Below are 52,330 nucleotides of genomic sequence, written 5' to 3'. Positions count from 1 at the left end.
TAGAATCTCAAGAAACAAAGAAAAAGAGGCCTAATATATCAACTTTCTCTTGACTAATGGTAGAAAACGATGCCCACTGCGTTCCAGCCACTACAAACGCCCTGAGGCGGTTGCGTCCCCAACCCAACCCAACAAATCTGCAATCAAGCAAGTCAGCAAATACAGCAGCGACATTTTCAAATCGGCCAAAATGATACTCACTACGTTTCAGTGGGTCGACTCACAATTTCTCCGCTGTTTTCCCGTCAGAACAGCTTACAGCCGCGCTAAATTATGCTAAACTTAGGGATAGCTAGGATGTTACGTGATATGCTGGGCAAAAACCACTGCATAGCGAATGATTTATCTTTTCACGTTCTATTTACTTACCCAATTTGAATTCAAAGTTAAGGCGGAATTTTTATGAAACTTTTCGGCAATCGTACCAAGAAAAATGAACCTGAGATCACTACGGCCAACTCGACAGCGGTAACACCCACGCGATTGGCCGAGCCACAGTCCCAGGCGCCAGAAGAAAAACCTGCACTGGCGGCAACACCAATGACAACTGATTCCTCAACGCCAATGATCGCAGCGGCGGCGACCACACCAAAGTTAGATACGCATGAACAGCGGCTGGCTTTGGAAGCACAACTGACGCGAATGGCCAGCGATTATCGTCAGGTCAAGGCCCAATTGAAGCAACAATTATTTGCGGAAAAGCAAGAGAACCAGGATCAATTGGCAGCGATCCAGCAGGAATTGACTGACTTAGAAAGCAAAGCGCAGGCTAACACGGAAAAAATCGCCACACTTAAAGCAATCAGTGATGCAAACGAGCAGGCGGCGATCGATGAATTGGCTAATGAATTGGCTGCCTTGGCTCAAACAACAACGCAAGAACAAACCCATTTGAATGGCTTACTGAAAGAAATCGACTCAACGACGAAGGCGATCCGGCAGGTCGTTTTGGAGATCGACGAAAATGAACAGGCCAGCAACCAACTCTCCACCGAGATCAAGGCAGAAACCGACTTGCAAAAAATGTATGAGCTGATGGCCGCGCAAAAGCCACAAGTTGATGCTCTTTACAAGAAGCGGGGCCGTTTGATCAGCACTCGAGAAGAATTGAACGATAAATTCAGCCAATTGAGTAGTCAGCGAGATGATTTAACTGGACGGATCGATCAGCTCAACCAACAAAATAATAGTAAGACTAGTCAGCAAAAACAGTTAGAAACTGCCTTGACCAACAAAGTGGCGGAGCGGCAACGGGAATTGACCAATGCGGACAACGCCGGACAACGTTTAGATCGGCAAATCACCACGGCCAGCAATCAAGTCGCCGCCTTGACCGCGACCATTACTGGCTTGCAGGAACATGTGACTCAGCTTTTTGATAGTCCTTATCTCCTACGTGCGATCCAATATGATCGCGAACAAAACTACCTTGTTTTCACCCCGACTTTGACCACCAAAGCAAACGTTGAACTGGCCCTACTGCGGCACTTGCGCGAAACTTTAACGACAGCGCCTACCTTGTTTACCGCTACTTACCAACCGGCTGGCGCGACGGCCGTGACCGCGATTTTGACCCAGGCTGGGCTCACCGGGATCTCTGTAGTCGATCTCTACGACCAGCTCCAAACTAGTGGTGAAAATACCGCGCCACAAGTGGAACTCCCTCAAAATGAAAATTGGATTCAAAAGGTCGATTTAGAACACCATACCACTTCGATTTTCGATAAAGAAGATCATTTATTGATGACGATCCATCAAAATAACGGGGCTATCACCCAGATCGATTATTTCACCAATGATCAAAAAGTCCGTAGTAAACAATATAATCCCGCTGGACAGTTGTCGACTAGCGCCCAATTCGATGAAGACGCTCAGCTAGCCACGATCGACTACTACCGCATTGATGGCACCGTCGTTTTGACCAAGACCCTGAACGCTGGTAAAATCGAATCGCTTCAACTTTTCGATTCTCAAGGTCTGGTCACTCACGTTTTCGCCAGCGAAGATGAATTGACTGCTTGGTGGTTACAACATTATTTAGCTGAGCAGACCCGGACCCAAGTTTTGATCGGCGATATCCAGACCGGTTTCTATCGCGTTTTGGCTAAACAACAACCGGACTTGACGGTGATCCCCGTGCTGACGAACCTGCATCAAGACAGTAAGCCTTTGAAAAAAATACTCCGGCATACACCGGCGTTTTCACGTTTCCTGGTTCAAACGGAACAAGATCGGCAAGCGTTGGCCACTAGCACCGATCGAGATCTCGAAGTCGATCTGATCGAAAACACGCAGCCAGCACTCCCGAAGAAACTCAGCACCCAAGAATAATTCGCCGATAGATCAATTCAGATCAACAACATCAGGCCAACAACATCAGATAATAAAATCGGCCAAGCAACAAAAATAGCCAGCCCATTTCCGGGCGTGGCTATTTTTTTGGTATTTTGGGACGGCGGTGTCCGACATGCTGTGAGGAAGCAAGTTGAACGAGAATCGTTAATATGGGTTAGCGGATCATTATTTGGAACGGCTTAAATTCGCTGCACGTTAGCGTGGTTTGACAATCTTCCACAAACCGCGAACAGCAACGAACCCGGTCAATAACAGCGCCAAAGTCCCCAATGCTGTGAGGATAGAAGCATGGCGCTCATTTGCTTGCGGCAAGATCGTTGTTTGCTGACCGTTTGCTCGCGCTGTCCCCGGCGTACTTGGCAAATTTGATTGCGGCGTCGTGGCAACCAAATCTGGTGCCGCGGGTTTTTGCGGATCTTGCGGTCCTTGTGGTTCACTTGGCAAGACTGGGGCAGGCACTGTTTCCGGATCCGCTGGCTTTTCTGGTTGTTCTGGCGCTTCGGAATCTCCCGGGTTCTCTGGATTTACTGGCGTTTCTGATTCGCCTGGTTCGCCCGGTAAATCTGGTGTTTCCGGTTCTTCCGGGGTTGGCTTTTCTGGTTCTTCTGGTGTTGGCTTTTCCGGTTTCTCCGGGGTTGGTGTTTCTGGTTCTTCTGGTGTTGGCTTTCCCGGTTTCTCCGGGGTTGGCTTTTCCGGTTCTTCCGGTGTTGGCTTTTCTGGTTGTTCTGGTGTTGGCTTCTCCGGTTCTTCTGGTGTTGGCTTTTCCGGTTTCTCCGGGGTTGGTGTTTCTGGTTCTTCTGGTGTTGGTTTCTCCGGTTGTTCCGGGGTTGGCTTCTCTGGTTCTTCCGGTGTTGGCTTTTCTGGTTCTTCCGGTGTTGGTTTCTCTGGTTCTTCCGGGGTTGGCTTCTCTGGCTCTTCCGGTGTTGGCTTCTCCGGTTGTTCCGGTGTTGGTGCTTCTGGTTCTTCCGGTGTTGGCTTTTCTGGTTCTTCTGGTGTTGGCTTTTCCGGTTTTTCCGGTGTTGGTTTTTCTGGTTCTTCTGGTGTTGGCTTCTCCGGTTGTTCCGGTGTTGGCTTCTCCGGTTGTTCCGGTGTTGGCTTTTCTGGTTCTTCTGGTGTTGGCTTCTCCGGTTGTTCCGGTGTTGGCTTTTCCGGTTCTTCTGGTGTTGGCTTTTCTGGTTGTTCCGGGGTTGGCTTTTCCGGTTCTTCTGGTGTTGGCTTTTCTGGTTGTTCTGGTGTTGGCTTCTCCGGTTCTTCTGGTGTTGGCTTCTCCGGTTGTTCTGGCGTTGGTTTCTCTGGTTCTTCCGGGGTTGGTTTTTCCGGTTCTTCCGGGGTTGGCTTTTCTGGTTCTTCTGGTGTTGGCTTTTCTGGTTCTTCCGGGGTTGGTGTTTCCGGTTCCTCCGGGGTTGGTTTCTCCGGTTCTTCCGGTGTTGGCTTCTCCGGTTGTTCTGGCGTTGGTTTCTCTGGTTGCTCCGGTGTTGGCGTTTCTGGATCGACTGGTGGTGCCTCTAAATCATTTGCTTCCACGGTCAACTCCACAATACGCCGATACGATTTGCCGCCATTGAGCGCTGCAGGAATCGTGAAAATCACTTGATAAACGCCAGGTTTATTCGGGTCCACACTGCTGGCGTCAACGTTTAGATCCGTCAGCGCCAACGCGATTCCTTCAGCGCCGACCGCGCCGACAAAATGGTCAGCTGGTGACCAAGCTTCATTCGCCTTGATGGTCAGGTCGTGGGCGATAATCGTAGTTTCAAGCCCTGTAACTGTCAAGTGGGACGTGAACTTGTGATAATCATATTGATAAACAATGGTGTACTTGCCGATTTTCGCCGTGGCCTCTGCTTCCGTGACCTCATTGCCAGTGTTGTCAGCGGTGATCGTTACTTTGATCTTCTTTTTGTCAAGATCTAACGTCTCCAATGGCACTTCTGTACCTTTTTTAGTGCGAACTTGAGTCAAATTATCTTTGGCGATCCATGCGCTACCACGCGCGATTTCTCGGTCTTGAGCTCGCAACATTGGCTGGTAAACGACCGTAACAGATTGGGGTTCGTCAGTTATCCGGTACGGGAGCCGCTCTTTTTGGTCGACATAACCGGAGTAGGAATGATACGTATAGTTTCCTTGCTGATTCCAACGAGGATGTGGTTCAGGCGCAAAACGACCTGCGCCAATCTTTTCCCCGTTCTCATCCATACCTTGAACAAACACAGGCACCCCGACCAAATCAGTGTCATGATAAGGAATAATCACCGTTACCACTGGCTGATCTGTTTCACCACGCTGATAGAGATTGACGAACATGGCATAACGATATTTGTGCGATAAATCAGTCTGCCCAGCAAACTCCGTCGGTAATCCGGGATAGTATTCTTGCTCAGCCAGACCTTCGTAGGTGATTTTAAACCCTGATACGCTGCCATTTCCTTGAGCAGCGCCGTTCTCATAAACGCTGATTTTATTCTGGGGCTGACCTACAGGCAGCGCCAAGTTGAAACGCTGATATTGCTTGAAGTTAAGTCGAGGCGCGCCAAATTGGCTTTCTAAAGTTTCACCACTTAATGGTTTGATGACCCGTGTAAGGTCGTAGGTCTCGGTGGTTTCCCCTTTTGGGACCCCAGTGTTATTGGTCACAACCATCTGACCTTTGTATTTGAATTGTTGCAGTTTCTCTTTTTTTAATCCGGAGAAATTACCGATTGAATTGTTACTGATATCGACAGACTTTAATTTTGCGGATTCGTTTTGAATCCGGATAAGCGGACTTGTGTACCTAAGTTGGTTGCCACTGACATCAATCGTTTCGAGATAGACCATCTGCGCCAACGGGGTCAGTGAGCGAATATTTCCCCGGCGTTGTGGTCGGCCGAGACCTTTGAGAACGACTGATTTCAGATTGGTGGCCTTATTTAATCCGTCCAAAAGATAATCACCGTCAGGATCGTTTTGCGGCACCAGCTCTGAATCAAAAGGTGCAAAATTACCAGGATCGGTCATTGGTTCATTACTGAGCCATTTCAATTTTAACATTTCCTGCTCGTGAATTTGATCCACCGAAGTCACAGCCACACCTTGACGTTGAAGATTGTTCAGCACGATTTGCTGGAGCCGGCGATTGGGCATCCATTTGTTGATGTCCTCCGAAGCCGCCGAAGCTGGCGTTGCCAAGACATCAGCAGTGGCCGCTGAAGTGGATGAACCAGTCGGATCCCCCGCTGCTTCTGCTGTTGCTTGTGAGTCGGACGCTTGACCGGCTTGTGTCAAAATCTCCGCGGTTTCATTTTGCTCGTTTGACACTTGTCGCGCTTCAGATTCGTCCGCGCCCATTGTTGCTTGCGCGCCAGCCAAAGCCGCCTGTTCCGCTAACAAATCGTTTAACAACCTGTCCGATTTTGACTGCTCCACCGCACTTGCCAGCTGGCTTGTCGCTGCCTGAGCGACTGTTGGACGTCCGTTAGCGGCCAAGGTTCCTGGTATCAGCGGTGTGCTGAGTAGCAGGGCCGCCCCGGTCAAGCTTAAGATGCGTCGATATTTTCTTGTTTTCATTACTTCCCCCTGATCTTCCCCAGCCATCAGCCTTTCGAAGAAAAGTAGACCGACTAACGCCAGGCGCTACTCCGTCGAAAACACTGCGCGGGGTGTGATGATCCTTATTTTTTTGTTACTCTTTTGCGGGCGCAAAGCTGCGAGACCCGTTGAGCCCAGTCCAGTCAAAGCCGTCATGATCAGCGCCATTAATGGTGCGCTGATCGTGGTGGCCTCACCGGCTTGTGGCAGCTGTGGCCCTTCAGCCAACTGTGACGAAAAATGCGGAAATTGCACGTGGTTGACGACGCCGCGCTGGTTGTCGGGAACTGACACAGTGCTGTCAGTACCTTGGTGGTCACCCGTTTGACCGTGTTCACGGTTGTTGTGACTATCATTATTCTGCTGCCCTCCTGTATAAAATAAAAGTTCATCGATTATTTGTCCCGCCCTATCATTGCTACGATTTGCAACAAATCGCTGGTTATTCGGCATATCTAGGGTGGAAGTTATCATATCAAGCTGAATTAAAAAAATCAATATGCATAGTAAATGGTATATAAATGCAAAGTTATGTTATAATTTCGTTTTCACATTTTCACGTTTAATATTTATCCATTCATTCTTGTAATAAAATACATAAGCTGCCCCCAAAGTAAACTGTCGCGCGGTGGCTCACAAATGTTGGTCTAACCAATCTTTCAACTGACAACGTCTGCAATGCTGATATCACATGGATAGACAGGTCATCCTGTCCAGACAAGCTGACTATCAGGTCACGGCATTTGTGCACGCTACACAAATCCATCGTGGTAGCCAGCACCTGAAATAAATTTTCAGTTGATTTCCGCTTACGCCAGAAAAAATATTTTTTCAGACACGAAAAAACACCACCAAGTTCAACTTGATGGTGTAGGTGATCACTTGCCAAGTGACCCATTTTGGCGTTATGCTCAATTGGTTGTCAGTTTCGTTTGTAAATAGGCCAGCAACACTTGAGCCTGATTATCCTTCTGATCCTTAGCGCCGTATAATAAAACCACATCACCTTGAGTCAGCTGGGCCTTGACCTGCGCCAAAAAAACGGGGAAATCCGGATTGGCATCTAATTCGGCGCGGTAACGTTGCTGAAACTCGGGAAACTTTTCCGGATCGTGATTGAACCATTTCCGTAATTCGGTGGTCGGCGCGATTTCTTTGGCCCACAGATCCAGTTGAGCTTTGACTTTGGAGATCCCCCGGGGCCAGATCCGATCGACCAGAATGCGATAAGTTCCCGGCACCACTGGACTTTGATAGATACGCTGAATCGTTAACATCACGCCCACTTCTTTCTAACATTATTTTTGCAGAAATATCTGACAAAAGATTTGATTGCTCTCACTAAATTTCGTTTAGCTAACTTTACTCAACTAATTTCAATGATAAGGACTTGACCGAAAAATGCAACTAATGTCACCCATTGACCATCCTGACGGCTTGGACCCGTCTTTCTTCAGCGGTCGCGACACCTTGACGATCACTCGCGACTTGCTGGGCAAATTATTGATCTATGACAGTCCCGCCGGCCAGATCGGCGGGTATATCGTTGAAGCTGAGGCTTATTTAGGCGCCGTCGATCCTGGCGCTCACGCCTATCAAAATCGCCGCGTACCTTCTAACGAGCCGCTCTATGGACTGCCGGGGACGATCTACATTTATGCCATTCGCGGTTTTTATGACTTTGATGTGGTCACCCAAGCAGCGGAAGAGCCTCAGGGGATTCTGATCCGCGCTGTGGAACCGGCGATCGGTCTAGACTTGATGCGGCAAAACCGGCCCCAACAGCCCGACCTAAATCTGACCAGCGGCCCAGGCAAATTGATGCGCGCACTTAATATTCATGATACGAAACTAAACGGTCTGGATTTTCATGAGAGCCCTCTGAAAATCATTTCGCAGGCCAGTCGCATCCCCGAAGAGATCACGACTACGCCACGGATCGGTGTGCGCACCGCCGACAATTGGCGTGATCATTATCGTGTTTTCGTCACCGGTAATCCCTATGTTTCCAAAATGCATAAGCGAGACTATAAGCTAGACGATTACGGATGGATAAGATAAGCCCACAAGATCAGCGTTTGAATCGCATTTCACAATGTAGCTCGGTGAATATTTTTTGCGAAACAAATTGTTATCAATCTAATTTGGTGCTATAATATGCCTTGGGGAAAAGTGAGACCAGCTCGTGGGCAGCGAGTGACCTCTTACTTGATAATTTAAAAATATTATTGGGGATTCAATCAGAATGGTTTATTTACTGTTGTAACAGTAAGTAAACAGCGCTGGTCGGGTCTCTTTTTATTTTTTTGAATAACGCGTGTTTCATTTTTATTGGTTGGGGAACGTCATTTTCTTCTACTTCGCGGGAGACGAAGCAGATCGACTACACCGTCAAATCGGTTTGGATTGATCAACTAAGGAGAAAACTAACAATGAAAACTCGCAATATCACCCTGAAACGATCCCATCGTTTTACTGGGATCGCTGCTCTCGCGGTTGTTGTTTTGAGCTCGCTGACTTTGAGCACAAACTTGACCATCGCCATCAGTGACGATCAAGGTGAATCTAACGTAACCGCCGCAACACAAATCGAATATCAAAAAGAACAAGAGGAAAACCTAGTTCTGATCAAGGCCAATAGTCACCAACAAGCGAAACGGATCGCCACTGCGCAAGCGGCTCAGGCTGCCAAAAAAGCTGCTGAACAGGCCGCTGCCAGTGCTGCCGCTACCGCTGCTAAAAATAAGGCTGCCATAACCACGACAGCAACAACAACGGCAGTATCGAGACCCACAGCAACGCAAACTGCTAACACGAATACGGTAGCAACGCCACAAAACACGCCTGTTACCAGTGGTTTGAATTTGTTCGGTCAACATTTTGCCATCGCCGGCACTTTTACTGCAACAGCCAACAACAAGGTCGTCCCAGCGGATGGTGTTTATCGTTGGTCGTTTTTACCATCAGTGATTTTGGTTGACGCTGGTAACGCCGGCGCCCATAACGCGGTCGTCCAATTAAGCGTTGGCAGTCCGGTCGTGATCGACGGTCAACAACTGACTGTTACCAGTATCTCCGGGGAAGCTTGGTCTTCTTTGAACAGCAATATCGCGAACACCGTCGCACGGATGCAACAGCATCGGGCAGTGATCCAAACTTGTTTAAGTTCCGGTAGTGATCCTTACATCCGTCATATTTTCTTGGACTGATCAGGGTGACCTCTGTTAAAAATCGTTCGGCTTGGCACTGTGCTTCTTGCGCAGTGCTTTTTTGTTTTGACTATGATTGGGGCGAGCTTGCTGTGCTTCTGTTGCTTGGCCGTGGGCTGCGTTGCGTGTGGCGGGCAAGCTCGCTGTGGGCATCACTTTGAGCTTTTCGGAAGTACACCGAAAATCTCAAAGCTGAGCCTTGGTCTAAGTGGCACAGCCACTAAGACCAATTTCACGGCGAGCTCACCCACCACACTCCACTCCGCCCGCTCAACCGTTTTAAGCAGATCAAGCTGCCACGCCATTCTACCTGTTCATTTAAATTGACAGATCTCACCGCAAATGACGACCATGGCTAATGATCACAAGTTCGTACTGATAGTCACACCGTAGCAATTGACTTGATGACTACTGGCAACTCTGGTCAAACAGCTGACAAGACCTTGCCCACAAAATGAAATGGTCTCATTTTGACCACTACACTAGCAAAAGCACTTTGTAAGCTCCTTCGCCCAGATTGCAGATAGGCTCAAACTTGCCTAGCAACCGCCTCAGGGTGTGTGGCTCAGCAGTGAAATTTGTCTTTGTAGGTGCGCCAGCAGCTACTTAGACAAAGGCTCGCTTTGAAGACAAGCCGCCGTTTTTGCGGATTGGCTTCAAACGATGCCCACTGCGTTCCAGCCACTAAAAACGCCCTGAGGCGGTTGCGTCACCACCAAACCCAACAAATCCGCAACCAAACGAAACAGTAAATACAGAAACAGTACTTTTCAAAGTCACTCAAACCAGTGGTCACACTCAAGCCCAGCACACCGCCAGCAAGACCCGGTCGAACTTTTCCCGGAAATGTGCTATCTTTATGGTGTACGAATTTGGCGCTTTAGCGTCAATCATTTTTTCAGCAGATGGAGGTTATTTCATGTCCGAACAAAATATCGAACGTGCTTGTACGACGATTTTAGTCGGGAAAGACGCCAGCATCGACGGATCCACAATGATCGCCCGAAACGACGATACATTCCACGCCGTAGCGCCCCACCGATTCTATATGCATCCAGCGGTTCACGGTGAAAAGGGCCGTGTGCTCAAATCTTATCTCAATGGTTTCCAAATGGAATTGCCTGAAGATGGCTATCGCTATCCAGCGGTCCCTAACGTTGATTATCAGAAGCTGGGCTATTATGACGAAAGCGGGATCAACGAGAAAAATGTGGCCATGAGTTGTACCGAAAGTACTTATGGTAACGAGCGGGCCTTGGCTTTTGATCCGTTAGTCAAGGATGGTCTGGATGAAGACTGTATGCAAACGGCGGTTTTGCCTTATATCGACTCAGCGAAAGCCGGGGTAGAATATCTAGGCAGCCTGATCAAGAAATTCGGGTCGCCAGCGGGAAATTCTGTTTTATTCGGTGACAAGGATAATGTTTGGTACATGGAGATCGTCACAGGCCATCATTGGGTTGCCCAACGGATTCCCGATGACGCTTACGTGATCGCGGCGAACCAAGTGGCGATCCAACAAGTCGATTTCAATGATCATGACAACTTCCTTTGGTCCGAAGGCATTCAAGATTATGTTGAAGAACACCATTTGAATCCAGACCAAGCTGGCTGGAACTTCCGCCATATTTTCGGCACGGACAATGAAAAAGATCGGCATTATAACACGCCGCGGGTTTGGTATGGTCAACATATCTTGAATCCGGAGCTCGACCAGGATCCCGAAAGCAGCGATCTGCCGTTCATCTGCCGGACGAGCCACAAAATCTCGCCTGATGATATTGAATATATTCTCGGTTCCCATTACAACGAAACGCCTTATGATCCGCTAGGCAAGGGCGCTGACGCCGATAAGTATCGTTATCGTCCGATCGGTTTGAACCGGACGCAAAACTCGCATATTTTGCAGATCCGTAATGATGTGCCGGCAGAACACGCCGCAGTCATGTGGTTATGTATTGGCTACCCAACCTTCAGCCCTTATCTGCCGTTTTACACCAACGCCACCGACACCGCCCCGTCTTACAGTGATGTTTCCCTGGACTTCAATTTCAAAGAGGCCCACTGGATGTACCGGGCCCTGTCCGTTTTAGTGGAATCCAATTACAGCCATTTCGTTCAAGATGATCTGGATTACTTGAAGGAATGTCGCCAAGAGTTGCGCGCTCAGATCGCCGCTGTTGACGCCCAAGCCGCTAATTATTCTGGCGAAGCGCTGACCGCCTTCTTGACGGAAAAGAACCACGAAACCGTGGACATGATGCGGACCAAGACTGAAGCGTTCATGGGCCGCCTGTTCACCAAGGGCATTACGCTATCGCGGTTAACTTTCAACATGGATCGCAATCTTTAAGCCCCCGATTTCAAAAAAAATGATCGAGAAAAGCAGTCGACAACGGCTGCTTTTTTTAATGTCGCCATGATCATGCCGGTTTGGCGCGCTGGTTTCTTGCGCGGGTTTAGCGAATTGGTTTCCGCGGATAAAATAGTGCCGTTGATCATTCCACATCTGATCAACAAAACCAACGCCGCCCAAGTTGACCAAACCGTCAACACCTTGATCCCCGTAGTCGCCGCCCTATTCCCTCAACCAACGTAACCGGATTTCGGTTGACGAGCTAGCGCCCCTGACATCATTTGGCGCCAGCGCAAAATTTTCCGACCAGCCACTGGTAATCTATGATAGGATAAGAGATAGATTTAGACGCGCTCTGCGTCAGTTGGAGGACACTCATGCCGAAAAACCAAAAAATAGATTACACCGCCATGGTCGCCAGTGCTGTGGTGATGATGCTCCTTTATTTCCTGATCGACCCCCACAGTAAACTCTGGTCAACGATCATCTTGATTCTGTTGATCGTGTTCGTGGCGACGATCCAAAGTGTACGCAAGGCTTCTCAGCGCGCCAAGGTCAAACAAGTCTTGGCAACCAAACGGATCCGCCGCAAGGACCTGGCCGAGGCAGCGAACATCAGCAAAATCGAGCTCAACGATTTCGTTGACGCCGGTGTGATGGCCAGCAAGAAGCGTTACCGCTTGGAAGCCCTGATCGACCGGAAATTCCCCGACCTTTTACAAAAATAGCGCCAACTCGCCAGTCAGGATCGTCGCTGACTGGCTTTTTTATACGTGCCCACACTCTAGTTCGAACATGGTGGGCGTTGTTTGGAATTGATTTGGACGTTTGATTTCTATTCTTGAACCTGCGCTTGATTGCAGATGTGGGTGGGTGTTGCGCGTGAGCGCAACCGGCTGGGACTGCTGTTGCGGACTGGAACGTGGTGGGCGTCGTTTGAAGCCAATCCGCAAAGGGCGCGGCTTGTCTTCAAATCGAGCCTTGTCCTAAGCGGCACAGCCGCTAAGGACAATTTCACCACTGAGCCGCGCAGTCCCAGCCGGTTGCTAGGCAGAATTGAGCTTATCTGCAATCAAGACAAAGGATTTGACGAAATGGTTTTGCGAGATTGAGGTCAAACAATTGCACACTGTTGAGGTGGTACTGCAACACCTGCAGGTTCGGATTTCGGAGACCGGGATACTTTGCGTAGGCCGAACATCTCTATTTATTTTCTTAATAATCCATTGGTGGAAACCGACCGATTCAGTTGATTCACCAAGAACTAGCTTTGTTCATCAGACAGATTGTACCGGTGTCACCAATTTAAAAATCGTGATTACTAACCACGGTCGCCAATTGCGTGGCACCTCATCAATTGAAAATAGCTTGCCAATTGGCGGGAGTGCTCAAACGACTGTTATAACGTTGAGCGGCTGGAGCGGAGAAATTCGGGGTGAGATCGCCGTGTCGTTATTCTTAGCGGCTCTGCCGCTTAGAATAAGGCTCAGCTTTGAGATTCGCGCACTTTGCGAAGCTCAAAGTGATGCCCACAGCGAGCTCACCCCGAATTTCGCAGTGCAAGCTGCGGCCAACCTACTTTTATCCATGAAGTCGTGCCGCTCAAACTGCGGTCAATATTAGGAGCCCTGAGCAGACCCGGTCCATGTTATAATGATTCCGTTACTAGGGGGGCACGTTATGTCAATTTACAACCGTTTCATTCAAAATATCAAACTGCGCCGCACTGTGGTTTTATTCAGCATCATTCTGTTGCTGTGGTTGGCGCGGGGGATCATGAGTCTGATTTTGCTCACGTTCATCTTCGCTTTTCTGGTCACCCGGGCGATCAATTTCGCGCGCCGTTTCGGCAAAGTTCCGGCCTGGCTGGTGGTCGCGCCGCTTTACATTCTGATCGTCGCCGGACTATCCTACACCATCGTCCATTATGTGCCCGGCATCGCTAAGCAAACCGCGCATCTCTACAACCTGGTCGTGAACTTCTACAACAGCGACGAATTCGCCCACAATCAAACGATCCAGTGGTTGCTTAAATCGATCAATGAAACCAATCTCAAAGGCCAGCTACAAGCCGGGATCACCACCGTTTTAGAATACGCCGGCAGCATTACGGCCATGGGCGTGACCGTGATTTTGTCGTTGATCCTGAGCTTCTTCTTCAGTGTCGGCATCGACGAGCTGAAAGACTTCGGGCAAAATTTCCTCGACTCACCTTTTGGCTGGTATTTCGCCGATTTGAAATTCTTCGCTGATAAATTCATCAACACATTCGGCGTGGTCATTGAAGCCCAGATTTTCATCGCCTTGGTCAACACCCTGATCACCACCGTCACGCTGATTTTCATGAAAATGCCCAACATTCCCGGACTGGCCCTGATGGTGTTCATCCTCTCCCTGATTCCCGTTGCCGGCGCGATCATTTCCGTGATCCCCCTGTCGATCGTCGTCTATACCGTTGATGGCTTCCGCGGCATCGTCACGATTTTAATCATGATTTTGATCATCCACGCGCTGGAAGCTTACGTGCTCAATCCCAAGTTCATGAGTAGTCGCACCAAGATTCCCGTCTTCTTCACCTTTGTCGTGCTCCTTGTGGGCCAGCGCCTGCTGGGCACATGGGGTCTGATCATCGGCATTCCCGTGTTCACCTTCTTCCTCGACATCATCGGCGTCAAAAAGATTCCCGGCAACCCGACCACGCCAAAAACACCAGCTCCAGCAAATCCGGTTGATTTGCCAATACCATCAGATTCACCTAGCCAGTCTAATTCACCAACACCACCTGATTCACTTGGTCCAGCGTCAGCGAAAACGCCACAAAATTCCGACAAATCATAAAAAAATCCTGACACATTTACAGCTGTGTCAGGATTTTTCATTTGGATTTATTCGTGAGCAAACAATTTGTTCTGGTGCCAAAAATTTAGCCAAGCTAGCCCCGGTCAGCGGTACTGTTTTGCTGGATCCGGTGGTCAAGGTCAAGCCCAGCGCCTTTTATTTAGCCGTATCGTGTTTGATGTCTTTGATCATTGCCGCGCCTTGAGCGTCTGAGCGAACAATAATGACCGAACATGACGCGTAGCGCGCTAAATAGGCCGCATGGGTCCCTAAAGTTTTACGCCGACCGCTCTTAGTTTCCGAGCCGATCACCAACAAGTCTGGCTTGAATGAAGGAATCAATTTCTCGGCGATTTCCCGCCCAGGATTCCCCTCTGCCAGCAAAGGTTGAACATCAAGCACGCCAAACTCCCGGGCTTTCTCACAATAAGTATTTAGATCGCGGGTGATATTTTCCCGCCAATCGCTGAGTGTCTCTGGCGATAACGATTGAAATACGTTCATATCACCAGTTTCCAAAACCATCGCCACTCCCAAAGGAATATTGTAGATTTTGGCCACTGTGCAAGCATAGTCAAAAGCCCGCCGCGAAGAAACAAAATCATCATCGTCCACCGCGATCAGAATCCGGGAATAATGCATGGTGCCAACTTGATATGATGCTAGATCTTCCATAACACTCACCTCCGGGTCTAGTATACTGCTTTCCGGAAAATTGGGCTACCAAAAGCTTGGGTAGTGGGCGTGGCATGTTCCAATGTTGGCCGCTGGACTTGGTTGACAAAAGTAGGTTGGCCGCAGCTTGCGCTGCGAAATTCGGGGTGAGCTCGCTGTGGGCGTCACTTTGAGCTTCGCAAAACCCGCAAATCTCAAAGCTGAGCCTTGTCCTAAGCGGCAGAGCCACCAAGGACAATTGGTTCTTTCTAAACTTTGGCGAAGACGCGATCAACACTGATATAGCAGCTTTCCAGACGACGAATAAATACTCCAACTAAATTAATTGGAGCGATAGAAAATAAATGGCTACATCAAGCCAACCTATTATCTAATGTTTGGTGTTGCAATTTCTCAAATTCCAGAAGCAAGACTCGCGATTATCGAGAAATTTTAAGGCCATTCGCCAAACGTTAGAAAGAACCGGACAATTTCACGGCGATCTCACCCCGAATTTCTCCGCTCCAGCCGCTCAACGTTTTAACAGCCGTTTGAGCACTCACGCCGACTGGAAGGCTATGGTCAATTGATGGGGGAGCCACACAAATGGCGACCATGGTTAGTGGTCACAATTTTTAATTGGTGACACCATTATAGTTCGTTTGATGAACAGACCCCGTTCTCAGTGAATCAACTGAATCAATCGGTTTCCACTCATGGATTGTTAGAGAAACAAGTGGAGATGTTCGTCTACGCAAAATGTCCCGACCAACTAATCCAAATCAGTCGGCATTGCCATCCACCCCAAAAAAGGGCAATTGTTTGACCTCAATCTTGCAAAAGCACTTCGTCAGATACCCATCTGCAATTGCAGATTGACTCAATTCTGCCTAGCAACCGCCTCAGGACGTGTGGCTCAGCGGTGAGATTATTCTTAGCGATTTATCGCTTAGAATAAGGCCTGATTTTGAGACAAGCCGCGGTCTTTGCGGATTGGCTCAAAACAGTGCCCACCGCGTTCCAGCCACGACAAACGTCCTGAGGCGGTTGCGTCCCCATCCAAGCCCAGCACACCAGCGCTGACAAAAAAATCGCACCAGTTCCAATTTTAGTGAATCTCAAATTGAAAGCGGCGCGATTTTACTGTTTTTTCCTAGATTAGGCGTTGACCTGGATCTATTTCTTGAAGTCGCGGCCTTTGTTCGCCTCAAAATACTTGGCGAACCGGTTGACGTAATTGTGATCCATGTACCACAATAGCGCCCGTCGTTTGAAACTCAAGTCCGGCTGATAGAACAGTGTCGTGCCCCAGCGCTCTTGACGCAACAACTCCAGCGCTGCCTGTTTGATTTGATTATCTGCGGCGTATTTCTTGAAAATCTTTGCTGGCACACCGATCCACAATTTTTGTTGGGCCTTATTTTTATTGCCGTAAACGATCGGGTCTTCATCGAGGTCAGCGGTAACATAATCGCGAACATAATATTGCGCCAAGTTATATCCGTTCAAGGTCACGTAAAAACTACTGCGACCCTGACGCAGGTTGATTTCAAAAAACTTGAATTGTTGGTCACGAGCGTCAAATTTCAAGTCAAAATTAGCGAAGCCAACATAATTGATCTCTTCCAGAAAACGCTGAACGATCTCATACAGATCCTGATTATATTCCGGCATGATCGCCACATAATTACCGATCGACTGGGGGGTGGGATCCTCTAACAAAGGATGACCCAGACACATCATCTTAACGTGATGATGTTGATCCACATAGGCATTCAGCACCCGCATATTGGAATCATCGCCAGGAATAAAATCTTGTAAAATCAAGGCCGAAGTATAGCCATTATCGTATATTTTGCCGACGATCTCTTGAAATTCTTCATCTGAATGGATCGTAAAAGCTTTTTTACGCCCTTCAAAATGAATATCTAACCATTCCACACTATTGGCCGGTTTTAGCGCCACCGGATAGGCAAACGGCTGCGTCACCGGACCAGCCTGATAATCAGCCTGAGTGATGATCTGCGTTTTAGGGTGAGGTAAGCCATGTTCCTCCGCGATTTTATAGAAACTTTCCTTATTATTCAACTTTTTCAGCAGATCGTAGTCCACATAAGGGCAGACAAAAGTTTTGCTGAGTTCGTCCTTATGTTTGGCGATCAGCTCCGTATAACCATCACTACAAGAAACCAGAATAACTGGTTCAGAATGGTCCGCATATTCTTGGGCGATCTTACGCATTTCCTGAATGAAAACCGGGTCCTCATTAAATCCCGGCCGCAGATCAAGGTCGATGATCTTGCTGTATCTTGTGGGCGCAAATTGCACTCCGGCAATAGCTTTCACTTTTCGCCCATATAACTCATTGAAAGAGCGCGCCATCCCATAAACATTGATGTCACTCCCAAGTAGCAGTGGCGTGAATTCTGGCATTGTCATCAAATTACACTTCATTCCCTTAAAATTTGACCAGAAAAAACTGTATCAATTGTATATTTTACTATAAATAAGTCTTAATGACAAAACTAGTTTTGATTTCTGCATTGCTTGGGTGCTTGGGTTTGGTAAACTACCCCGACTTGCGCTGGGCTGAGCTGGGCTGGCAAAAGTAGCTTGGCCGCGACTTGCGCTGCGAAATTCGAGGTGAGCTCGCTGTGGGCGTCACTTTAAGCTTTTCGGAAGGGCACCGAAAATATCAAATCTGAGCCTTATTCTAAGCGGCAAAGCCGCTAAGAATAACGACACGGCGAGCTCACCCCAAATTTCTCCGCTCCAGCCGCTCAACGTTATCATAGTCATTTGAGCACTCACGCCGATGGGCAAGCTATGGCTAATTGATGGGATGTCACGCAATTGACGGCCGTGGTTAGTAGTCACAAGCTTTAAATTGGTGACACCAGTTTAGTTTGCTTGATGAACAGACCCCGTTCTCGGCGAATCAGCTGAATCAGTCGGTTTCCAACCAATGATTGTTTATGGAGCGGATAAAGATGTTCAACCACCACACTTGCAAAAAAACTTCGTCAAATCCTTCGCTTTGATTACAGATCGGCTCAATTCTGCCCAGCAACCGCCTCAGGACGTGTAGCTCAGCAGTGAAATTATTCGTTGATTTGTATTTCTACTGGATCGCGATCGTTTATCTTTAAAGAATTCATCATATTTTTTCTGAAAATCAACATTTGGAACTTCCACGTGTGTGGCGATTTTGGTCTGACTCAGGTGGGAAGTCCTTTCTGTAGATTGGGGTTTGCTTTGATGCTAACCAGAATACGACAAGGAAGCTTCCTTTTTGTTTTCAGTAATAACTTAGTGTGGATTTAATTTGCATAGAAAAAGTCAGAATATCCCAGTGCTCCCGACATGAAGTGTTGAAATATTCTGACTGAAATCGGACAGAATGAATTGGTTAGGAGCGCTGCGTGACAACTAGGATAATCGGGCCCATTTCAGTATCAAGATGCCCATTGCCCCCATCAGCCGCACGAATGACCCGATTACAACCGCGGCCAAAGTACCCAGGAGGTATGAACAACATAATAAAATCAGAAATGATGCGGACAATTTCATGGCACGAGTGGACGAAAACTCGGCAAAAGGAGACGACAGCATGGCCGTCTGTCATCAATTGTTTGGTTTTTACGAATCAACTACTTGTATCTCTTTGTTTGTCAAATGAAGCTCCCCATCGACTGATTTCTTTAAGATGTTGGTTATATGGTGGCAAATCATCAGCATTGTTACATCAGGCAATGATACTAATCTGTTTTCAATGTCGGCTTTTGATTGCGGATCAAGTGCTGAAGTAGCTTCATCAATCAACCATATTTTCTTTTCTTGAATCAAGCCACGTGCTATCGCAATTCTTTGAACTTGACCACCAGATAAATCGGTGCCATTTTCGTTGATGATTGTATTGAGACCCTCGGGCAAATCATCAAGCAAGGCGTCTAACCCGCTAGCCTGAATTGCGTAGTCTAAGCGTTCTTTAGAAATATCACGATCTAGAGTGATATTAAAGCGAATCGATTCGTTGAAAATATGGGGCTTTTGGTTGATATAGATGATTTGATTTCTAACTGATCGCGAACTGATTTCTGAATATGGGATTCCATCGTAATTTATTTGCCCAGAGACAGGCATCAACGTTTTTAAAATCAAATTAAACAATGTCGATTTACCACTACCAGATTCTCCAGACAATACATATTTATGGCGTGTTTTGATTGAAAACGAGCAGTCGCTTAGCACTGTTTTGTTGCCATAGTTAAAATCGACGTGGTTGAACGAAAGGGACTGGGAAAGCTCTGAAATGTTAACTTTGGCAGCAGAGTCCTCCAACTCATATGCCAGTTTTGAATACTTTTCGAAGATTGGCTTGGTCGTTCGAACTTCCATAAGGTTGGCAAAAAAGCCCGTGGTACTGGAGAAAATAATGGAAGAAAAGTCTCTGGCAGCGCTAATAGCGCCAATGGAAGTTAAGCCCATAATGAAGAGGACACAAGACTGAGCCATGATCAATACTTGGCTTAAAAAGCTGGTTAGGTTACTTGATCCGTGCATCATTCCGCTCGTGGTTGCTTGCCGAATTTTAGCCTGACTGAGTTTTTCAGATGACCGTTTAACAGCACGATGTAGTAAGTAAGGCGTATTTAGCATAAACAATTCATCGAATCCAGAAAGAAAATCAGAGATTGTTTTTGTGGCACTTTCGTTTGTTTTTGTCGTGCTTAGGGCGTTTGCACTCATTTTTTTAGTGAAAATTTTCGGCACAAGGTACATTATAACAAGTAGCAAAAGCGTCGACAGAACCAGGGAATAATGGAACTTGAATATTGCAAATGCGCTCATCGCGACGGTGATCGCTTGAGAAATTGCCAGCTCAAGGCAATCAAAGCCATAGTCGTTGATCGTGGAGATGTCATTTGTTAGCCAGGATACATAAACAGATGGATTTTCGTTGTGAAAGGATGTATATTCAACGTCTTCTAGAAGCAAACAGATGTCATTCCGAATCGCCATATCCATTTTTTGGACTGAAATTGCATACACTTTGTCGTGGAGAAAAATTTGCAAACCCCAGGCAACGCAAATAACCGCTAATGCAATAAACCAATATAAGATCGTGGTGAAGCTGCGATTAACGAGTGCCGTCATAATGTCCGCAATTCCCAAACTAAAAATCGTGACAAATAATGAACCAGCAATATCTATTAGCAAGAGCAATACATTAATTTTCCAATATAACCTAATGTACTTCCAGATTGACATGATTTTCTCCTAGTGGGGTTTATAGTATCCAAATACACGATCATACAAAAATCTTTGGCCTGTATTTAATGACCAAGCTGTTAGAACACGCCACCCCATCTTGTAAGTAGCCCCAAGTCAACATGAGCGAGTTCTTGTTTTAATGTACTGTCCATAGTATTAAGTGATTTTTGTTCTCCAGCCACGACAAACGTTTTGAGGCGGCTGCGTCCACACTCGCCAAAACCAATCATCTCAAGCAATCAAAAATATTCCCCGCGTTATTTACCTGAATAATTGGCCTGCAATTCTGCGATGACCTGCTCGCGGACCGCCGGCGTACAGTAGGCAGCGTTGATCGCATTGAGATTGAACTGTAAGAACTGGGCCTTGGTGATGCCAAAATACTGTTGCCACAGACCATATTCCTTGGTCAGATCCGTGTTAGAAACCGTGCGATTATCTGTGTTGATCGTAATCTTCATGCCCGCAGCCAGAAATTCGGCGACTGGGTAATGAGCCACGTCGCTGATTGCTTTGGTTTGCAGGTTACTGGTCAAGCACATTTCAATAGTCGCGCCAGCTTGGGCGAAAGTTTTTTGAAAATCGGGATGGCCGGCCAGCGCGACGCCGTGGCCGATGCGCCGGATCTGCAAAGCCAGCGCGGCGATGACGTTGTGAGCGCAGTGGCTTTCGCCAGCATGGACGGTTAAGGGCAAAGCCAACCCTTCTGCGTATTTAATAGCAGGGGTGATGACCTCAGTGCCAAAGCCCGCCTCATCGCCAGCAAAATCGCCACCGACTAAGCCTTTTCCTAAGTACGGTAAAGCTTGGGCGAACATTTTCTCACCTTGGGCCAGTGGAAATTGGCGCATGGCACAGACCAGCAAACCGGAATCCACACCGAACTCAGCGCGGCCTTTCGCTAAGCCGCGCAAGACAGCCTCGATACTTTCCGTCACGGTCAGACCTTGTTCTGTGGTGAGGTCTGGAGCATAGCGGACTTCGATGTAGCGAACATTTTCAGCGGCGCACTGACCGATCAGATCATGGGCCGCCAATTCCAATGCCGGCGCGGTTTGGAGCAAGGGCAGCACCACGTCGAAACGGCGTAGATAATCCATTAAGTCCTTAGCGTCGTCAGTAACACTAACCAATTTGCGTAATTCTTGATCATCCTGTGGCAGGTAAAGATGCGCCATAGCGGCCAGTCGATGGATGGTGGGTAGTGGCAGCGAGCCGTCCAAATGGCAATGCAGCTCCACTTTCTTCAATGCGCGTAATTCAGTTTCTGTTAACATCTAACCACCTCATTTTCCAATTGTTGCTTCAACAATAACTGTTTTCTGAGAAAACTGCAACGCCATTTTCAAAAAAAAAACTTATTGTAACGGCAATGACAGCGCTTAATCTTGGTGGTACAATGGAGAAGCTCACCCCAATCTTAGTTGGTCCCTCGGCACGGTCATTAATGGATCGTTCGGATTTTGAGAAATGGTTCCCGCGACAAACCGGCTATGTTAAAATAGGGTCAGGTATGATGTAACTAGACATGAGGAGGTATTTTTTCTATGCGAATGGTAGATTTGATCGCCAAGAAACGTGATGGCGGAAAGTTATCCACACCAGAAATTCAATTTATTATTACCGGTTACACGGACGGGTCGATCCCCGATTATCAAATGAGCGCCCTGTTGATGGCGATCTATTTGAAAGGCATGGCCGACGATGAGATCGCTACTTTGGCCAAAACCATGTTAGATTCTGGCGAAGTGCTAGACTTGAGCATGATCGACGGGATCAAAGTCGATAAACATTCCACCGGTGGCGTCGGTGATAAGATCAGTATTCCTTTAGCACCATTAGTCGCAGCGGCTGGCGCGAAAAATCCAATGATCTCTGGTCGTGGTTTGGGCCACACTGGTGGGACTTTAGACAAGTTGGAAGCGATCCCGAACTTCAACGTGGACGAAACAGTTGAACAGTTCATCGAGCAAGTTCAAGATCATGGCACCGCCATTGTCAGCGCAAGCACTGATGTAGCGCCAGCGGATCGCAAGATCTACGCGTTGCGTGACGTGACCAGCACCGTTGAATCGATCCCGTTGATCGCTAGCTCGATCATGAGTAAGAAATTGGCTTCTGGCACCAACGCGCTGGTGCTCGACGTGAAGTCTGGCAATGGCGCCTTCATGAAAACTGAAGCGCAAGCGAAGAAGTTGGCTGAAACCTTAGTGGCGATCGGTAAACAAAATGGGGTCCCTTGTGTCGCTTATTTGACCGACATGAACCAACCGCTGGGCTACACCATTGGTAATGCCTTGGAGATCAAGGAATCCATCGATGTGCTGCGCGGCGAAGGTCCTGAAGACGTCACCGAATTGACACTGGTTTTAGGTGCAGAAATGTTGGTTTTGGCTGGCATTAGCCCTGATACTGCGGCAGCGCGGGAAATCCTGCAAGCGCGGATCGCCGACGGCAGCGCTTTGGAGGCTTTCCGTCAATTGATCCGTGACCAAGGCGGCGATGCAGACATCGTCGACCACCCAGAGAAATTACCACAAGCGCTCTCCACATTGGACATCACTGCCAAAAGCGCTGGCTACGTGGTTGGCATGCAAACCAATGACTTAGGTATCGCCTCGATGAAAATCGGTGGTGGTCGGGCCAAAAAGACCGATTTAGTCGATCCAGCTGTCGGGATCGTTTTGCATAAAAAGATCGGCGATGCAGTCGCACTGGGCGAACCGTTAGCGACCCTTTATTTGAACGCACCTGCACCACAAGAGGTCCAAGATCAAGTGCTCAACAGCATTATGATCGGTGCAGACCAGCCAGAGATTCCCGCCTTGATCCATGAGATCGTTAAATAATGATCGTGATTTCTGATTAACCCCTACTATTAAAAAAAGACCGTGGCCATAAGTCGTTCTCGCCTCAAGCGAGACAACTACAAGGTCACGGTCTTTTCTGTTGTCAGAATGTCCAGCTCTGCCCCAAGTCTGCCACTGTCACACCATTCAATTTTTAACCCAAGAAGCACCGCGAAATGGCAGCCAGATCCGAACATTACGGAGGGCAGAAATTTCCAGTTTTTCGATAATTTTTTTGCCAATAAAAAAGCGCAAATAGTTTTGCGCCTTGCTGCACAATTATGCTATACTCAGGGCTAATATCCTGAATCAAGGATATTTTTACTGGATGGTTCATAGGTGGCAAAGTTCATTTTTCAGTAACTGATCGACGGCAACTTTAGCGCTGGCCCAATGATCGTTGACGACCACAGTCGCTAAAGACCGCAATGCGGCAGGTACTTGTAAGTCACGTTGGGACTCGACACTGTTCAAGCGTTGTTCGATCGTCGCTGGCGCATCTCCGCGCTTTTCTAGGCGTTCTTTCAGGATCTCAGGATCGGAGATCGTCAGGTAAAGGACGATCAATTGTTGGGGCATGACTTTCGCGTAAGATTCAGCGCCCTTAGTATCCAAGACCAAGCTGACCAAACGCCGTTGTTGCCAAGCGCGTTGCAACGCTTCTCGCGAAGAACCGTAATGATAGCCCGCGTAGCTGACCGATTCGATGTAATGGTTCTGGACAAAACTGGCTTCCGTCTCGAAATAGTAATCCCGGCCCGTTACTTCGCCAGCCCGCGGCGGTCGCGTGGTATGTGTGATCACTCGGGTAATGCCATAGTTGTCGCGCAAATAGTTACTGACAGTCGTTTTGCCCGTACCAGATGCTCCGGTAATGATCAATAATTTGTTCATGTTCATAGCAACATCGTTACTCCTTTTGTTGACGGTGATGGATCTTGGCTATTGGTTCCTGACCAGTCTGATCTGATCACTTGACGCTGTTGACGATCACAGCGTCACATTAAAATCATGCCGGCTCAAGCTGGCGCCAATCATTTCAGCGTCTTTTCGATAAAGCGCCATTTATCAAAACTCGTTGAGCCTAAGGGATAGCCTCCCACAAAAAAATCGAAATGGGGTAGCATCATGGAAATCACAGATATTAATATTGGCGATCAATTCAGTTGCCAGGTCAAAGAAGATATGAGTTATCGTTTTACTGGCGAAGTCGAAAAGATTTATGAACACGCTGTGCTGCTCCATATTATCGAGCACGATAATCGCGACAAAGAAAATGTTTATGAACTCAACCAACGGATCGTGGTCAATTGTAAGCAATTGTCCGCTATCGCTTGATCCTGATCGATCGGCCTAAGATCCGCTAAATGATCTGCGCGCCAACAACAAGTAAATCCAGCCACTTTTTATAAATAAGAACCGTGTCAGAACATCAACTGTCGCGGTTCTTTTCGTTGCCAAAGATCTGATTGGTTCTATTATACCGGATTTCGCGGCCTTAGGGGCCTCTTTTGCCAAATCAGCCTAAGAAAATATCTCCCCGCTTAAGAAAAATTTATAGTCCCACTAATTAACTTTGTGACGAATTGCTGGTAAAATGAACAAGGAGAGAACTATATTATTTTCAGAAAGCAAATGGGCGCTTCAAACTGATCAAGCTGGTATCAAGCAGCCATTAAGGAGATATCATGTGTGGAATTATCGCTTTCAGTGATGAAACAATCACTGATAAGAAGACTGTCATTGAAGATATGATGGAAATGATCCGTCATCGTGGGCCGAATCTTGAAGGCGGTGGCCATTATCTCAACGACCAAGTTGCATTGGGATTTTGTCGATTAAGTATTATTGACCTGCAAGGCGGCGGTCAACCGATCTATAACGAAGATGGTTCAATCTTGATCATCTTCAATGGCGAGATCTATAACTATCAAGCTTTGCGCAAAGAATTATTAGCTGCTGGACACATTTTTAAAACCAAGGCAGACACCGAAGTTTTGCTACATGGTTATGAAGAATGGGGCATGGCCGGTACCTTAAAGCGGGTGCGGGGCATGTTCGCATATCTGATCTGGGACGACAACAAAAAGACTTTATTCGGCGCTCGCGATTTCTTCGGGATCAAGCCACTTTACTACTATGACAATGGCGCTACTTTTATTGTTGGTTCAGAGATCAAGGCCTTCTTGAAACACCCTAATTTCAAAAAGGAACTGAACAAGAATGCGTTGAAATCCTATCTAATGAACCAATATAATGACCTACCTGAAACTTTCTTCAAAAATGTTTATCGTTTCCCAGCTGGCCATTGGTTCGAACGCCACGATCAAGAAACTCAGATCCACGAATACTGGGACGCAAAATACGACATCAATTATGAGCGGACACCTGAAGAAACCGTGAAAGCAATCGACCAAACCATTCAGGACTCTGTAAAAATGCATAATATCGCCGATGTTCCCGTTGGTAGCTTTCTTTCAGAAGGTGTAGATTCCAGTTACGTCACTTCGCTATTACGCCCTAAAGAAGTTTTCAGCGTTAACTTTGATAACGGTCCTTATGATGAAGCTAGCGCCGCCAAAGCACTATCTGATCAAGAAGGCTTGCACTTCAACGCCACTACTGTCAGTGGCGATGCTGCTTTTCATGACTTTGCCGAGATGCAATATCATATGGACGAACCTGACGGCAATCCTTCGCTGATCCCCTTATGGTATCTGTGCCGCCTAGCCCGGAAAAAAGTGACCGTGGCTCTTTCTGGCGAAGGTGCTGATGAACTTTTTGCTGGCTACGTCAATTATGGAATGCATTCCCATCATCAATTGATCAAAGTTTTCGCCAATGGACTGGCGAAATTACCAACTGGCGCTCGTGCTCACCTTGCCCGTAGCATCAAGAAGATGCCGAATTTTCCAGGGAAAACCCATTTGTACACACATACGGCTGTTCCTTCCGCCTTTTATGTTGGCGAATCTGTGATCTATGACCCTGATCAACCGACGATTTTTACCAGTGCGCAGGCAAACCGGCTACTACAAGCGCCTTATCGCAACGACAGCACCGTCAATGGTGTCTATCAGCAAGATTTCAAGAAAGTCGCCAACGCGGAAGCCGTTAAGCAAATGCAATATATCGATCTACATCATTTCATGTTGAACGATATTTTGCAAAAGGCCGATAAGATCTCAATGGCGCACTCCCTTGAGTTACGGGTTCCTTTCCTCGATAAAAAAGTCGCGGAATTGGCCAACACGATCCCGTCTGATTTGCTCCTGACCAAGAATGATACCAAAGATATTTTCCGCCAGGCAGCCGCACGCCATTTACCAGAAGATTGGGCGACACGTCCGAAATTAGGTTTCCCCGTCCCGATCAAAACGTGGCTCCGCGAAGAAAAATACTTCCAGCAAGTCAAGGCCGTTTTCAGTCAAGACTGGGTGCGCGAGTTCTTCGATCGTGATCAGATCCTCGGCTTATTGGTAGACAACTTCAACGGCAAAGTCGATGCTCGTCGCCAGATCTGGACGATCTACACCTTCCTCGTCTGGTACCAACTTTACTTCCGCGATTTCGATCAAACGGTTAAGGATTACGCCCACGTCCAACCCGAAGTTCAGGCTTTGATGGCCAGTGGCAAGTTGACCAACTGATCAACTTTGATATTTAGTTTCGTCCGATTGAAAACGTCTCGATCCTTGAGACGTTTTTTTCTGTTCTGATCTTGAAACAGCGCAGGCAATCATTGGAACTGATTTTGAATAGCGGCGCCCAGTTCTAAAACCAACACAAGTCCTTCGCCGAAGTATGCGCCACAGCTGATCAGCTGGCAGGATCGCTTAGACTGGAACGGATGACTGAGCAGGTACAGCGGAGAGATTCGGGGGTGAGCTCATCCCGAATCTCGCAGCGTAAGCTGTGGACAGCCTAATCACTTCCACAGACAAAAAAACGATCGCGCATCCGGGCAAGATGGCAATCGTTTTCATTTAAGGGGAGGAGTAAAAAATGAAGAAAAATTTGGTTGTTAGTCACACCGGGCAAGTGTGAACCAACAGGTGCTTCGTGGCGGGCAACCACTATGCACATCGTCAGCATTGACGGGCAATCAATTCTGACTTATTTAGGTTTAGGGTTTTGTTTGGAGTTTATAGATCACAAGGTCTTGTAGCGCACCGGGCAAGTGCTCTTACATTTCCTTTGCTTTCTATGTTAATAACTATAACCTGAATGTTTGAAAAGCATTTGCTCAAATTGTGCTACTTGCGCGAATAAAATTTGAAGAAATTATGACCGTGACTAACCATCAGACGATCAATGAATCTCCGCGCTTTTTTTCTCAAGCAGCCATACACGTTTGGTGTGGTTATCGCCTCATCACTGGTCGCTTAGAGAATCACGGGGATCCCAAAAATTATCTAACAAAAGGCCGATCAATAAGCCTAAGATCGCGGGGAATAGCCAACCAACACCATAGTCGGACAATGGCAAGGCGGCATTCCACCAAACTAATTGACTTAAGATCTTCGAATCGTCAAGTAAGTCTCCTGGTAGGCTGGCCACCGCTGCCAAAATCGCAGGCACGATCACCAAAAACATTGGTCCACGATAGGCCCAGCGGTGTGGTGGCTTCACGAAAACGGTGGCCAACGCGCTGAGCACTAAAGCGATCGCCAAAGGATACATGAACAGCAAAAATGTATCGGAGTAGGTGATCAATTGGTCAAGGCCAACATTGGCGATCAAGATTGCAATGCCACTGACCAGTAAGATCCACTTTTGATAAGCGACTTGTGGGTAAAGTTGTTCAAAAGTTTCGCCAAACGAGGTGATCAAGCCCACTGCGGTTTTCAAACAAGCTAGGATGACTAAGGCGCCTAAAACCAGCTGACCTAGACTACCAAAATAATGATCCGCGACAATCGCCAAGACGACCGCGCCATTGGTTTGAACGCCAAAATCCTGAACACTGGTGGCGCCTAAATAAGCCAAGCAACCATAGATCACACTCATCAAGACCGTACTGATCAAACCGGCCCGAATCGTTTCCTTCGCGATCATTTTAGGCGTGGTCACACCACGTTGTCGCACCGCATTGACGATCACGATCCCAAAAGCCAACGCCGCCAACAGATCCATCGTATTATAGCCAACACTAAAGCCAGCGCTCAGAGGATGATTGGCGTACCCACCCAACGCTCGTTGATCCAAAGCACCCAGTGGCTGAATAAATGTAACCAATAACAAACCGGCTAAAATCAGTAGAAACAACGGATTCAAAACCTTGCCGACATAAATCAATAGCTTGGCCGGTTTACGCGACAACCAATAAGCCACACCTAGAAAGACTAACGAAAACCCCAGCAAAAACCAAGTTTGCGTCTGATCAGTCGTATAAGGACCAAAGCTGATCACAAAAGCCGTATCGGCCAACCGCGGCAAAATAAACAAGGGACCGATCATTAAATATAGCAACACCGTAAAGATGCGACCGAAATGACGACCGACCTTACTGGCGATCGCCAATAGGCCGTTACTTTGGGTCACTCCGACTGCGCAAACCCCCAATAATGGTAATCCCACCGCGCTAACTAGCATACCCAATAAAGCTGGCCAAAAATTTTGACCCGCATGTTGCCCTAAAGACACTGGAAAAATCAAATTTCCCGAACCAAAGAAAAGCCCAAATAATAGTGAACCCGTGAAAACCAAATCACGAACACTCAATTTCTCTTTTACCAAATGACTACCCCAAAACTTTCTCAACTAAACTCAATGATGACAGCCCCAAATCGTTGGTCATACAAAATACTGGACTACTTTTTGCCCGAAACTAGTCTTCACTAACAAAAGTGCTGGAAGGAACCCGGATCATCGTATATTCCAAAGCATTATGACCCACTTTCATGCCTAGGCCATTCCAGAATCCTGGCTTATAAGTCGCTTCGACCCGCGCCGCGAACGCCTGATTATATTGCTTATCCGCCTTCTTGATCATCTTGTTAGGAAAATGATAGACCTTCGCACCAATCGGGATCGGCTTACTGCCTGTGGCGATACTAGCATGGATACTCTTAACCTGATTACGATGACCTTCTGTCCAATACGTGTAAGTCTGGATTGCTTCGCGACCCTCACCACGCGCCACCGTCACCATGTACCCCGTGTCACCACTAGTCTGCAGTACCAATGGCTCAGTCGTATACTTGACCTCCACGCGATCTTGCGCTGTCACTTCGACCCGACTAAACAGCGTTTGATACGTCATGAAAACAAAACCCGCGAGAAAGACCACCACCAAAAGCAGGTCCTTACTGAGGACTTTCCAACTGAATGTTTTCTTGTTCATCACGATCATCCGAATATGCCGATGACGAATGTTCTGGATAATGATCACAAGATAGACCATCAACAATAGCCAAGCACCGATACCAATCAAATTCCAGCCAAAATTCATTTTCAATACCTCCCAAAAGCATCTACTTAAAATTATAACTTATTCTGCCAACCCCTGCACGGAAACAAAGGTCATTCCTGCGAAATTTTCTGGAAACGCGAACTTTCCGCGCTGGCTAGAAAAACTGGGAAAAGTAGATTGCCGTAGCTTGCGCTGCGAAATTCAGGGTGAGCTCGCTGTGGGCGTCACTTTGAGCTTTGGTCTAAGTGGCAAAGCCACCAAAACGTGTTCGCCGACCTAGCTTCCTCCGCTTAGCTACGCAACTATTCCGGAGGCAAAGCCCAGCCTCCAAAATAGTTGCTAGGCTAATGCTCAGAAGCTACCCAGGTCGGCTCACACTCTCAACCCTTTCACGGCGATCTCACCCCGAATTTCTCCGCTCCAGCCGCTCAACGTTATAACAGCCGTTTGAGCACTCACGCCATCCGTCAAGCTATCACTAATTGATGGGGATCCACGCAATTGACGGCCGTGGTTAGTGGTTACCAGTTTTAAATTGGTGGTACCAGTACAGTTTGCTTGATGAACTAGGATATGATCTTGATGAATTGGCTAATTCGGTCGGTATCCTGCCAAGGATTGTTGAAGAAACTGGTAAGGATTTCCCGCCTACGCAAACTGTACCGACCAACTAATCCGAATTCGTTGGCATTGCCGTACCATCAAAAAAGTGGGGATAGTTTGACCTCTAGCTCGCAAAAGCACTTCGTCAAATCCTTCACCTCGATTGCAGATAAGCTCAATTCTGTTCAGCAACCGGCTGGGACTGCGCGGCTCAGTGGTGAAATTGTCCTTGGAGGCTTTGCCGCTTAGGACAAGGCTCGATTTGAAGACAAGCCGCACTTTTTGCGGATTGGCTTCAAACGACGCCCACCACGTTCCAGTCCGCAACAGCAGTCCCAGCCGGTTGCGCTACGCGCACCACCCAGCACACCCTGCCATCAAGCGAAAATAAAGAATAGGAGCCCAGTCCAACTCAATTGCCCACCCTAAGCTCGTGGTGCGTTGCCCAGATAGCGTGGACCATACACTTCCGCTAAGTGATGGCGGATCGTTTCGATCATCAGTCTAGTCGAAGGCGTTTTTGCTTGGACCTTATTGCTGATCAAACAGATCGTGCGGTGGAACGGCTGGTCAAAGGGATAGATGTGGACGCGGCCGGTCAATTTTTGCAACGCCAACTCAGGCAGGATCCCCAAACCGAGGTCGCTTTCGACTAATGAGAGGATCGATTGGTCATCGATCGAATAGGAAATCGAGCTGGTGGTCACGTCGTAACGATCTAGGGCTTTTTTCGTATCGCCGTCGTAATCGATCTGTTGCAAAATAAAATGGCTGCTGCCAATATCGTTCAAGGTGACGCTTTCCCGATTGGCGGGAACGAAACTGGTAGGCGTGACGCAGCGGATCGGATCGGCCAACAGCGGCTCAACGATCAGGTCGTCATCCACTGGCAACGTGGAAAAGCCCAGATCAACGCGGCCTTGGCGCACCATCTGCTCGATTTGGGTGAAGGTGCCTTGAATAATGCTGATCTCAATGCTGGGAAACTGCTGGCGAAAAGCTTGGATCACCGGCGGCAGCCAGTTGATGCAAACACTGCTGAAAGCACCGATCCGGATCGAACCGGCATTCAAGCCCTGGATATTGGCCGCCACCTGCTGCAATTGCGCCTCCATATTCAGGATCGCTTGGACCAACGGATAAATCGCTCGGCCGTCGCTGGTCAACTCAACCCCCGTCCGGCGGCGAATAAACAAAGGAAAGCCTAGCTCGGTCTCGAATTGATTGATCGAATGGCTGATGGCGCTGGGCGTCACATGCAGGGCTTGCGCCGCTTGATTGAAGGTTTGACAAGCCACAACTTTAGCGAAGACTTCGTATTGAAAAATTGCCATCACTTTTTGCTCCTTTTAGAGTGAAAAACATTCATCATAGATTCAAGTAGTTGAAATTTACTATTGTCTAAAAATAGTTTACCATACTGTTGAACCAAAATTAAGGGAGGTCATCAAAATGAAATCATTCGCAACTCGGACCGCATTGACCAGCAACACAGGTGTCGAAGACCTCATTCCTGACTTTGACGCTAAACTGATTTCTTTTGCCGGGGGATTGCCCGATCCCAAACTTTTTCCTAAAAAAGAATTAGCGCTCAGCAGCCAACGTGTGCTGTTAGACGGTACAGAGAATCCATTACAATACCACAACGCCAAAGGCTATTACCCACTGCGCAAATTGATTGCCACCGCCTTGGCTCAAGAAGGCGCCGCCGAGGATCCGCACCACATCCTGCTGACCCAAGGCGCGCAACAAGGCTTGGACTTGGTCGCGAAATTATTCCTGAATCCCCACGACCGTATTGCCGTTGAAGCTCCCACCTATGTTGGCGCCCTAGCTGCTTTCGCTGCTTACGAGCCTACCTACTTGGAATTGCCCATGTCTCCCGACGGTTTGGACTTGGACTTATTAGAGCGAGCTTTGAAGCAAACCACGATCAAATTTCTCTACACCGTTCCTAATTTCCAGAATCCCACCGGCTTCGTCATGTCCTTGACCAAACGCCAACGGCTGGTCCAATTGGCGCAAAATTACGATTTCTATATTTTGGAAGACGATCCCTACAAACATCTGCGCTACTCCGGCGCTGATCTCCCTTCGCTACGGTCGTTGGATCACAGTGGTCACGTCATCAGTCTGGGCAGTTTCTCGAAAATCCTGGCGCCTGGCCTACGCTTAGGCTGGCTCGTCGCCGATGATCCCATCTACACCCAGATCCGGCTTTTGAAAGATGGCGCTGACTTGGAATCACCAGCGCTGATCCAACAGATCGTCGCCGATTACTTGGTCAATAATGACTTCAGCGCCCATTTGCAACAAGTCCAAGCCGATTACCAACAACGGCGCGACTGGATGCTGAACGCGCTTGAAGCCAATCTACCTGCTGGTTGGCAAACTTCGCAACCCAATGGTGGTTTCTTCCTCTGGGTCACTGGCCCGGAAAATGTCGATCTCAATCAGTTGTTGCGGACAGAAATCGGGCCGCAAGATCACATTCTCTACGTGCCTTCGACCAATCTCTACGCCAGCAAAAATGTCAACAACGGCGCGCGGCTCAGTTACGCTGGCGCCTCGCACGCTCAGATCGACGCGGGGATCAAGGTCCTCTGCGACGCCTTTCGCGTGCAAAAGCCACAGTGCGAGACCCAATCGGTTGCAACCAATTAGGTGCAGATTTCCAGATAAAAGTAGATTGGCCGCAGCTTGCGCTGCGAAATTCGGGGTGAGCTCGCTGTGGGCGCTGTTTTGAGCCAATCCGCAAAGTACGCGGCTTGTCTCAAAATCAGGCCTTGTCCTAAGCGGCAGAGCCGCCAAGGACAATTTCACGGCGATCTCACCCCGAATTTCTCCGCTCCAGCCGCTCAACGTTATAACAGCCGTTTGAGCACTCACGCCATCCGGCAAACTATTGCCAATTGATGGGGAGCCACGCAATCGACGACTGTGGCTAGTGGTTACCAGCTTTAGATTGGTGACACCAGCACAGTCTGTCTGATGAACTGGGGCAAGTTCTTGATAAATCAATTCGATCGGTCGGTTTTTACTCATAAATCGTTCAGGAAACAAGTAGAGATGTTCAACCTACGCAAAATGTCCCGACCTTCTAATCCGAATCCGTTGGCCTTGCCGTACCATCAAAAGTGGGCAATGGTTTGACCTCTAGCTTGCAAAAGCACTTCGTCAAATCCTTCACTTCGATTGCAGATCGGCTCAATTCTGTTCAGCAACCGGCTGGGTCGGTGGGCACGTTTCCAGCCACGACAAACGTCTTAGGTCGGTTGCGTCACCAACAAGTCCTCAATCAGCACAGGTTCAAGAACAAACTCAGTTGACATTGCCGGACCACCCCAAAAGAAGGAGCTGTTTGATTTCTCGCTTGCAAAAAAACTTCGTCAGATACCCAACTCTGATTGCAGATAGGCTCAATTCTGTTCAGCAACCGGCTGGGACTGCGCGGCTCAGTGGTGAAATTGTCCTTGGTGGCTTTGCCGCTTAGGACAAGGCTCGATTTTGAGACAAGCCGCGGTTTTTGCGGCTTGTCTCAAAACGACGCCCACCACGTTCCAGTCCGCAACAGCAGTCCCAGCCGGTTGCGCTCACGCGCAACACCCACCTACACCTGCAATCAAGTGCAAGTTCAAAACCAAATCACACCAACCTATCTAATAATATGCAATGCCGAGGCATAAATTCCCGCAAAAAATGTAACACGATTTTAACTTGTATCAGGTAAGTCTTGAATCCAGCGGGTTCGAGACTTTTTTTGTTGCGCTGGTCCGCGCGGTGAAAAGTGGGACTGTTAGCGACAATCGTGGCTTTACACAATAATTTGTATACGAAAATTTGTTCGAGCACAATATGTTGTGTATTCTTGCTGGCGTCGGTATAATCAAAATCATCAACTTACGCAGTTTTGACCACTCTCGACAATTAGTCCGCTCGGCGAAAAATCGTGTCGCGGCCACTGCGTTGCAAAATTATTGGGAGGTTTTACCTATGAACAAGCAAAAAATCATCTTATATACCCGTGATGGCTGTATGCAGTGCAAAATGACCAAGCGTTATTTAAGCGAGCATCAAGTCGACTTTCAGGAGATAAATATCAGCGAGAATCCGGCTTCGGCTGCTTATTTGCGGGAAAAGGGCTTTGCCAGTGTGCCGTTGGTTTTCCGTCAGGATCAAGACGCGCCGATCGTTGGTTTTCGTCCGGAAGCTTTACAGAAGTTGGTCGGTTAGATGGCGCTGGCTTTCTATTCGATCACCGGGCAGACGCGGCGGTTCCTGGCTAAAACAGGGCTGGACGCTTACGAGATCACCGATGCTGATCCCTACCACGCGATGAACGCGCCCTATTTGCTAGTGGTGCCGACCTATGATGACGAGATGTTGGAGCCAGTGATCGAATTTCTCGGCTACCAGAATAACGCCCGTGATCTGCAAGGCGTGGCCGGCGGTGGCAACCGCAATTTCAACGAGCTGTATATCCACAACGCTAAAGACATCGCCCGCGGCTTAGACGTGCCCGTGGCTTTCGACTTCGAATTCAACGGGACCGCAGCTGACGTGGCCCAATTCCAAAAGGTGGTGCGCCAATTTGAGTCTCAAAAGTCTCGATCTTAATGAAATCACGTACTTCAAATTAAATAACGAATTGAATCGGCCCGTTGACGGTCAGATTCCTTTGGGGAAGGATCAGGCGGCCTTACAGGCTTTTCTCACAGAAAATGTGGCCCCGAACACGCGGAAATTTGCCACGATCAATGAGAAGATCCAGTGGTTATTGGCTCATGATTTCCTAGAGCCTGATTTTATCGCCAAGTATGCGCCCGCGTTTATTGACCAGCTGGCGGCTTACCTGCGCGACCAACATTTCACCTTCAAGTCGTTCATGGCGGCCTATAAATTTTACAATCAGTATGCGTTGAAAACCGATGACGGCAATTTTTACTTAGAAAATTTCGAAGATAGGGTTCTTTTTAATGCCCTTTATTTCGCGGATGGTGATGAAGCGTTGGCGCAACAATTGGCTGACGAAATGATCCATCAGCGTTATCAGCCAGCAACGCCAAGTTTCCTCAACGCTGGGCGTCAACGTCGCGGCGAGTTCGTGTCCTGCTTCTTGATCCAGATCACTGACGACATGAACAGCATTGGTCGCGGCGTCAACAGCGCCTTGCAGTTGTCCCGGATCGGCGGCGGCGTGGGGATCACCCTGTCCAACTTGCGTGAGGCCGGCGCGCCGATCAAAGGGATCCAAGGCGCTTCTAGCGGAGTTTTGCCGGTGATGAAGTTACTGGAGGATAGTTTCAGTTACAGCAACCAATTGGGCCAACGTCAAGGCGCCGGTGCTGTTTACTTGAATGTTTTCCACCCGGATATCATTGCCTTTCTTTCCGCCAAGAAAGAAAACGCCGACGAGAAGGTCCGCGTCAAAACACTATCCCTAGGCGTGATCGTTCCGGATAAATATTATGAATTGGTGCGCGCTGACGCGAAAATGGCGCTGTTCAGCCCTTATGACGTGGAACGCGTTTACGGCCAGCCCTTCTCCTACGTGGATATCAGCGCCGAATATGAGCGCATGGTCGCCAACCCTGAGATCCGCAAATATTATTTGCAGGCCCGGGAATTGGAAAATGAGATCAGCAAATTGCAGCAAGAATCCGGCTATCCTTATATCCTCAATATCGACACCGCCAATCGCAGCAATCCGATCCCGGGGCGGATCGTGATGAGCAACCTTTGTTCCGAGATTCTCCAAGTCCAAACCCCAGCCCAATTGAACGACGCCCAAGATTTTGTCAAAATGGGCACCGATGTGAGTTGCAATCTCGGTTCCACGAATATTTTGAACTTAATGGCCAGCCCTGACTTCGGCCGCTCGGTCAACGCCATGGTCCGCGCGCTGACCTTTGTTTCCGACACATCGAACATCACCGCCGTCCCGACAATCGCGTACGGCAACCAGCGCAGCCACGCCATCGGTCTTGGCGCCATGGGCCTGCACACCTTCCTAGCCAAAAATCACATTGAATATGGCTCACCAGAAGCCCTAGAATTCACCAGCACTTATTTTATGTTGCTCAATTATTGGACCCTAGTCGCCAGCAACGACCTGGCCCACGAACGCCAGGAAACCTTCGCTGATTTCGCAGACTCTGCCTACGCGGATGGCTCCTACTTTGACCAATATCGCCAACAGGATTGGGGTCCACAAACGGCCAAAGTCCAAGATCTGTTCAAGCATATTTTCATACCAGGACCAGCTGACTGGGCCGAACTCCAGGCCAAAGTCCAGCAAGACGGCCTTTACAACCAAAATCGTCTGGCCGTGGCGCCGACTGGTTCGATTTCCTACATCAACGATACCAGCGCCAGTCTACATCCGATCACCCGCCTGATCGAAGAACGCACCGAGAAGAAAAACGGCAAGCTGTATTTCCCCGCGCCCCTGCTAGATAACCAGACTTTGCCATACTACAAGTCGGCCTACGACACTGATATGCGCAAGGTGATTGACACTTACGCGGCGGCGCAAGTCCACGTGGATCAAGGCATGAGCTTGACTTTGTTTCTGCGGGCGACGATTCCCGCCGGTCTCTACGAATGGAAAAATGAGCCGGAACAAACGACCCGCGATCTGAGTATTTTGCGGAACTACGCCTTTTATCGCGGAATCAAATCGTTGTACTATGTCCGCACGTTTACCGATAACGCGCAAGAAGTCGGCAGTAACGACTGCGAGAGCTGCATCATCTAATAGCTTGACTAAAAAGTAGGTTGAGGTTGGCCGCAGCTTGCGCTGCGAAATTCGGGGTGAGCTCGCTGTGGGCGCTGTTTTGAGCCAATCCGCAAAGTGCGCGGCTTGTCTCAAAATCAGGCCTTGTCCTAAGCGGCACAGCCGCTAAGGACAATTTCACGGCGATCTCACCCCGAATTTCTCCGCTTCAGCCGCTCAACGTTATAACAGTCGCTTGAGCACTCACGCCGACTGACAGGCTATGGTCAATTGATGGAGTTTCACGCAAATGATGGCCATGGTTAGTGGTCACCAGCCTTAAATTGGTGACACCAGTGCAGTCTGTCTGATGAACAGACCCACTTCTCGGTAAACCAGCTGAATCGATTGGTTTCCACCCAAGGATTGTTAAGGTGCAGGTAAAGATGCTCAACCAATGCAAGCTGTACCAACCAACTAATCCAAATCAGTTGACATCGCGGTACCACCCCAAAAGGGTAAGCGTTTGACCTCTAGCTCGCCAAACCACTTCGTCAAGTCCTTCGCCTTGATTGCAGATCGGCTCAATTCTGCCTAGCAACCGCCTCAGGACGTGTGGCTCAGCGGTGACGTTATTCTTAGCGATTTATCGCTTAGAATAAGGCCTGATTTTGAGACAAGCCGCAGTCTTTGCGGATTGGCTCAAAACAGTGCCCACCGCGCTCCAGCCACGACAAACGTCCTGAGGCGGTTGCGTCACCGCACCACCCAGCACACCCTGCCATCACACGAAAACAAACTTCAGAAAACTTAATTTAGCCGTGGTCTTACGGCCATCAGGAGGAAAACAAATGGTTCAGACTTATTACGAGGCCATCAATTGGAACAGCATCGAGGATGCCATTGATAAGGCGACTTGGGAGAAACTGACCGAGCAATTCTGGCTCGATACGCGGATTCCTTTGTCCAACGACTTAGACGACTGGCGCGGACTGAATACCGCCGAGAAGACAGTGGTCAATCATGTTTTTGGCGGCTTGACCTTGCTGGATACGCTGCAATCCCAAGACGGGATCGAGCAACTGCGCCGTGATATTCGTACACCGCAGGAATTGGCGGTTTTCAACAATATCCAGTTTATGGAATCGGTCCACGCCAAAAGCTATTCGTCGATTTTTAGCACCCTTTGTACCAGTGAAGAAATCACCGAGATTTTCACTTGGACCAACCACAATGAGTATTTACAGCGGAAAGCAGAGCTCGTCAATTCGATTTACCAAACAGGCACGCCTTTGGAGAAGAAGGTCGCCAGCGTTTTCCTGGAAACCTTCCTGTTCTATTCTGGCTTCTATACGCCGCTTTATTACTTGGGCAACAACAAGCTGGCCAATGTCGCCGAAATCATTAAATTGATCATTCGCGACGAGTCGGTCCACGGGACTTATATTGGCTACAAATTCCAACTGGGTTTCAACGAGTTGGACGCGGCGGCTCAACGTCAATTTAAGGATTGGCTCTACAATTTACTCTACGATCTTTATGATAACGAAGAGAAATATACCGCGGCGCTTTATGATCAGGTCGGCTGGACAGAGGATGTCAAAACGTTCCTCCGTTATAACGCCAATAAAGCGCTGATGAACTTGGGGCAAGATCCGCTGTTTCCAGACACTGCCGATGATGTCAATCCGATCGTGATGAACGGTCTCTCCACTGGGACGGCCAATCACGACTTCTTCTCCCAAGTTGGCAATGGCTACTTGCTCGGCCATGTCGCCGCAATGAAGACGAGCGACTATGAGATCGGGCGACAAGACTAATCAGAACAGGTAAGCTCCGGTGCGCAAAATGGCGCGAAAAAAGGGCCGTTAACACTTCTAATGCTGCCGCGGCGCCAGATCACCAAGCGAAAGCAAACCCGCTGAACCATTGATAGTGCTGCACAATTAAAAATAATCCGGCCGTTATAACGCCGCTACGTCACGATCTATGCTGATGGTAGCGACGTTTTTGTTTGATCGTCGCTGGCTTATTGTTTGAACCCCAACTGGATAACGCTTATGATTAGACTAATTATTGGTAAACAACCGCTCAGCCCAGTTAAAAAATTGATTTCGCCTGCGCTGCCGATCCTAACCTCTAAAAATAATGATCAGTCAATTCTAGTGAGGAGATGAGTACATGATCCATGGTCCTAAACAAGATTTCATTGCACCGTTACAAGTCCAGGCCACCGCGATGATCCCGGTTTTTGTTCTGTTATGGCTTTGGCTTGTTCTCCGTAATCTCCGCAAAAACCAACTCAGCTGGGCTCATCAAAGCGTCAGTGCCCTGCTGTTGATCTACTTGAATCTACTACTGAGCGTGACCGTTTTCCCTTTCTTGATCTTTCCACTCGGCTCTCCGATCCACCAGCTCGACTTTGGCCGGCAAACTTTATTGACTGAATTTGACCCTTTCGCTTTTCTCAACTATCAAGTATCGCAAAATCTCGGTAATCTGGTCATGTTGGCTCCCTTGACCTTACTAGCGCCCTTGTTAGTTCGCCGTTTTCAGCAGTTCCGCAATGATTTGGCCTTAGGCTTCCTTACCTCACTGAGCATTGAATGTACCCAACTTGCCATGAATTATTTTTATTTAGGCAATCGTGTTTTCGATCTAAGCGATCTGCTTCTAAACACCAGCGGCGGCCTGCTGGGTTGGCTGATATTCAAACTGATCCAACGCTGGTGGCCACGCTTGTTGAACCGCCTCCACGTCGCTTGACCTACCTGTGATAACCGCTACCACTTGGGTTGGCCGTATTCTGCCGACACCATATCTGATTTTTCTGTTTCAAATCAGAGTGCGAGCCACCCCGGGTAGCTCCCGAGCATTAGCCTAGCAATTGCTTTGGAAGCCGAACTTTGCTTCCGAAACAATTGTGTAGCTAAGCACAGGGAACTGGGGCGGTGAGCACGTTTCAAAAAAGAGTGCGGTACGCAACGAGTTGACTTCGCGTATTAACCTAGTCAGGATTTTGGAAGCAGGTTCTGCTTCCGGAAGCCTGACGCAGTTAAGTGCAGAAGTCAGTTGCGTACCGCACGTTACAATCAGCGGGCGCCAACAATGAGGATCACTACTATAAGTAAAGTATTGCTTACTTCTAGTGCCTCAAGGTTGGCGCCCGACTCTTTTATTTTAGGATCCTCAGCTTCTTAGCGAACTGTGAACGCTGTGCAAAAATCAGGACCTTATTTTTTTCGTTTCTTGCGGAGCGCGTTGACCAATTCCTTTAATTCATCCATATGATTGCTGGCATTCTCTACTTTCATATTGGGGAAACTCCGGAGCAAATGACGCTGACCGAAATTCAAGTTGGTCAAATGCGCCCGCCTTTGCGGGTATTTCTCCAAAAAATCATCCCAGCTCTCATGAACATCTTGCCGCAGACCGGCGACACCAGTGCTGAGTTCGCTGCGCCGTTCTTCGATAGCCAAATTGAGTTTTTGCATTTTGGCCCGGAAGGATTGTAAGTTGGCCAGCGTGAAGCCGAAATCAAATGACCCGATCGCAATCAATACGACTGGCAAAATAAAGCCGAAGCGCCGGGATAACTGACCGACTAGGATCATCACTTCCGGTTGCACGAATTTAATGATCAGCACACAACAGATCCCCCAGAACAACGAGATCGGCAAGGCCACATAGCCCTGAATATTTAGCGGCACATTGGCATAATTCCACCATTTTGTGTGAAACATTTTCTCCAGCAAGAAGCCGGTCAAATATTCCAGGGCGGTCACTAGAAGCGTGGCTAGAATAAACAGTAGCACCACTTGATTTTGCCAGGGGCGCAACAAATACACCACCCCAACGACGCCGAAGCCATAGATCGGCGTGATCGGCCCGATCAGAAAGCCCGTGTCCACAAAACGATGTTCCTTGACCGCCTTCAGTCCAGTTTCCCAAAGCCAGCCGATCAACGCATAAATGAAGAATTGTAAAACCACTTCGGTAAAAACTTGCTCACTCATGCCGGCCTCCTTATTTCGTTGTTTTGGTGGTCGCTTGTTTGCCGGTTATCTTTTTAGTCGCACCGGTTTTTTTCACTGCCGCTTTGGGGGCAGCTTTTTTGGTCGTCGCTTTTTTTACTGCAGTTGTTTTAGTCGCTGTTTTCTTCGTGGCGGCCCGCTTGGTCGTGGCCTTCTTCGCCCCGGTCTTTTTGGTGGTTGTTTTCTTCGCTGATGCTTTTTTGGTGGTCTTCTTACTTGTTGCGGCTTTCTTGGTCGTGGTTTTTACGATCGGCGTTGGTGTTTTCGGTGCTGGTGGATTCTGGAAGTTGGCCACGATCTTGGTCCAATTTGCCGCCATGATCATGGCGGCGGACTCTTGATAACTTGTCAGGTCGGCTTCGCTACTGCCCAAAAGATCAATATGAAAATGGGACACGTTCAGGTGCTCAGCTCTGGTCACCAAATAGAGATTCAACGCGACTGGCGCCGTCTCATCAGTGAAAAATTGATTGACCTTTTTATAATCGGCCATCGGTAAATTGACGGGGCTAAGCTCCACGCTAAATTCCGCCGCCGGTTCACCGCCCAGCGCGTAGCTTGCATAACCCAAGCGGCCCTCATCCAATAGATCAGCCGCTTGAGTCAACAGCGCCGCGGCCACCTTTTGGAAAAACGCCGCATCATGATCACCAGTTGCCGGTAGCGTCACGATCCGTAATTCTGGCTCCTGCTCTTTTAACGCTGCTTGAAATTGCGCAACAGACATCTTCATCTGAAAAACTCCTATCCCTAACTTTTGACTCCCCTAGCATACCATAATTTCCCTGAAAATCGCTAAATTACCATGAGCAGTGTCCAATGATCACCAATGCCAGTGTCGTGGGCCCAATCAAGACAACCAACTGACGAGCAGACGGCACACTCCGACAGCAAGGGTGCGGTCCTCTCCGCGCACGTTTTGATCGGCGAAGCATTGATCAGATGTAGCATTGATCTAATGAAGAAATCGTCAACAAAAAAACCGCGCGGACGAGGCGCGGCTCTATGGTCAAACATTTCATAAACGTTGACATTGACTGCTCTAATGATCGGCTTGTTGATGCGATGTAATGATGTTCTCGGTAATATTCTGTAGTTGCCCCTGCTCGATCTCTAGATTTTCCGGTTTCGCCTGAACGCCGGTGATCGTCGTCAACATGATCTCCCGATATAATTGATAACCAACAAATGTTTGCGATTTGAAAGAGGTCTTGATCGACTTAACAGCCGCGCCATACTGTGGTTCCGCCTTCAACAGCGCCTGATATTCCTTACTACGGATCGCCGAGCCAGTCACAGGCACATAACCAGAATCGATCGCCCAAGTCGTCACTTGTTTTTTCTTCAAAAGAAAACGCATGAACTGCCAGGCGCCCTTTTGTTGTTTCTTGGAGGCCTGTTTGAAAATGATCAGATCATTTCCAGCCAAAACATTCGTTGAGCTGGTGCCATATTGGGGTAAGATCGTCGTCCCCCAACTCAACCGTTTGGTTTGTTGTTGCAGTTCTGGGATCGCCGAACTAGAACCGAAGCCAAAGAGCGTATTTCCCTTGAGAAACTCATAGGTAAAAGAGCGATCGGCCGGTGCCACTCTGATCAAGCCTGTTTGTGTGGCTTGACTGATCATCCGCGTCAGTTGCTGATTCGCCGAAGAATTGATATTGACGTGCAACTGCGAATCGATCGGCTGTTGATCAATACCAAAAGCCATACTCTCCAATTCCAGATCTGGTGAGTGATCCATGGCGATCGGCACAAGTCCTAGGGATCGTGCTTTTTTAGCGGTGCGCAAAAGCTCGTCCCAAGTTGTTGGCACTTGCAATTGATACTTATCAAGTAAGGCTTGGTTGTAATAAAGGATCCGCGTCGAGATCGAGAATGGTAGCGCATATTGTTTACCATCATATTGACCGGTCGCCAAAAAACTAGGATTGATATCGACCAACTGTTTATGGGATAAGGCACTTTTGCCCTGATACATCGCCTGATCCAATGGTTGCAACAAGTCCGCCGCCACATAATCCGCAATATTTGTGTACGGTGTCTGCGCCAAAACTGGTAATTCATCTTTCTTGGCTGCCTGCTTGATTTTCTTATTCAGTTTTGTGTAACTTCCCCAAGATTTTGCAACGACATGATATTTCTGCTGTGACTGATTAAAATCATCGATCAGTTGTTGCTGCGACTGCGCCCAAGTGCCCGTCATCCGATGCCAATAAGTGATCCGCACTGGTTTTGCGTGATCGACTTGACCTGCGACCGTATGCTGACACGCAGTTAGCAATAATGCCCCCCAAATGAGCAAAATCAATTTTGCGCTTTGGCCGTGTTTTCGCATAATTACCCCTGTTTCAATTCGGTTTAGAAAGTCCTTCTCCATTATGCAACATTTGAAAGCGCTTGACAAATGAAATTTATACGAACCCCTTTAGCGCACCGCGCCCAACCGTGATCCTGAGTGCCCTGGCGCAAACAACATTAAAAAGCGACCCACCTTAACATGGTGCTTGCGGGTCGCTTTGAGCAAGACGTTCAACGCCATTTTACTTTACTGAAAACGCGTCGACCTAAGACTTCGCGCATGAATAAGAAGAGCGGCCACGCCAGCAAAAGTAGGCCAAGATAATACCAAACATATGGCCAAGTCAAAATAGCTTGAAGACCGAAAATAGTCGTGCTAAAAATAAAGGTCGCCAGAAAAGTGAGGATCGACAGACCGATCAATAATAATTTGCGCCCGACGTACGGCCGACTGATCGCCAACAAGGCGCAAAAACCGATCGCACCGATCGCGAAAACAGACATGGTCGAAGTAGCCAAATACTGCCAATTATTGAAATGCCCAACCACGCTGATCCCGATCAAGAGCAAGATATCGCAGATCGCGGCTGGCGCGGCGATCTCCATCACATTACGCATGAAACGTCCGGCTGGCGGGCGATAATTCGGCTCCAACGCCAAAAAGAAAGTGGGGATGCCCACGGTCAAAGCGTTGACCGGAGTCAGTTGCGACAATTGAAAAGGATAAACGGTGCCTAAGATAATGAAGAACAAAGAGAGTACCACGGAATAAATCGTTTTGATCAAATATAATGAAGCGACTCGTTCCACGTTATTGATCACCCGGCGTCCTTCGTTCAACATAAATAACAAAGACTCAAAATTATGATCCAGTAGCACGAAATTCGCGGTAGCCTCCGCCGCCTCACTTTCTCCAGCCATCGCGATACTACAATCAGATTGGCGCATCGCCAAAACATCATTGACCCCATCGCCGGTCATCCCCACGGTCAACCCATTGGCCTGCATCGCCTTGATCAATTTGGCTTTTTGTTCTGGACGAACGCGTCCGAAAACCTGATAACGTTGGGCTAAAACTTGATAGTCACTTTCAGCGGGCAAACTACTCATATCCACATAGGCCGCCGCACCTTCGATACCTGCTTGGCGCGCTACATTAACGACTGTGACTGGGTCATCGCCAGAAATGATTTTTAAAGCCACGCCTTGGCTACGTAAATAATCAAAAGTACCTTTAGCCTGCGGTCGCACTTGATCAGCGATCAGGATCAGGCCTAAGACCTCTTGCGCCACTTGTGCTTGCTCCGCGACCACGGCCAAAACACGATAGCCTGCTGCCGCCGCATCCTGCGCCTGCTGTTTCAGCGGGCCATGAAAATCATGAATAATAAATGCCGGCGCGCCCATTAAGTAGCGAACGCCTTTAGTCGTCACAAAGCCAGATGCCTTCGTCTCAGAGGAAAAAGGCAATACCTCCGCAACATCGACTTTGAGCGGCGGCACTGCTAATGCTTGGATCGCTTGAGCGGTCGCGTTCTGTTCCGCCGTCGCCGCGACGATCTTACTGGCCACCGCAGTCACGGTCGCGACCTGATCAGCGGCGATCGGCAAGACCCGTTTGACCGTCAGTTGCCCAGTGGTGATCGTCCCGGTTTTATCCAAACAAAGCGTGTCCACCCGCGCCAAAGTCTCGATCGCGTTCAATGACCGGACTAAGATCCGTTTCTTCGTCAAATTATAGGCGCCCGTCGCCAAGGCGATCGACGTCAACAGCACTAACCCTTCAGGGATCATCCCGATCACTGAAGCCGCCGTGCCCAAAATCGCGTCATTGAAACTGCCACTTTTACCATAGGTCCGGAAAAACAAGAGCAATCCCAGCGGTATGATCGTATAAGTCAACACGCGAATGATCCGATTGATGATCCGTAATAACACACTTAACCGCGGCTTTTTCTGACTGACCGCGTTAGACAATTGCGCCGTAAAACTTTGTAGTCCGACCTGAGTCAATTGGATCAACCCTTGTCCCGCGACAACGAAACTACCAGAATAAACTGGATCTTGCGATTTTTTAGCAATAGAGTCCGCTTCGCCGGTCAGTCCGGATTCATCCACTTGCAATCCCGTCGTTTGCTGCACGATCCCATCGGCCGGCACCGTCTCGCCCCGTTTCAATAGGACCAGATCATCTAACACCAAGGCTTCTAAGGCGACCTGCTGCGACTGCCCATCTCGTAGGACCGTCAGCGTTTGCTGATTGACCATATTCAAACGATCGATCCGCAATTTAGCCCGGATCTCTTGATAACTACCAATAACAATATTGACCAACACCGGTCCCATGAAAAAGAGATTACGATAGGAGCCAGTCATGAAAATCAAGATTGCAATCACCAAATTAAGCAAATTGAATAGCGTGAACAAATTAGCGCCAATGATCTGCGGGATCGATCGCGATAATTTCTTGATCTGGACGTTGGTTTGACCGGCCGCGGTCTTATCTGCAACTTGTGCGGCAGTCAAACCGGTCTTTAAGTTGGTTGCTGTTTTAGGAATCAAACGATCCGCCATTTCGGTCGGCCTTCTTTCCACTCACTATCTACCCAGATTTTAGCACAACTGGCTGATAGGCGGGCCTTTCATGCTAGCAAATCACGCAAGCATAATGATTTCTTAACAGATCATTCAGGGGTGGTGTCTGTTCCGTTTCTAGTTTGGCCGCGGGCTGCGTTGCGTGTGGCGGGTGAGCTCACTGTGCTCCCATATCTTGGCCGTAACTTCCACTGCGTGGTTCGGGGTGAGCTCGCTGTGTCTCCTCTGTTCCAATCTTGGCCGCGAGCTGCGTTGCGTGTGGCGGGCAAGCTCACTGTGCTCCCATATCTTGGCCGTAACTTCCACTGCGTGGTTCGGGGTGGGCTCGCTGTGTCTCCTCTGTTCCAATCTTGGCCGCGGGCTGCGTTGCGTGTGGCGGGCAAGCTCGCTGTGCTCCCATATCTTGGCCGTAACTTCCACTGCGTGGTTCGGGATGAGCTCGCTGTGGGCGTCACTTTGAGCTTCGCAAAGTACGCGAATCTCAAAGCTGAGCCTTGGTCTAAGTGGCACAGCCACTAAGACCAATTTCACGGCGATCTCACCCCGAACCACTCCGTTGCAGTTACTCAACAATTGTAAGTAGAATAAGCTGCCACGCCATAGTGCCTGCTCGTGTAAATTGACGGATTCTCACGTAGTTGACGACCATGGTTAGTAGTCACAACGTAACAATCAGCTTGATGATCACAGCAACTGAATGGCGTATCACAAAACTTGGATTTACTAGTCTGGGCAATAGGTTGGAACAACCAGTCAGAAATTTTTTATCAATCGAAGTGGTACTATTTTGACCGCCACACTAGCAAAAGCACTTCGTCAACTACTTCACCCAGATTGCAGATAAGCTCGATACTGCCTAGCAACCGCCTCAGGGCGTGTGGCTCAGCAGTGAAATTTGTCTTTGTAGGTGCGCCAGCAGCTACTTAGACAAAGGCTCGCTTTGAAGACAAGCCGCGTCCTTTGCGGATTGGCTTCAAACGATGCCCACTGCGTTCCAGCCACCACAAACGCCCTGAGACGGTTGCGTCACCACCAATCCCAACTACACCTGCAAGCAAGTCAGTAAATACAGAAATGACACTTTTCAAAGCAATTCAAAACATCGCCCGAGTCTTGCAAGTTCACCTACTTTTCACTACACTAAAATCAATAGTAAGACAAGGAGCACAAATCATGATCATTGGTATCGATGTGGGTACGACCAGCACCAAGGCGATCCTTATGGACAAAAACGAACAAATTTTAGCGACTGCTGAGCAAGGCTATCCTCTAAACCAGGCTCAACCAGGGCAAGCCGAGCAAGATCCACAAACTATTTGGCAGGCTGTCCAGGCGGTGATCGCAGATATTCAGCAACAGCTTCCTCACGCGGATACGATCACCGCGCTTAGTCTATCAACGGCGATGCATAGTTTGTTATTGTTGGACCAGCATTGGCAGCCCTTGACCCCGATCATCACCTGGGCGGACAATCGGGCCGCGGCGACCGTGGCTCAATTGCGAGCAGACCCGACTACGCCTGATTTCTATCAGCAGACGGGCACGCCTTTACATCCGATGACCCCACTGGCCAAACTGTTTTGGTTACAAGCGACGCAACCAGGATCATTACGTCAAACCGCTCACTTTGCAGATCTAAAAAGTTACTTGGTTTGGCAGTTGACCGGCGAATTCGTTCTCGACATAAATTTGGCCAGCGCTACTGGACTGGTCGCTTGGCGGACCGGTCAATGGTCTGAAACTATTTTGAAAAAATTAGCACTACCCAATAGCGCCTTACCGCGGATCGTTCCGATCACGACTACTTATCCGCTCAAGCCGCAAATGGCGACTACCTTAGCCTTGCCGTCAACGACTCGTTTGGTCTTAGGTGCCAGTGACGGTGCTTTGGCCAATATCGGGATCGGCGCTGTTCACCCTGACCAGATCGCCCTAACCATTGGGACCAGTGGCGCTGTTCGCGTGATCAGTGACCGACCACAACTGGCCCCGCAAGGCGAATCCTTCTGCTATCGGATCGATACCGAGCATTGGTTGCTGGGCGGTCCTGTCAATAATGGCGGGATCATTCTCCAATGGGCGTTGACGACCCTTTGTCCTGATCTCAAAAACACCAACGACCCGATCGCGGCCATGATCGCCTTAGCCGCACAAAGCCCGCTTGGCGCTCATGGTCTGATTTTTTTGCCTTACTTGAACGGTGAACGCGCACCGTTTTGGGATGGTAGCTTGAGTGGTCACTTTATTGGTTTACGCAGTCAACACACCCGCGCTGATCTCCTTCGCGCGATCTTAGAGGGGATCACCTTCAACTTGGCGGTCGTTACACAACAATTAAGTACCCTCGTTCCCGCTGCCAAAAAGGCCACCTTACTAGGAACAGGTGGTTTCGCTCGTTCACCGTTCTGGTGCCAATTGATCAGCGACGTTTTTGCCCGCGCCTTAGTGATCCCCGACCAGATCCAGGGCTCCGCGTTAGGCGCTGCTCGGGTGGCGCAACAGGCCCTCGACTCTACCCAGCCTTGGTGGCACGCACAACCACCCATTGCCTCAACGACCTATCAACCTAGTTCGGCCACGTCACAAATGTATCAACGCTTACTGCCGTTATGGTGGCAATTGGCCCAACGGTCTGCGCAGCCCGATCCAGATTTAGTGGCTTGGCAAACTTTGACCTCACAGTTTGGAGCTCTTTAATAGCATCCAGCCGACTTGTCTCACTGCACTCACTGGGTTTTTCCAGCGCGAGCCACTGCTGTAAGCTATCTTGCCGTGAATTATCGGAACCAACCCGTTTGTCCGTATTGGCTGCTCCGCTTCTTCCAGGTGCTTGAAAGTGACGATCACTTTCAGGTAAAAAGCGGTTCAGAGAGCGTTTACATTGCCGCTTTATAGGGATATAATAAGAATTGAGCAAGGTGATAGCCTGACGTTCAGTGCTTGGCGATCAGTGATCAGGATTATTTTTTCTTTATTGATACAATAGCCATCACACTAAGTTGGTTCCTTGATCGCGGGGGGATCCTTCGAAATAAGACGAGATCACTAAGTGTTTTTTTACGGGCGGTATTAAAAGGGGTGTGACTATCAGTGAAACTCGATCTAAAAAAGATCAGCTGGGGCGTGCTGATTTTAGGTTTAGTATTTTTCGGTCTATGGGCCAAGCAGGCCTGGTCCCCAAATGTAGACACAAAAAAGGTCGTGACCAGCGATAAGCAAGGGCAAGTCATTAACACTTCGCGTAGTGAGATGATTGCTACCCTGGTTCGCCAAGAACGACTCTCCGCGGAGCAAGCAGAAAAAAAGCTGTTCCCTAGAATGACTAATGGCGTCGTCAGCCTATCTGATCCAGCTATCAACACGGGCTATGCGATCATCACTGCAACGACCTATGCGCAAAAAGCGGTCAAGGATCTGAAGATCGGCACCATCTATTTCTACTGCACTACCAACCGATCTGACCCGCTCAAAACGATCAAGTCGATCCAATACGCCAGTTTTCAGCCGGCCAACACTAAAGCTTACGAAGGTACGGTGCAATATTTACTAGCCGGAGGCGACACAGTCCACTACACGTTAAACGGGCGCCTCTACGATCGTGGTCTCGTGTCACGCTCAGGCGGCAAAGTTGTTGCTAAAGGCGACGATCCCGTTTTCATCAATTACAGTCTTATTGAGAAGACTTTCCACTATCAAGACGTGTTAGAACATTACGATATCGCTCTTTAAGCAGAGTAGCTGGTGATTGTTGGATCATTAGCTACTTTTTGATTTGTTCCAGATATATTTTGAGCAGCTCTTTACTTTCTTCGTTCTAGGTCGGCTTGGCTTTTTGGGAAAATTATCTTACACTTGAACCAATTGATTAAATTTAAGCACAGGTCCACGTCAAACGACCTTGGCCCGAAACCGCCAAAATGCTAGCACTAGAAATGAGATATTATGGTAAAAAAACTCGGCATTCGTGAACTGATCGAATTCACTTTAAAATCAGGTGATTTGGTGCCGCAACCTTCCAGCAATCACACCGCGTTGGCAGGCGCGCGGATCCACCGCCGCTTGCAAAAACAAGCTGGGCCCGATTATCAAAAAGAAGTCCACTTGACTTATGAAACTGAATTAGATGGCACGGCCTATCTGATCGAAGGCCGCGCCGATGGTGTCGTGATCGATCCTGATTCCGGCGCTATTTTGGTGGACGAAATCAAGACGTCCGAACCGGCCTTCGCCGACTTGACCGCCGACGCCTTGACCCGCTATTGGGGCCAAGCCAAATTCTACGCTTGGCTATTGGCGGAGAAACAAGACGTGTCCACGGTCACTGTGCAACTGACCTATTTTCAGACGTTGACCGAAACGATCACCCGGGAACAGCAGGTTTGGTCGCGGACTGATTTACATGATTTTGTGACCAAGGTGCTGACAGAATACGAATATTGGCTCCAGCTCCGTTCCAAGTGGCGGGCACGGCGAAATGCGGCAGCCAATAACTTAGCATTTCCCTTTCCCGCCTTTCGTGAGCAACAACATCAATTCGCTGGCGTTGTTTATAAAACCATCGCCGCCCAGAAATTTCTTTTGGCCGAGGCGCCCACGGGAACAGGAAAAACCATCGCCACACTTTTCCCCACGGTCAAAACTTTCGGAACAGAACTGAGTGAGCGCATTTTCTACCTCACCGCCAAAACCAGCACCCGCCAAGTCGCTGAAGAAACTGTTCAATTGCTCAATGACCACGGCGCCCAACTGAAAAGCGTCACGATCACCGCCAAGGACAAAAGTTGCTTGATGGTCCAACAAGGTCTGGAACCGCAAAATTGTCCCAACCACGTGGGCTATTACGACCGCAACAAAGACGCCCTCAAGGACCTGTTCGCCCATGAAAACCGCTGGGACCACGCCACGATCGACCGCTACGCTGAGAAATACACGATTTGCCCCTTTGAATTCAGTCTCGATGCCAGTTTGTTCGCCGACGTGATCATCGGCGATTATAATTATCTCTTCGACCCCCAAGTTTACCTGCAACGTTTCTTCGCTGACCCTCAGCCTGGCAGCGTTTTTCTGATCGACGAAGCCCATAATCTGGTCAGCCGCAGCCGTGAAATGTACAGCAGTAGCCTTGATGAACAACTGATCAAGAATCTCAAAAAAGAAATCCGCGGTCACCAAAGCACGGCCGTGAAACAATTACGCCGCGCCCTGAAACCTTTGCAGGCCAGCTTCAAGACCCTGCAACAACTTTTCAGTGGCGCAACGCCAACGACCGCCGCATCAACAACGCCGACCACACCGGCAAAAGTTGAGCCTGTGCGGCCAGTTGCACTAGCACCAGCAAAAATCAGCCCTGTACAACTAGCAGACACTCAAACTATCTCGCCGCCGATTTCTGAAAAAGCTAAAGAACAGGAAACCGAGAATAGAACCGAAGCAACGATTGAAGCGGTCCCAGCCGCAAAAACTACAGCAAACGGCGAAACAAGCGATGTCGCAACCGTTGAAACCAGCGGCACCAACGCGTCTGAAAACAAATCCAAGAACGAACCTGAAAGCGAACCTGAAAAAGCACCGGAAAAACCACCGATCACCGTGCAACTGTTGACACAAAAATATGGCGGCAACAGCACACGCGGTGCGGCGCCTGACTTGGCGCTTTTAAGTGAGCCTGATGAGGACTTCATTGAGCTCCTATATCAATCTCTGGAGAAACTGGGGCTCTGGTTGCAAGACCATCAAGAGTCCGAGTTTCATGAATCAGTCTTGGACCTCTTTTTTGCGGTGAACACTTTTCTGAAAATTTACGACTTCTATGGCGAGAACTATCAAACGATCGTCACCACGACCCCGACTATAAAAATCACTTTGCGCTGTTTGGACGCCAGCGAATTTTTGCAAACCTCACTTCATAAAGGCGATGCAGCGATCCTTTTTTCGGCCACACTGACGCCACTTAGTTACTATCAAGAAACGCTGACCGCCGCGGATCCCGATAGCCTGATCTACCGGATCACCTCACCTTTTCCGCCGGAGAACCAAGGCCTGTGGATCACCAATTACGTGCAAACCACCTATCGCCAGCGCGAAAGCAACCTACCCCGAATCGTGGACACGCTGTTAGAAATGATCAACGCCCAGACCGGTAATTATCTTGTTTTCATGTCTTCCTACGGCTTCTTGCAACAAGTCGCCACTGCTTTCAGCCAAGCGACGCCTCACGTGAAAATCATTCAACAAGAAGCCGGCGCCAGTGAAAAAGTCCGGCAAGACTTTTTGGACGCTTTTACTCATGACCCTGACGAAACGCTGGTCGGTTTTGCCGTGCTCGGCGGCGCTTTCTCGGAAGGGATCGACCTGCAAGGTACCCGGCTGATCGGCGTGGCGATCGTCAGCGTTGGCCTCCCCGGGCTTAGTCTGGAAAACGACCTACTTCGGGATTATTATCAGGAGAAAAACGGTCAGGGCTTTGCCTACGCCTATCAACTTCCCGGCTTTAACAACGTGTTGCAAGCCAGTGGTCGCGTCATTCGTGGCATGGCGGATCGCGGAGTGATCTTGTTGATCG

At 48.7% G+C, this 52,330-nt stretch carries 35 protein-coding genes and 1 pseudogene (1 of these 36 running past the window's edge); 20 read left to right on the top strand and 16 right to left on the bottom strand.

Annotation, left to right across the window (positions count from 1 at the left end; all coding sequences use genetic code 11):
- Positions 1-402: 402 nt before the first annotated feature.
- Complete coding sequence (locus OCU21_RS04890) at positions 403-2,331, top strand: coiled-coil domain-containing protein (RefSeq protein ID WP_261806346.1); 1,929 nt, start codon at positions 403-405, stop codon at positions 2,329-2,331.
- Between the two features lie 219 nt (positions 2,332-2,550).
- Here OCU21_RS04890 and OCU21_RS04885 read toward each other — a convergent pair whose 3' ends face one another.
- The 3 genes from OCU21_RS04885 to OCU21_RS04875 all read right to left on the bottom strand — a co-directional run bounded on the left by OCU21_RS04885 (position 2,551) and on the right by OCU21_RS04875 (position 7,211).
- Positions 2,551-5,904 carry a bacterial Ig-like domain-containing protein gene (locus OCU21_RS04885; RefSeq protein ID WP_261806345.1) on the bottom strand — a complete coding sequence of 1,118 codons (3,354 nt, stop codon included), beginning with the start codon at positions 5,902-5,904 and terminating at the stop codon, positions 2,551-2,553.
- A 66-nt stretch (positions 5,905-5,970) separates the two neighbouring features.
- Positions 5,971-6,399, bottom strand: a complete 429-nt coding sequence (locus tag OCU21_RS04880) for a hypothetical protein (RefSeq protein ID WP_261806344.1) — start codon at positions 6,397-6,399, stop codon at positions 5,971-5,973.
- A 437-nt stretch (positions 6,400-6,836) separates the two neighbouring features.
- Complete coding sequence (locus OCU21_RS04875; RefSeq protein WP_444979782.1) at positions 6,837-7,211, bottom strand: DUF488 domain-containing protein; 375 nt, start codon at positions 7,209-7,211, stop codon at positions 6,837-6,839.
- 115 nt (positions 7,212-7,326) lie between these two features.
- Here OCU21_RS04875 and OCU21_RS04870 point away from each other — a divergent pair, with 115 nt between their 5' ends.
- The 7 genes and pseudogenes from OCU21_RS04870 to OCU21_RS04840 all read left to right on the top strand — a co-directional run.
- Entirely contained in the window at positions 7,327-7,986 is a 660-nt protein-coding gene (locus OCU21_RS04870) for a DNA-3-methyladenine glycosylase (RefSeq protein ID WP_261806342.1), read from the top strand.
- 371 nt (positions 7,987-8,357) lie between these two features.
- Positions 8,358-9,134 (top strand): hypothetical protein, encoded by a 777-nt coding sequence (locus OCU21_RS04865; RefSeq protein WP_261806341.1) that lies wholly within the window; start codon positions 8,358-8,360, stop codon positions 9,132-9,134.
- A gap of 919 nt (positions 9,135-10,053) precedes the next feature.
- Positions 10,054-11,487 carry a C69 family dipeptidase gene (locus OCU21_RS04860; RefSeq protein ID WP_261806340.1) on the top strand — a complete coding sequence of 478 codons (1,434 nt, stop codon included), beginning with the start codon at positions 10,054-10,056 and terminating at the stop codon, positions 11,485-11,487.
- Between the two features lie 72 nt (positions 11,488-11,559).
- Positions 11,560-11,733, top strand: coding sequence for a hypothetical protein (locus OCU21_RS04855; RefSeq protein ID WP_261806339.1), 174 nt, complete (start codon positions 11,560-11,562; stop codon positions 11,731-11,733).
- A gap of 134 nt (positions 11,734-11,867) precedes the next feature.
- Positions 11,868-12,218, top strand: coding sequence for a hypothetical protein (locus OCU21_RS04850; protein ID WP_261806338.1), 351 nt, complete (start codon positions 11,868-11,870; stop codon positions 12,216-12,218).
- Positions 12,219-12,546: 328 nt separating this feature from the next.
- Entirely contained in the window at positions 12,547-13,113 is a 567-nt protein-coding gene (locus OCU21_RS04845; RefSeq protein ID WP_261806337.1) for a hypothetical protein, read from the top strand.
- A gap of 57 nt (positions 13,114-13,170) precedes the next feature.
- Positions 13,171-14,205 (top strand): annotated as a pseudogene (locus tag OCU21_RS04840) (AI-2E family transporter); the annotation flags it as partial.
- A 279-nt stretch (positions 14,206-14,484) separates the two neighbouring features.
- Here OCU21_RS04840 and OCU21_RS04835 read toward each other — a convergent pair.
- The 5 genes from OCU21_RS04835 to add form a co-directional block, all read right to left on the bottom strand.
- Positions 14,485-15,003, bottom strand: coding sequence for a universal stress protein (locus OCU21_RS04835; protein ID WP_261806336.1), 519 nt, complete (start codon positions 15,001-15,003; stop codon positions 14,485-14,487).
- Positions 15,004-16,158: 1,155 nt separating this feature from the next.
- Positions 16,159-17,421, bottom strand: a complete 1,263-nt coding sequence (locus tag OCU21_RS04830) for a carboxylate--amine ligase (RefSeq protein ID WP_261806335.1) — start codon at positions 17,419-17,421, stop codon at positions 16,159-16,161.
- 1,200 nt (positions 17,422-18,621) lie between these two features.
- Complete coding sequence (locus OCU21_RS04825; RefSeq protein WP_261806334.1) at positions 18,622-20,253, bottom strand: ATP-binding cassette domain-containing protein; 1,632 nt, start codon at positions 20,251-20,253, stop codon at positions 18,622-18,624.
- An 80-nt stretch (positions 20,254-20,333) separates the two neighbouring features.
- The gene (locus OCU21_RS04820; protein ID WP_261806333.1) at positions 20,334-20,495 is read right to left on the bottom strand and encodes a hypothetical protein; all 162 of its coding nucleotides are present in this window, start codon (positions 20,493-20,495) and stop codon (positions 20,334-20,336) included.
- A gap of 18 nt (positions 20,496-20,513) precedes the next feature.
- On the bottom strand, positions 20,514-21,533 hold the full coding sequence (add, locus tag OCU21_RS04815; RefSeq protein ID WP_261806332.1) for an adenosine deaminase: 1,020 nt from the start codon (positions 21,531-21,533) through the stop codon (positions 20,514-20,516).
- Positions 21,534-21,803: 270 nt separating this feature from the next.
- Between add and OCU21_RS04810 the strand changes: the two genes are divergently transcribed.
- A complete protein-coding gene (locus OCU21_RS04810) occupies positions 21,804-23,105 on the top strand; it encodes a pyrimidine-nucleoside phosphorylase (RefSeq protein ID WP_261806331.1) in 1,302 nt (433 codons plus the stop codon).
- A 333-nt stretch (positions 23,106-23,438) separates the two neighbouring features.
- On the opposite strand, the gene OCU21_RS04805 is transcribed toward OCU21_RS04810, so the two are convergent.
- Positions 23,439-24,005, bottom strand: coding sequence for a guanylate kinase (locus tag OCU21_RS04805; RefSeq protein WP_261806330.1), 567 nt, complete (start codon positions 24,003-24,005; stop codon positions 23,439-23,441).
- Between the two features lie 228 nt (positions 24,006-24,233).
- Here OCU21_RS04805 and OCU21_RS04800 point away from each other — a divergent pair, with 228 nt between their 5' ends.
- Both OCU21_RS04800 and asnB read left to right on the top strand, forming a co-directional pair.
- Positions 24,234-24,443 (top strand): DUF2187 domain-containing protein, encoded by a 210-nt coding sequence (locus OCU21_RS04800; protein WP_261806329.1) that lies wholly within the window; start codon positions 24,234-24,236, stop codon positions 24,441-24,443.
- 350 nt (positions 24,444-24,793) lie between these two features.
- On the top strand, positions 24,794-26,755 hold the full coding sequence (gene asnB / locus OCU21_RS04795; protein WP_261806328.1) for an asparagine synthase (glutamine-hydrolyzing): 1,962 nt from the start codon (positions 24,794-24,796) through the stop codon (positions 26,753-26,755).
- A 724-nt stretch (positions 26,756-27,479) separates the two neighbouring features.
- Here asnB and brnQ read toward each other — a convergent pair.
- From brnQ to OCU21_RS04780, 3 genes are all read right to left on the bottom strand, one after another.
- Positions 27,480-28,844, bottom strand: coding sequence for a branched-chain amino acid transport system II carrier protein (gene brnQ / locus OCU21_RS04790; protein WP_261806327.1), 1,365 nt, complete (start codon positions 28,842-28,844; stop codon positions 27,480-27,482).
- Positions 28,845-28,935: 91 nt separating this feature from the next.
- Positions 28,936-29,559: an LVIS_2131 family protein gene (locus tag OCU21_RS04785; protein WP_261806326.1), complete on the bottom strand. Its 624-nt coding sequence runs from the start codon at positions 29,557-29,559 to the stop codon at positions 28,936-28,938.
- Positions 29,560-30,548: 989 nt separating this feature from the next.
- Positions 30,549-31,457, bottom strand: a complete 909-nt coding sequence (locus OCU21_RS04780; RefSeq protein ID WP_261806325.1) for a LysR family transcriptional regulator — start codon at positions 31,455-31,457, stop codon at positions 30,549-30,551.
- Positions 31,458-31,575: 118 nt separating this feature from the next.
- Here OCU21_RS04780 and OCU21_RS04775 point away from each other — a divergent pair, with 118 nt between their 5' ends.
- From OCU21_RS04775 to OCU21_RS04750, 6 genes are all read left to right on the top strand, one after another.
- Positions 31,576-32,787, top strand: a complete 1,212-nt coding sequence (locus OCU21_RS04775) for an aminotransferase-like domain-containing protein (RefSeq protein ID WP_261806324.1) — start codon at positions 31,576-31,578, stop codon at positions 32,785-32,787.
- Between the two features lie 1,329 nt (positions 32,788-34,116).
- Positions 34,117-34,356, top strand: coding sequence for a glutaredoxin-like protein NrdH (gene nrdH / locus OCU21_RS04770; RefSeq protein WP_261806323.1), 240 nt, complete (start codon positions 34,117-34,119; stop codon positions 34,354-34,356).
- A complete protein-coding gene (gene nrdI, locus OCU21_RS04765; protein WP_261806322.1) occupies positions 34,357-34,740 on the top strand; it encodes a class Ib ribonucleoside-diphosphate reductase assembly flavoprotein NrdI in 384 nt (127 codons plus the stop codon).
- Positions 34,715-36,880, top strand: a complete 2,166-nt coding sequence (gene nrdE / locus OCU21_RS04760; RefSeq protein WP_261806321.1) for a class 1b ribonucleoside-diphosphate reductase subunit alpha — start codon at positions 34,715-34,717, stop codon at positions 36,878-36,880. The genes nrdI and nrdE overlap by 26 nt, the downstream gene beginning before the upstream one ends.
- A gap of 809 nt (positions 36,881-37,689) precedes the next feature.
- Entirely contained in the window at positions 37,690-38,658 is a 969-nt protein-coding gene (nrdF, locus tag OCU21_RS04755; protein ID WP_261806320.1) for a class 1b ribonucleoside-diphosphate reductase subunit beta, read from the top strand.
- Between the two features lie 361 nt (positions 38,659-39,019).
- Complete coding sequence (locus tag OCU21_RS04750; RefSeq protein ID WP_261806319.1) at positions 39,020-39,604, top strand: VanZ family protein; 585 nt, start codon at positions 39,020-39,022, stop codon at positions 39,602-39,604.
- Between the two features lie 467 nt (positions 39,605-40,071).
- Here OCU21_RS04750 and OCU21_RS04745 read toward each other — a convergent pair whose 3' ends face one another.
- The 4 genes from OCU21_RS04745 to OCU21_RS04730 all read right to left on the bottom strand — a co-directional run bounded on the left by OCU21_RS04745 (position 40,072) and on the right by OCU21_RS04730 (position 45,747).
- Entirely contained in the window at positions 40,072-40,854 is a 783-nt protein-coding gene (locus tag OCU21_RS04745) for a putative ABC transporter permease (protein WP_261806318.1), read from the bottom strand.
- Positions 40,855-40,864: 10 nt separating this feature from the next.
- Positions 40,865-41,605, bottom strand: a complete 741-nt coding sequence (locus tag OCU21_RS04740) for a hypothetical protein (RefSeq protein WP_261806317.1) — start codon at positions 41,603-41,605, stop codon at positions 40,865-40,867.
- A gap of 309 nt (positions 41,606-41,914) precedes the next feature.
- On the bottom strand, positions 41,915-43,210 hold the full coding sequence (locus tag OCU21_RS04735) for an extracellular solute-binding protein (protein ID WP_261806316.1): 1,296 nt from the start codon (positions 43,208-43,210) through the stop codon (positions 41,915-41,917).
- Positions 43,211-43,404: 194 nt separating this feature from the next.
- Entirely contained in the window at positions 43,405-45,747 is a 2,343-nt protein-coding gene (locus tag OCU21_RS04730; RefSeq protein ID WP_261806315.1) for an HAD-IC family P-type ATPase, read from the bottom strand.
- Positions 45,748-46,941: 1,194 nt separating this feature from the next.
- On the opposite strand from OCU21_RS04730, the gene OCU21_RS04725 reads away from it, so the two are divergent.
- From OCU21_RS04725 to OCU21_RS04715, 3 genes are all read left to right on the top strand, one after another.
- The gene (locus OCU21_RS04725; protein ID WP_261806314.1) at positions 46,942-48,465 is read left to right on the top strand and encodes a gluconokinase; all 1,524 of its coding nucleotides are present in this window, start codon (positions 46,942-46,944) and stop codon (positions 48,463-48,465) included.
- Positions 48,466-48,858: 393 nt separating this feature from the next.
- Positions 48,859-49,497: a hypothetical protein gene (locus OCU21_RS04720; RefSeq protein ID WP_261806313.1), complete on the top strand. Its 639-nt coding sequence runs from the start codon at positions 48,859-48,861 to the stop codon at positions 49,495-49,497.
- Between the two features lie 213 nt (positions 49,498-49,710).
- Positions 49,711-52,330, top strand: partial view of a helicase C-terminal domain-containing protein gene (locus OCU21_RS04715; protein WP_261806312.1) — the 5' portion only. Its footprint extends 125 nt past the window's final position; only the first 2,620 of its 2,745 coding nucleotides appear in the window; the start codon lies at positions 49,711-49,713; its stop codon lies off the right edge, out of view.

The sequence above is a fragment of the Lapidilactobacillus luobeiensis genome (genome assembly GCF_024345205.1).
In the GTDB taxonomy this organism is placed as follows: Bacteria; Bacillota; Bacilli; order Lactobacillales; family Lactobacillaceae; genus Lapidilactobacillus; species Lapidilactobacillus luobeiensis.
The sequence above is the reverse complement of the archived record's forward strand: the minus strand, read 5'-3'. Positions and strand labels throughout refer to the sequence as shown.

What these genes read in the sequence shown, in the direction of transcription:
- OCU21_RS04835 (WP_261806336.1), bottom strand. Translation starts at nt 15,003, where the DNA reads ATGGAAGATCTAGCATCATATCAAGTTGGCACCATGCATTATTCCCGG.
- add (WP_261806332.1), bottom strand. Translation starts at nt 21,533, where the DNA reads ATGTTAACAGAAACTGAATTACGCGCATTGAAGAAAGTGGAGCTGCAT.
- OCU21_RS04850 (WP_261806338.1), top strand. Translation starts at nt 11,868, where the DNA reads ATGCCGAAAAACCAAAAAATAGATTACACCGCCATGGTCGCCAGTGCT.
- OCU21_RS04810 (WP_261806331.1), top strand. Translation starts at nt 21,804, where the DNA reads ATGCGAATGGTAGATTTGATCGCCAAGAAACGTGATGGCGGAAAGTTA.
- OCU21_RS04870 (WP_261806342.1), top strand. Translation starts at nt 7,327, where the DNA reads ATGCAACTAATGTCACCCATTGACCATCCTGACGGCTTGGACCCGTCT.
- OCU21_RS04830 (WP_261806335.1), bottom strand. Translation starts at nt 17,421, where the DNA reads ATGACAATGCCAGAATTCACGCCACTGCTACTTGGGAGTGACATCAAT.
- OCU21_RS04725 (WP_261806314.1), top strand. Translation starts at nt 46,942, where the DNA reads ATGATCATTGGTATCGATGTGGGTACGACCAGCACCAAGGCGATCCTT.
- OCU21_RS04855 (WP_261806339.1), top strand. Translation starts at nt 11,560, where the DNA reads ATGCCGGTTTGGCGCGCTGGTTTCTTGCGCGGGTTTAGCGAATTGGTT.
- OCU21_RS04885 (WP_261806345.1), bottom strand. Translation starts at nt 5,904, where the DNA reads ATGAAAACAAGAAAATATCGACGCATCTTAAGCTTGACCGGGGCGGCC.
- OCU21_RS04865 (WP_261806341.1), top strand. Translation starts at nt 8,358, where the DNA reads ATGAAAACTCGCAATATCACCCTGAAACGATCCCATCGTTTTACTGGG.
- nrdI (WP_261806322.1), top strand. Translation starts at nt 34,357, where the DNA reads ATGGCGCTGGCTTTCTATTCGATCACCGGGCAGACGCGGCGGTTCCTG.
- OCU21_RS04825 (WP_261806334.1), bottom strand. Translation starts at nt 20,253, where the DNA reads ATGTCAATCTGGAAGTACATTAGGTTATATTGGAAAATTAATGTATTG.
- OCU21_RS04745 (WP_261806318.1), bottom strand. Translation starts at nt 40,854, where the DNA reads ATGAGTGAGCAAGTTTTTACCGAAGTGGTTTTACAATTCTTCATTTAT.
- nrdF (WP_261806320.1), top strand. Translation starts at nt 37,690, where the DNA reads ATGGTTCAGACTTATTACGAGGCCATCAATTGGAACAGCATCGAGGAT.
- OCU21_RS04890 (WP_261806346.1), top strand. Translation starts at nt 403, where the DNA reads ATGAAACTTTTCGGCAATCGTACCAAGAAAAATGAACCTGAGATCACT.
- nrdH (WP_261806323.1), top strand. Translation starts at nt 34,117, where the DNA reads ATGAACAAGCAAAAAATCATCTTATATACCCGTGATGGCTGTATGCAG.
- OCU21_RS04730 (WP_261806315.1), bottom strand. Translation starts at nt 45,747, where the DNA reads ATGGCGGATCGTTTGATTCCTAAAACAGCAACCAACTTAAAGACCGGT.
- OCU21_RS04775 (WP_261806324.1), top strand. Translation starts at nt 31,576, where the DNA reads ATGAAATCATTCGCAACTCGGACCGCATTGACCAGCAACACAGGTGTC.
- OCU21_RS04880 (WP_261806344.1), bottom strand. Translation starts at nt 6,399, where the DNA reads ATGATAACTTCCACCCTAGATATGCCGAATAACCAGCGATTTGTTGCA.
- OCU21_RS04780 (WP_261806325.1), bottom strand. Translation starts at nt 31,457, where the DNA reads ATGGCAATTTTTCAATACGAAGTCTTCGCTAAAGTTGTGGCTTGTCAA.
- OCU21_RS04750 (WP_261806319.1), top strand. Translation starts at nt 39,020, where the DNA reads ATGATCCATGGTCCTAAACAAGATTTCATTGCACCGTTACAAGTCCAG.
- OCU21_RS04785 (WP_261806326.1), bottom strand. Translation starts at nt 29,559, where the DNA reads ATGAATTTTGGCTGGAATTTGATTGGTATCGGTGCTTGGCTATTGTTG.
- OCU21_RS04740 (WP_261806317.1), bottom strand. Translation starts at nt 41,605, where the DNA reads ATGAAGATGTCTGTTGCGCAATTTCAAGCAGCGTTAAAAGAGCAGGAG.
- OCU21_RS04860 (WP_261806340.1), top strand. Translation starts at nt 10,054, where the DNA reads ATGTCCGAACAAAATATCGAACGTGCTTGTACGACGATTTTAGTCGGG.
- OCU21_RS04800 (WP_261806329.1), top strand. Translation starts at nt 24,234, where the DNA reads ATGGAAATCACAGATATTAATATTGGCGATCAATTCAGTTGCCAGGTC.
- asnB (WP_261806328.1), top strand. Translation starts at nt 24,794, where the DNA reads ATGTGTGGAATTATCGCTTTCAGTGATGAAACAATCACTGATAAGAAG.
- OCU21_RS04735 (WP_261806316.1), bottom strand. Translation starts at nt 43,210, where the DNA reads ATGCGAAAACACGGCCAAAGCGCAAAATTGATTTTGCTCATTTGGGGG.
- OCU21_RS04805 (WP_261806330.1), bottom strand. Translation starts at nt 24,005, where the DNA reads ATGAACATGAACAAATTATTGATCATTACCGGAGCATCTGGTACGGGC.